Source organism: Streptomyces sp. NPDC057307, from assembly GCF_042667665.1.
GTDB lineage: Bacteria > Actinomycetota > Actinomycetes > Streptomycetales > Streptomycetaceae > Streptomyces.
Genome location: NZ_JBHUZM010000062.1, coordinates 1 through 42,651 on the forward strand (window position 1 = coordinate 1; position 42,651 = coordinate 42,651).

The 42,651-nt window shown below is 71.5% G+C and carries 44 protein-coding genes and 1 pseudogene; 26 read left to right on the forward strand and 19 right to left on the reverse strand.

Annotated features, from left to right (window positions below; genetic code table 11):
- Nucleotides 1-130 precede the first annotated feature (130 nt).
- Nucleotides 131-883 carry a helix-turn-helix domain-containing protein gene (locus ACFUN8_RS21140; RefSeq protein ID WP_383639717.1) on the reverse strand — a complete coding sequence of 251 codons (753 nt, stop codon included), beginning with the start codon at nt 881-883 and terminating at the stop codon, nt 131-133.
- A 236-nt stretch (nt 884-1,119) separates the two neighbouring features.
- Here ACFUN8_RS21140 and ACFUN8_RS21145 point away from each other — a divergent pair, with 236 nt between their 5' ends.
- Together ACFUN8_RS21145 and ACFUN8_RS21150 are read left to right on the forward strand one after the other, a co-directional pair.
- Entirely contained in the window at nt 1,120-1,785 is a 666-nt protein-coding gene (locus ACFUN8_RS21145; protein ID WP_383639720.1) for a DUF4097 family beta strand repeat-containing protein, read from the forward strand.
- Nucleotides 1,786-1,801: 16 nt separating this feature from the next.
- Complete coding sequence (locus ACFUN8_RS21150) at nt 1,802-2,674, forward strand: alpha/beta fold hydrolase (protein ID WP_383639723.1); 873 nt, start codon at nt 1,802-1,804, stop codon at nt 2,672-2,674.
- A gap of 68 nt (nt 2,675-2,742) precedes the next feature.
- Here the strand turns inward: ACFUN8_RS21150 and ACFUN8_RS21155 are convergent, their stop codons facing one another.
- Nucleotides 2,743-5,121 (reverse strand): FtsX-like permease family protein, encoded by a 2,379-nt coding sequence (locus ACFUN8_RS21155; protein WP_383639726.1) that lies wholly within the window; start codon nt 5,119-5,121, stop codon nt 2,743-2,745.
- Nucleotides 5,118-5,900, reverse strand: a complete 783-nt coding sequence (locus ACFUN8_RS21160; protein WP_383639729.1) for an ABC transporter ATP-binding protein — start codon at nt 5,898-5,900, stop codon at nt 5,118-5,120. Before ACFUN8_RS21160 ends, ACFUN8_RS21155 begins: the two co-directional genes overlap by 4 nt.
- Nucleotides 5,901-6,118: 218 nt before the next feature.
- Here ACFUN8_RS21160 and ACFUN8_RS21165 point away from each other — a divergent pair, with 218 nt between their 5' ends.
- Nucleotides 6,119-7,399: a sensor histidine kinase gene (locus ACFUN8_RS21165; RefSeq protein WP_383639731.1), complete on the forward strand. Its 1,281-nt coding sequence runs from the start codon at nt 6,119-6,121 to the stop codon at nt 7,397-7,399.
- The gene (locus ACFUN8_RS21170) at nt 7,396-8,103 is read left to right on the forward strand and encodes a response regulator (RefSeq protein ID WP_383639734.1); all 708 of its coding nucleotides are present in this window, start codon (nt 7,396-7,398) and stop codon (nt 8,101-8,103) included. Before ACFUN8_RS21165 ends, ACFUN8_RS21170 begins: the two co-directional genes overlap by 4 nt.
- A 388-nt stretch (nt 8,104-8,491) precedes the next feature.
- Here ACFUN8_RS21170 and ACFUN8_RS21175 read toward each other — a convergent pair whose 3' ends face one another.
- Together ACFUN8_RS21175 and ACFUN8_RS21180 are read right to left on the reverse strand one after the other, a co-directional pair.
- A complete protein-coding gene (locus ACFUN8_RS21175) occupies nt 8,492-8,932 on the reverse strand; it encodes a nuclear transport factor 2 family protein (protein ID WP_383639737.1) in 441 nt (146 codons plus the stop codon).
- A 124-nt stretch (nt 8,933-9,056) separates the two neighbouring features.
- Entirely contained in the window at nt 9,057-9,461 is a 405-nt protein-coding gene (locus ACFUN8_RS21180) for a helix-turn-helix transcriptional regulator (RefSeq protein ID WP_383639834.1), read from the reverse strand.
- Nucleotides 9,462-9,795: 334 nt separating this feature from the next.
- Here ACFUN8_RS21180 and ACFUN8_RS21185 point away from each other — a divergent pair, with 334 nt between their 5' ends.
- Together ACFUN8_RS21185 and ACFUN8_RS21190 are read left to right on the forward strand one after the other, a co-directional pair.
- The gene (locus ACFUN8_RS21185) at nt 9,796-10,254 is read left to right on the forward strand and encodes a hypothetical protein (protein WP_383639740.1); all 459 of its coding nucleotides are present in this window, start codon (nt 9,796-9,798) and stop codon (nt 10,252-10,254) included.
- Between the two features lie 94 nt (nt 10,255-10,348).
- Nucleotides 10,349-12,472: an exo-alpha-sialidase gene (locus ACFUN8_RS21190; protein ID WP_383639743.1), complete on the forward strand. Its 2,124-nt coding sequence runs from the start codon at nt 10,349-10,351 to the stop codon at nt 12,470-12,472.
- A gap of 92 nt (nt 12,473-12,564) precedes the next feature.
- Here the strand turns inward: ACFUN8_RS21190 and ACFUN8_RS21195 are convergent, their stop codons facing one another.
- Complete coding sequence (locus tag ACFUN8_RS21195; RefSeq protein WP_383639746.1) at nt 12,565-13,122, reverse strand: TetR/AcrR family transcriptional regulator; 558 nt, start codon at nt 13,120-13,122, stop codon at nt 12,565-12,567.
- A gap of 137 nt (nt 13,123-13,259) precedes the next feature.
- Here ACFUN8_RS21195 and ACFUN8_RS21200 point away from each other — a divergent pair, with 137 nt between their 5' ends.
- The gene (locus ACFUN8_RS21200; RefSeq protein ID WP_383639749.1) at nt 13,260-13,940 is read left to right on the forward strand and encodes an SDR family oxidoreductase; all 681 of its coding nucleotides are present in this window, start codon (nt 13,260-13,262) and stop codon (nt 13,938-13,940) included.
- A 68-nt stretch (nt 13,941-14,008) separates the two neighbouring features.
- On the opposite strand, the gene ACFUN8_RS21205 is transcribed toward ACFUN8_RS21200, so the two are convergent.
- The 3 genes from ACFUN8_RS21205 to ACFUN8_RS21215 form a co-directional block, all read right to left on the reverse strand.
- Complete coding sequence (locus ACFUN8_RS21205) at nt 14,009-14,674, reverse strand: SDR family NAD(P)-dependent oxidoreductase (protein WP_383639752.1); 666 nt, start codon at nt 14,672-14,674, stop codon at nt 14,009-14,011.
- Between the two features lie 105 nt (nt 14,675-14,779).
- Nucleotides 14,780-15,157 carry a DUF2255 family protein gene (locus tag ACFUN8_RS21210; RefSeq protein ID WP_383639754.1) on the reverse strand — a complete coding sequence of 126 codons (378 nt, stop codon included), beginning with the start codon at nt 15,155-15,157 and terminating at the stop codon, nt 14,780-14,782.
- 310 nt (nt 15,158-15,467) lie between these two features.
- Nucleotides 15,468-15,923: a MarR family winged helix-turn-helix transcriptional regulator gene (locus ACFUN8_RS21215; protein ID WP_383639757.1), complete on the reverse strand. Its 456-nt coding sequence runs from the start codon at nt 15,921-15,923 to the stop codon at nt 15,468-15,470.
- A gap of 170 nt (nt 15,924-16,093) precedes the next feature.
- Here ACFUN8_RS21215 and ACFUN8_RS21220 point away from each other — a divergent pair, with 170 nt between their 5' ends.
- On the forward strand, nt 16,094-17,551 hold the full coding sequence (locus ACFUN8_RS21220; protein WP_383639760.1) for an MFS transporter: 1,458 nt from the start codon (nt 16,094-16,096) through the stop codon (nt 17,549-17,551).
- 149 nt (nt 17,552-17,700) lie between these two features.
- Nucleotides 17,701-18,375: a DNA-binding response regulator gene (locus ACFUN8_RS21225; RefSeq protein ID WP_383639763.1), complete on the forward strand. Its 675-nt coding sequence runs from the start codon at nt 17,701-17,703 to the stop codon at nt 18,373-18,375.
- A 76-nt stretch (nt 18,376-18,451) separates the two neighbouring features.
- Here the strand turns inward: ACFUN8_RS21225 and ACFUN8_RS21230 are convergent, their stop codons facing one another.
- The 3 genes from ACFUN8_RS21230 to ACFUN8_RS21240 form a co-directional block, all read right to left on the reverse strand.
- Nucleotides 18,452-19,624, reverse strand: a complete 1,173-nt coding sequence (locus tag ACFUN8_RS21230) for an alcohol dehydrogenase catalytic domain-containing protein (RefSeq protein WP_383639766.1) — start codon at nt 19,622-19,624, stop codon at nt 18,452-18,454.
- The gene (locus ACFUN8_RS21235; RefSeq protein ID WP_383639768.1) at nt 19,621-20,355 is read right to left on the reverse strand and encodes a YoaK family protein; all 735 of its coding nucleotides are present in this window, start codon (nt 20,353-20,355) and stop codon (nt 19,621-19,623) included. Before ACFUN8_RS21235 ends, ACFUN8_RS21230 begins: the two co-directional genes overlap by 4 nt.
- A gap of 140 nt (nt 20,356-20,495) precedes the next feature.
- The gene (locus ACFUN8_RS21240; protein ID WP_383639771.1) at nt 20,496-22,331 is read right to left on the reverse strand and encodes a protein kinase; all 1,836 of its coding nucleotides are present in this window, start codon (nt 22,329-22,331) and stop codon (nt 20,496-20,498) included.
- A 296-nt stretch (nt 22,332-22,627) separates the two neighbouring features.
- Between ACFUN8_RS21240 and ACFUN8_RS21245 the strand changes: the two genes are divergently transcribed.
- From ACFUN8_RS21245 to ACFUN8_RS21265, 5 genes are all read left to right on the forward strand, one after another.
- Nucleotides 22,628-22,702, forward strand: coding sequence for a putative leader peptide (locus ACFUN8_RS21245; protein WP_383639837.1), 75 nt, complete (start codon nt 22,628-22,630; stop codon nt 22,700-22,702).
- 258 nt (nt 22,703-22,960) lie between these two features.
- Complete coding sequence (locus ACFUN8_RS21250) at nt 22,961-23,986, forward strand: aldo/keto reductase (protein WP_383639774.1); 1,026 nt, start codon at nt 22,961-22,963, stop codon at nt 23,984-23,986.
- Nucleotides 23,970-24,092 carry a hypothetical protein gene (locus tag ACFUN8_RS21255; RefSeq protein WP_383639777.1) on the forward strand — a complete coding sequence of 41 codons (123 nt, stop codon included), beginning with the start codon at nt 23,970-23,972 and terminating at the stop codon, nt 24,090-24,092. The genes ACFUN8_RS21250 and ACFUN8_RS21255 overlap by 17 nt, the downstream gene beginning before the upstream one ends.
- Before the next feature lies 1 nt (nt 24,093).
- Complete coding sequence (locus ACFUN8_RS21260; protein WP_383639780.1) at nt 24,094-25,167, forward strand: LLM class flavin-dependent oxidoreductase; 1,074 nt, start codon at nt 24,094-24,096, stop codon at nt 25,165-25,167.
- 61 nt (nt 25,168-25,228) lie between these two features.
- Complete coding sequence (locus tag ACFUN8_RS21265) at nt 25,229-26,233, forward strand: hypothetical protein (RefSeq protein ID WP_383639783.1); 1,005 nt, start codon at nt 25,229-25,231, stop codon at nt 26,231-26,233.
- Between the two features lie 11 nt (nt 26,234-26,244).
- On the opposite strand, the gene ACFUN8_RS21270 is transcribed toward ACFUN8_RS21265, so the two are convergent.
- Together ACFUN8_RS21270 and ACFUN8_RS21275 are read right to left on the reverse strand one after the other, a co-directional pair.
- Nucleotides 26,245-27,261, reverse strand: a complete 1,017-nt coding sequence (locus ACFUN8_RS21270; protein ID WP_383639786.1) for an iron-containing redox enzyme family protein — start codon at nt 27,259-27,261, stop codon at nt 26,245-26,247.
- On the reverse strand, nt 27,245-27,625 hold the full coding sequence (locus ACFUN8_RS21275; protein ID WP_383639789.1) for a CDGSH iron-sulfur domain-containing protein: 381 nt from the start codon (nt 27,623-27,625) through the stop codon (nt 27,245-27,247). Before ACFUN8_RS21275 ends, ACFUN8_RS21270 begins: the two co-directional genes overlap by 17 nt.
- Before the next feature lie 59 nt (nt 27,626-27,684).
- Between ACFUN8_RS21275 and ACFUN8_RS21280 the strand changes: the two genes are divergently transcribed.
- The 6 genes from ACFUN8_RS21280 to ACFUN8_RS21305 all read left to right on the forward strand — a co-directional run bounded on the left by ACFUN8_RS21280 (nt 27,685) and on the right by ACFUN8_RS21305 (nt 33,429).
- Nucleotides 27,685-28,020 (forward strand): small hydrophilic protein, encoded by a 336-nt coding sequence (locus ACFUN8_RS21280; protein WP_383639792.1) that lies wholly within the window; start codon nt 27,685-27,687, stop codon nt 28,018-28,020.
- The gene (locus ACFUN8_RS21285) at nt 28,010-29,434 is read left to right on the forward strand and encodes a sensor histidine kinase (RefSeq protein WP_383639795.1); all 1,425 of its coding nucleotides are present in this window, start codon (nt 28,010-28,012) and stop codon (nt 29,432-29,434) included. The genes ACFUN8_RS21280 and ACFUN8_RS21285 overlap by 11 nt, the downstream gene beginning before the upstream one ends.
- Nucleotides 29,431-30,090: a response regulator transcription factor gene (locus ACFUN8_RS21290; protein ID WP_023536688.1), complete on the forward strand. Its 660-nt coding sequence runs from the start codon at nt 29,431-29,433 to the stop codon at nt 30,088-30,090. The genes ACFUN8_RS21285 and ACFUN8_RS21290 overlap by 4 nt, the downstream gene beginning before the upstream one ends.
- Nucleotides 30,091-30,212: 122 nt before the next feature.
- Nucleotides 30,213-31,646, forward strand: coding sequence for an SLC13 family permease (locus tag ACFUN8_RS21295; protein WP_383639798.1), 1,434 nt, complete (start codon nt 30,213-30,215; stop codon nt 31,644-31,646).
- Nucleotides 31,643-32,836, forward strand: coding sequence for a glycerate kinase (locus ACFUN8_RS21300; protein WP_383639801.1), 1,194 nt, complete (start codon nt 31,643-31,645; stop codon nt 32,834-32,836). The genes ACFUN8_RS21295 and ACFUN8_RS21300 overlap by 4 nt, the downstream gene beginning before the upstream one ends.
- A 119-nt stretch (nt 32,837-32,955) precedes the next feature.
- The gene (locus tag ACFUN8_RS21305) at nt 32,956-33,429 is read left to right on the forward strand and encodes a carboxymuconolactone decarboxylase family protein (RefSeq protein ID WP_383639804.1); all 474 of its coding nucleotides are present in this window, start codon (nt 32,956-32,958) and stop codon (nt 33,427-33,429) included.
- Between the two features lie 183 nt (nt 33,430-33,612).
- Here the strand turns inward: ACFUN8_RS21305 and ACFUN8_RS21310 are convergent, their stop codons facing one another.
- Nucleotides 33,613-34,215, reverse strand: coding sequence for a TetR family transcriptional regulator (locus ACFUN8_RS21310; protein WP_383639807.1), 603 nt, complete (start codon nt 34,213-34,215; stop codon nt 33,613-33,615).
- Between the two features lie 100 nt (nt 34,216-34,315).
- On the opposite strand from ACFUN8_RS21310, the gene ACFUN8_RS21315 reads away from it, so the two are divergent.
- A complete protein-coding gene (locus ACFUN8_RS21315; protein ID WP_383639810.1) occupies nt 34,316-35,167 on the forward strand; it encodes an oxidoreductase in 852 nt (283 codons plus the stop codon).
- A gap of 67 nt (nt 35,168-35,234) precedes the next feature.
- On the opposite strand, the gene ACFUN8_RS21320 is transcribed toward ACFUN8_RS21315, so the two are convergent.
- The gene (locus ACFUN8_RS21320; RefSeq protein ID WP_383639840.1) at nt 35,235-36,389 is read right to left on the reverse strand and encodes an FAD-dependent oxidoreductase; all 1,155 of its coding nucleotides are present in this window, start codon (nt 36,387-36,389) and stop codon (nt 35,235-35,237) included.
- 88 nt (nt 36,390-36,477) lie between these two features.
- On the opposite strand from ACFUN8_RS21320, the gene ACFUN8_RS21325 reads away from it, so the two are divergent.
- The 4 genes and pseudogenes from ACFUN8_RS21325 to ACFUN8_RS21340 all read left to right on the forward strand — a co-directional run bounded on the left by ACFUN8_RS21325 (nt 36,478) and on the right by ACFUN8_RS21340 (nt 39,338).
- The gene (locus ACFUN8_RS21325; protein WP_383639813.1) at nt 36,478-37,149 is read left to right on the forward strand and encodes a TetR/AcrR family transcriptional regulator; all 672 of its coding nucleotides are present in this window, start codon (nt 36,478-36,480) and stop codon (nt 37,147-37,149) included.
- Nucleotides 37,150-37,341: 192 nt separating this feature from the next.
- Nucleotides 37,342-38,334 (forward strand): zinc-binding dehydrogenase, encoded by a 993-nt coding sequence (locus ACFUN8_RS21330; RefSeq protein WP_383639816.1) that lies wholly within the window; start codon nt 37,342-37,344, stop codon nt 38,332-38,334.
- A gap of 277 nt (nt 38,335-38,611) precedes the next feature.
- Nucleotides 38,612-38,893, forward strand: a pseudogene (locus ACFUN8_RS21335) (hypothetical protein); the annotation flags it as partial.
- 133 nt (nt 38,894-39,026) lie between these two features.
- A complete protein-coding gene (locus ACFUN8_RS21340; protein WP_383639819.1) occupies nt 39,027-39,338 on the forward strand; it encodes a hypothetical protein in 312 nt (103 codons plus the stop codon).
- 213 nt (nt 39,339-39,551) lie between these two features.
- On the opposite strand, the gene ACFUN8_RS21345 is transcribed toward ACFUN8_RS21340, so the two are convergent.
- Nucleotides 39,552-39,941, reverse strand: coding sequence for a hypothetical protein (locus tag ACFUN8_RS21345; RefSeq protein WP_383639822.1), 390 nt, complete (start codon nt 39,939-39,941; stop codon nt 39,552-39,554).
- Between the two features lie 55 nt (nt 39,942-39,996).
- A complete protein-coding gene (locus ACFUN8_RS21350) occupies nt 39,997-40,776 on the reverse strand; it encodes a sulfite exporter TauE/SafE family protein (protein WP_383639825.1) in 780 nt (259 codons plus the stop codon).
- 84 nt (nt 40,777-40,860) lie between these two features.
- Here ACFUN8_RS21350 and ACFUN8_RS21355 point away from each other — a divergent pair, with 84 nt between their 5' ends.
- Nucleotides 40,861-41,814 carry a LysR substrate-binding domain-containing protein gene (locus ACFUN8_RS21355; RefSeq protein WP_383639828.1) on the forward strand — a complete coding sequence of 318 codons (954 nt, stop codon included), beginning with the start codon at nt 40,861-40,863 and terminating at the stop codon, nt 41,812-41,814.
- Nucleotides 41,815-41,858: 44 nt separating this feature from the next.
- Here the strand turns inward: ACFUN8_RS21355 and ACFUN8_RS21360 are convergent, their stop codons facing one another.
- Nucleotides 41,859-42,587, reverse strand: a complete 729-nt coding sequence (locus ACFUN8_RS21360) for a DJ-1/PfpI family protein (RefSeq protein ID WP_383639831.1) — start codon at nt 42,585-42,587, stop codon at nt 41,859-41,861.
- Nucleotides 42,588-42,651 lie beyond the last annotated feature (64 nt).

Genomic DNA, 42,651 nt, shown 5'->3' on the forward strand with positions numbered 1-42,651 from the left:
ACGTTCAGCCACGTGGTGCGCGACGGGCGTGCGGCGGGCGGGCGACGGCCCGTTCGGGAAGCGCGTCGCGGCTGTCCGCCTGCCGGTCCGTCCGTCGGTCCGTCGGTCCGTCCGTCGGTCCTTCGGTCGGTCAGTGGTCGTGGCCCGGCCGGGCGGTGTCGTTCGAGGTTGCCTCGGGGCCGGTGTGGAGGACCGCGCGGGCCTGTTCGGCGGCGCGGGTGATGCTCTCGCTGATGAAGTCGAGAAAGCGGGCGATGTTCTCCAGGCGGGTGGCGGCGGGGGTGTGGGTGCCGAGGATGGTGGCGCCCCGGCGGGCGATCTCCACCAGTTGGTCGTTGGCTCGGGCGCTGGCGATCGTCGCCTGGTAGAAGAGTTCGTTGTCGACGACGTAGCGCTCGCGGCGGCGTTCGTCGCGTTCTCGGCGGACGAGGCTCTGGCTCTCCAGGAAAGTGATCGCCTTGGAGATGGACGCCGGGCTGACCTGGAGGCGCTGAGCGAGTTGGGACGCGGTGAGGCTGCCCGCGTCGGTGGTGAAAAGGCAGGTCAGCACCCGGGCCGGCATCTTGCTCAGGCCCGAACCCATGAGGACGGTGGTGAACGTCTCCTCGTACTCGGCCACGGCCTCGGCGTCGCGGCCGTGCGGCTGGGGGGCCGACTCCGCCCCTGAGGAGGAGGCGGGCCCGCGCCGGTGGGCGCGGCGTTCGGTGGCGCGGTGGGCCAGATCGGCGCGGTAGGCGGTGGGGCCGCCGTTGCGCATCACCTCACGTGTGACCGTCGAGGTCGGGCGGTCGAGCCGTCGGGCGATCTCGGCGTAGGGGAGGCTGTCGGCCAGCCCCAGCGCGATCTGCTGGCGTTCCTGCTGGGTGAGCCTGCCTCCCGGCATCGCGGTCTCCTCAGATGTTCCTTCGTGGTGTCCTTGATCCCCCACCGTAGCGTTCACCTTCATTCATTGCAATGGATGGGATCGTGTTCGTTGCGTTACTCTCAAGTCCGTTGCAACAGTTTCGCTGCTCTGAGCTGCATGAATGTCATTGCTATGCAACTTATCCGTTGTCTGAATCTGGAAAGCAACGTAGCGTTTCCGGTGTCAGAAAGAACGAACAGACACAGGAGAACACCATGCAGAAGTTCGACACCCCGGCCCCGATCTCCACCGTCCTGGACATCCCCGCCGGACGCGTCCAGTTCATCGCCGCGGACCGCACCGACACCACCGTCGAGGTCCTGCCCGCGGACGCCGCCAAGAGCCGCGACACCAAGACCGCCGAGCAGACCACCGTCACCTACACCGACGGTGTCCTTCGGATCACGGCCTCACCGACCGGCAGCCAGCTCCTCGGCCCTTCCGGGGCCGTCGAGGTCACCGTCCAACTGCCCGCCGGCTCCCGCGTCGAGGCCAAGACCGCCGGCGCCGAACTCCGCGGCGTCGGACGCCTCGGCGACATCGACTTCGAAGGCGCGTACCGCCGGATCAAGCTCGACGAGGCCGCGAGCGTCCGCCTCACCGCGATCGACGGCGACGTCGAGGTCGGCCGGCTGGGTGGCCCCGCGGAGATCAGCACCCAGAAGGGCGACATCCGGATCACCGAGGCCGTGCGCGGCAAGGTCGTGCTCAGCACCCAGTCCGGTGACATCACGGTGGGCGCCGCCGCGGGCGTCTCCGCCGCGCTGAACGCCGGCACCGGACACGGCCGCGTCGGCAACGCCCTCAAGAACGACGGCGCCGCCGAACTCGACATCCACGCCACCACCGCCTACGGCGACATCACCGCCCGCAGCCTCTAGAGAAGGAGCACCTCTTATGAGTACCGCGAAGCAGAACAGCACTTCATCGGCCGCCTTCTCGACCGCCTCCTCGACCGGTTCCGCGTGGAGCGGCATGGTGCCGGTGGACGATACGGCTCTGGCCGTCACCGACACCGGCGGTCCCGGCATCCCGGTGGTCTACCTCAACGGCCAGTTCGCGACCCAGGGTTACTGGAGACGGGTCATCGCCGAACTGGGCACGGACTGGCGGCACATCACCTACGACGAGCGGGCCCGCGGCCGGAAGTCGAAGCGGTCGGCGGACTACTCCTTCGAGGCCGCCGTACGGGACGTCGACGCCGTTCTCGCGGCCAGGGGCGTGGAGCGGGCGCTGGTGGTGGGCTGGTCCTACGGCGCGGTCGTCGCGGCGCACTGGGCCTCGCGCAATCCGGAGCGCGCCCTGGGCGCGGTCCTGGTCGACGGCGCCTTCCCCTACGACTGGCTGGACGACGCCATGGAGCAGCGGATCCGGAAACTGTTCCGGCGGATGGGGTGGTTCATGCCGCTGCTGCGCCCGACGGGCCTGACCCCACGGATGAACGCCGAGCAGCAGGCCGACAGCAACATCGAACTCGGCAAGCTCTCCCGCGAGCGCGAGCTGGGCCCGGTGCTGGACAACATCACCGTCCCGGTGCGGTACGTGGTCGCCTCGGGGACGTCCCTCGGCAGCAAGGGCGACGAGCAGGAACGTATACGCACCAGCCTCGACGCGGTGACCGCCCGCAATCCGAGGATCCAGATCGGCGCGAAGGTCGCCAGCAACCACGGTGCGCTCCTCAAGAAGGACTTCGCGGCCATCGCCGAGTCGGTACACGAAGTCGCCCGCCTCGACGGCGGGGACGGCCCGCCGCGGCCCGGCGACCGGTGAACAGCCGGGCGGGCACTGCCCGCCCGCGAGGTCCGGCGAGACCTCGCGGGACCGGGTCGGCCCGCTCCCTACTCCGTACGCAGAGCAGTCACCGTGCGTGTCCTGGCCGCCCACCCGGCGGGCAGCAGCGCGCCCAGCACCGCGATCACTACGCCGCCGAGTCCGAGCACGAGCAGTTCGGGCGCCTGGTGGACGGCGATCACGGAGTCGGGCAGATGGAGACCGGCGCTGCGCCCCATGGCCGGCATGACCATGGTGTGCAGCGCCACCCCGGCCGGTACACCGAGGGCGCCGCCGAGCAGGCCGGAGAGTACGACCGACGTCAGGACCATCGCCACGATCTGACGGGGCGTCATGCCGAGCGCCTTGTGCACACCGAGATCACGGACGCGCTCGTGGGTGTCGAGCACGACACCGTTCAGCACACCGAGCCCGGCGACGGTCACGAGCATCAGCGTCAGGATCGTGGTCAGCGTGTTGAGGATGAGGATCATGTCGCCGCCGTCGTCGGACTCCCGGCCCTGCGCGGTGACGCCCAACGACTTCAGTCCGCTGTTCAGCGCCTTGATGTAACCGCCCACGTCCGTGCCGGACGTCAGCGCGATGTGGTGGCCGGTGGCCGCCAGGCCCGGCGCCGCGGACTTGAGCGTCGCGGCGTCCGTGTAGACCAGCATGCCGTCACCCCGGGTGTCGAGGACCTCTCCCACGATCCGCACGCCGACCGCCGCACCCTTGACGCTCAGGGTGACCTCGTCCCCGACCTCCGTCCCCGTGGCGGCCAGGAACTGGGTCGGCACCACGGCCTCGCCCGCCACGTCGATCCAGCGCCCCGAGACCATCCGGTAGCCGCCCCACGAGGCGTCGCCGCTGAACGCGGTGATCGTGGTGGACCCGTTGATCCCGGCGACGGTCGCGTCCGTCGTGGCGGAGCCGTAGTACTTCCCGGTGCCCGGCTGCGCCTCGATCGCCGCTGTGATCGCCGCCGGATCCGACGCGCCCGTCGGTCCGCCGCCCGGCGCGTCGCCAGGCCCGCCGCCCGGCCCGCCACCGGGTCCCCGCTGCGGGCCGGACACACCGACGGTGACGTCGGCGGCGTTGTGGTTCCTGGCGCTCATCACCTCGTTGAGCGACGAGGAGAGGCCCACCGCGAAGGTGACCGTCGTGGCGCCGAACAGAACCGCCGCGACCAGCGCCGCCGCCCGCGCGGGACGGGCGAAGGGGCGGGCCAGCCCGAGGCTCATCGCCCGAGGCAGCGGGAGCCGGGCGGCCAGCCGGGCCGCCCGTCGGCCCCGGCCCGCCGCCGGGACCCGTCCCACGGCGAGTGCGTCGACCGTGCGCAGCCGCCCGGCCCGCCACGCGCTCGCCCACGCGGTCACGGCGACCAGACCCAACGCACCGGCGGTCACGGCGACATCGATCCACGGGGCGACGGACAGCCCCGTCGTGCCGTACGCGTCCGCCGTCTCGGACAGCACCGGCACGGCGAGGAGGTGGCCCGCGACGAGCCCCAGCCCGACGCCGACCGCCGCCGGGACCAGCGCCTGGGCCAGGTGGGCGCGTACGACCTGGGACGGGGTGAAGCCGACCGCCTTGAGGATGCCGATCCGCCGCAGCCCCGTACCCACCGCGCCGGCGACCACATTGCCGACGACGAGGACCGACATGACCAGCCCCAGGACGCCGAACGCCACGAGGAACGGAACGAACAGCGCCGTCTCGCGGGCCGCGACCTTCCTGACGGTCAGCCAGGACCGCGCACCGGTGACCGCGTCGGCGGGCACCGACGCCGTCACCTCGGCGCGGGCCTCCCGCATGTCGGCGGCGGTCGCCGCCGCGTCGAAGCGGTAGAGCATCTGGTACGCGCCGACCGTGCCGGACGGTGTCAGCGCGGCGACCTGGGACGCCGCCACCCAGGCGTCGGCGGTACGGCTGACCGAACGCGCCAGGCCGACGACCTTCAGCGTCGGACTGCCGGGCAGCTCGGGGAAGTCCAGCTCCAGACCGAGGCGGACCTGGCGCCCGTCGTCGGCGGACAGCACGATCTCGCCCGGCGCGGTGGCCCAGGACCCCGTGGTCACAGTGATGTCGTCGACGGGGCCATCGGGAGAGTCCCGGCCGACGACCGTCAACGGCGGCAGCCGCATGCCGTCGCCGATCCGCGGGGTGACCGACGCGGTCGCGAACGGCCCGGCCGCCGCGCTGACGCCCGCCCCCTCGCCGGTCGCCGACAGCCGCGCGCCCGTCGTCCTGTCCGCGTCGAACTGCGCGTTGAGATGCGCGCCGCGCTGTTCGGCGAAGGCGTCGTCGAAGGGGGCGCTCGACGCCACGAGCAGGGAGCCGCCGAGTACGGACGCGGTCACCGCCATCAGCGTGGCCAGCCCGATCACGAGCGTCTGCACACGGCGGCGTCCCACACCCGAGCGTACGACCCGGCCCAGGGCGCTCATCGGGCCGCCTCCGCCGCGATGTCGGCAGTGACGTCGGCGGCAGTGACGTCGGTAGTGACGTCGGTAGTGACATCTGAGGCGAGCTCGGCGGCGGCATCGGAAGCGACGTCGGCGGTGATCCGGCCGTCGGCCAGCCGAATCGTACGGGTGGTGCAGGACCGCGCGAGGGCGAGGTCGTGGGTGACCACGACGACGGTCTGACCGTCGGCGTTGAGTTCCCTCAGCAGCCGACTGACATCCTCCCCGGCGGCCGAGTCCAGCGCACCGGTCGGTTCGTCGGCCAGCAGCAGCGGCGGCCGGTTCATCAACGCCCTTGCCACCGCGACACGTTGGCGCTCACCGCCGGACAGCCGGCCCGGAAACGCGCCGGCGTGCCGGCCGATGCCGAGCGACTCCAGCAGGTCGGCCGCGCGCCGGTGCGCGGCCCGGCGCCCCAGGCCGGCCAACCGCGCGGGCAGCACGACATTGTCCTCGACGCTCAGATCGTCCAGCAGGTTGAAGAACTGGAAGACCATGCCGATCTTCGCCCGCCGGTAGCGCGCCGAACCGGACTCGCCCAACTCGTCGACGCGCACGCCGTCCACGGTGACCGTTCCGGTGTCGGGCCGGTCCAGCCCCGCGATCAGATTGAGCAGGGTCGACTTCCCACTGCCGGACGGCCCGAGTACGGCGACGGAGTCACCGGCCCGGACGGTCATCGACGCGTCGACCAGTGCCGGCGGCCCGTCGTCGTAGGCGCGACTCACCTCGCGTAGCTCGATCACCGGTGCGGTCGTCATGGCTCGTCTCCCTCGGTCGTCCCTCGTCACAGCTGCCGCGATCGACGCTAGGAGCGGGCCCGGCCCGGCACGACGGCCGCCGGAGGTAACTCCCGTACCGCACAGGGACGATGGCGGCGGGTGTCATCCCTGCGAGGTAGTCGACAGATGTACGGCGCTGCCCGATGCGGCCGTTCGGGCTGACGCGATCCGTACCGGCGGCCGACGAGAATGAGCGGGTGACGAACGCAGCGGCGGTGGAACAGCTCCGGGACGCGGCCAGAGACCTGATACGCCCGACCGGCCCCGTGCCGTGCCTCACCCGACGCAACCGGCTCTTCGACCTCGGGCTGACGGCGGTCGTCGGCATCGCCATGACCCACTACGTCTCGGACAATCTGAGAGGAGAGGCGACCCGTTTCACCGTCCCTTCCCCGCTCGGACAGCCCACCGGATCGGGCGACTTGATCCTCCTGCTGAGCCTGACGGTCCTCGCCTCGGCGCCCCTGGTACTCCGCCGTCGGCACCCGCTCACCGTGCTGTGGATCGTGATGGGCGCGACGGCACTGACACCGCCGTACGCCGCGCGCCTCACCTTCTACGCCTGCGTCATCGCCGCCTACAGCGCGGCCGCCTACAGCCGCCACCGGGTCCCGACGCTGGCGAGCCTGCCCCTCGCGGTGCTCCTCGTCAGCAGGGTGCGCGACGGAACGGCACCCACCGTGCCCGACCAGTACGTTCCGCTGCTGATCTCGGTCCCGCTCGTCGTCGCGGCCATCGGACTCCGTACGTGGAAACTCCGGGCCGACGAAGGCCGTACCCGGCTGTCGCGGCTGGAACGGGAGCAGGCGGCGGCGCTGCGCAGGGCCGTCGAGCACGAACGGGGCAGGATCGCACGGGAGTTGCACGACGTGGTGACCCACCACGTCAGCGTGATGGTCATCCAGACCGGCGCCGCCCGCAAAGTCATGGCGACGGCTCCCGAAGAGGCCCGCGAGGCGCTGCTCGCCGTCGAGGCGGGCGGCCGGGCGGCGATGAGCGAACTACGCCATGTCATGGGGCTGTTGACGATGGACACGGACGACGCCCCAGACCCGACGGGCGCCGGCCGCCCGGCGGATCTGGCGCCGCTGCCGGGCCTGGACCAACTGGCGGCCCTGACCGGACGGGTACGGGACACCGGCGTACCGGTCACGGTCACCGTCACCGGACAGCCGCGCCCCCTGCCGGCCGGTGTCGAACTCACCGCGTACCGCGTGGTGCAGGAGGCGCTGACCAACATGGTGAAGCACGCGGTCGGCGCGAGCGCGGCCGTGACCGTCGCCTACGGCGCCGACCACCTCCGCGTGGAGGTCACCGACACCGGCGGGACACCGGGACCGGCGGCGTCGGCGGGGGACGGCCGTGGTCTGATCGGCCTGCGTGAACGACTGGCCGTCTACGGCGGCACCCTCCGAACAGGACCGCGTCCCCTCGGCGGTTACCGCGTGCAGGCACTGATCCCCGTGGAGACACCATGAACGAGTCGCCGCGCGTCGTGGTCGCCGACGACCAGGCGCTGGTCCGTACCGGCTTCAGGATGATCCTGAAGGCCGACGGCATCGACGTGGTCGCGGAGGCGGTCAACGGCCTGGAAGCCGTGGAAGCGGTACGGCGTACCCGGCCCGACGTGGTCCTGATGGACATCCGGATGCCGGAGCTGGACGGCCTGGAGGCCGCCCGGCGCATTCTCGACGCGACAGGGGCGGCCGGGGCCGTGCAACCGCGCGTGGTCATGCTGACGACGTTCGATCTCGACCACTACGTCTACGCGGCGCTCTCCGCCGGGGCCAGCGGCTTCCTGCTCAAGGACGTCACCCCCGAACACCTCGTCGCCGCCGTCCACACGGTCCGCACCGGCGACGCGCTGCTGGCGCCGACGATCACCCGCCGCCTCGTCGAACGCTTCGCCCGCCGCGACGCCGACACGGTCACGCTCCACCGCGACCTGGCAGCCCTGACTCCACGCGAACTCGAAGTCCTGCGCCTGCTGGCCGGGGGCCTGAGCAACGCCGAACTCGCCGCCCGCCTCCACCTGTCCGAGGCGACCGTCAAGACCCACGTCTCCCGGATCCTCGCCAAACTCACCCTCCGTGATCGCGCCCAGGCGGTGGTCGTCGCCTACGAGACGGGCCTGATCAGCCCCGGCGCCCACCGGACCGGGCCGAGTCCCGCCGATCGATGACAGATGCCCGATGACAAATCCAGATGAAGGGACCTGCGGGTGTCGGCTACTGTCGTCCAAGTCCGGCCGACAGGACGCACATTGACCGGACGGCCTGAACGGCCCGGACTCCCAACTTCACACGCGACACCCCCGGTGCGTAGGCCGCGGCTACTTCTTATGGTGAATCACGCCGCACACCGTTCTGATCTCGGGGGCACCAGCATCGGGGCGCCCGGTGCGCAGGCGACGGATACTTCTTTCTGCAAAAAAGGGGACCCGGGTTCGAATCCCGGCGGTCCGGCTCCGGCCGGGCTGTGGTGCAGCGGCCCAGCATCCATGTCTCCGTCGCCGACTCTGATCTCGGGCGCTCCGATGCGGTGATGTCTTGGACTCACCGGGCGTGGACTCAGCCGGCGCAGGCCGCGGCGATCGACAGGCTGTTCTCGTACAGGTGGTGGCGGGTGATCCGGCCGTCCTCGACCGTGAGACGCAGCGCGAACGGGCCCTCGAAGGACTTCCCTGTGGCGCGTACGGTCCCCGACAGCTGCCCCGTCAGGACGGCGTCGGTGCCGTCGACCAGGAAGGCGTCGACGGAGGCGCGCGCGTCCTCGGGCACGGTGTACTCCATCAACTCCGTGAACTGGGCGGCACATTCGGCGCCGGTGGACCTCGGGCGGATCCACGGCACGGTGGGGTTCTCGGCGAGCTGCCAGTCGACCTCGTCGGCGAAGATCTCGATCAGCCGGTCGGTGTCCCCGGCCACCCGCGCGGTGAGGAACTGCTGCACGACGGCCCGTGTGGCTTCCGTGGTCGAACTCGCCGTGATGGAAGGGGACTTGACGGACATGGTGCGCTCCTCGCGGCTGCGGCCGGATCCCGGCGGGGGGTTCCCGTCGATGTGCTAGATCCTGGCAGGGGAGCGAAGGGTGGTCGATTACCCCGGGGGTAATGGCGAGCGGCCGGTCACCCGCTCACCGGCCCGAGCGGGACGGTGACACCAGCGCCTGGAGCGCGGACAGCGCGCCGTTCGCGACCGGTGACGGTGGGGCCGACTCCGGTGGGGCCGTGCGGAAGGCGCTCGGGGAGACGCCGTGGACGGCGCGGAAGCGGCGCGAGAAGTGGTACGCGTCGGCGAAGCCGCACTGCACGGCTATGGCCTGGCGCGGCAGATTGCTCAGCCACAGCAGCGGCTCGGCCCTCGCCAGACGGAGCCGTTCGAGCCCTTCCACCGGGCTGACGCCGAGCTGTCGCCGCCAGATACGGCACAACGTGCTCTCCGAGACTCCCGCCGCCCGCGCCGGCGCTCCAGGGCGAGCGGCCGGACGACGCCGTCGGACCAGCGGGCGCGGACCGCGCCCATCATGGCGACCAGCGATTCGGGGAGGGTGTGCGCGCCGATCGCGGGGCCGGGGCCGTCACCTCAAACACCGTCCACGCGCCCGACCTCGACCGGGACTCCGCACGCGGCGTGTTCGGGCAGATCCTCCCGTACGTCGACGGGGCCGGGATGATCCCGAACCGGATCTCGGACGACGGGGGCCGCACCGACGACCGTTCGCAACCGCCCGTCGGTGCGCTGACGGCGTATCAGGCGTACTTGGCGGGCGGGCTGTCGCCCGGGGTTCCGACCCGATCGCGGGCGACCCCGCGTCGGCGACCCCGGACCGGGCCAAACGGGAGTCCGGCCCGGACGGTTCGCCGACCCACACCATGGATCTCGCCGACCTCGGGGTGTACGCGCTGCTCGGCGGGTTGCCGGAGCCCGCGCGGGCTCCGGCCGTGGCCGCCGATCTGCGGAAGCCCGGAAGCGCTCGGCGGTGTACGGCCACTGCCGAGCGTCGCCCGGTACGGCCCCGGCTTCGCGGCGACGCACTGTTGCGGCTGTTTCTCGACGAATGGCGGGAGCACGGCCACGTCAGGGAGAACTATCCGGCCGCCGACGGGGAGAATCTGACGGGTCTTCAGAAACGTTCGGACGGGCTGATGGCCTGGGGAGGTCTGTTGGCGTATCTCGCGTTCGGTGAACCGGCCGACGCGCGTCCCGACGGCCGGCGGTTCGCCCACCCGGGGGAGCCCGCGGGGCTGTGCGACCTGCCGTTCGGTGAGGGTCCCCTCGACGCACATCTCATAGCGCCTGATCCGGTACGTACCGGATCCAACCGCGCCTGATCCGGCACGCGCCGACTCGGCACGCCGCCGATCCGGACCGCACCCCCCGCGCCCGCCCACTCCCCTCCGTACCGCCCGAAAGGGGTGGCTCACCATGCCCGAAACCGGACCGAAGCGCACCGACATGAACCGCAGATCCTTCGCCCTGGGCGTCGCCGGTGTCTCGGCGACCGCCGTGTTCGGCCCCGGGGGGCCGGGATCCACGGCACACGCGGCCGACCGACGGTCCACACCCGGTCGGCGTGGCTCCTTCTTCGACGAGCGGACCCTGTGGGACTCCGTCGAGGGCCCGCTGGTGAACTACCACGTCCACGCCCTCGCCGTGCTGCCCGACGACACCATCCTGGCCGTGACCGAAGGCCGCCACGAGGTGTGCGACGCCGGGCCGCGCGATCTGCTGCTGCGCCGCAGCGCCGACGGCGGCGAGACCTGGGAGGCGAGCCGCCCCCTGGTGACTTCCGTCGGCGGGGAGTCCTGGGGCAACCCGGCGCTGGTCGTGGACCGGGAGACGCGCGAGGTCTTCCTCTTCTTCATGCTGTCCCTCCGACTGCCGCAGAACACGTCCTGTTCCGGAGACACCGGCGACCTGTACGTGATCTCCAGCCGGGACAGCGGCCGTACCTGGGGCGAAGTGCGGAACCTGGCGGGCCTGTTCGACGGGTTCCCCTACAACTGGGCGCTGCACGGCCCCGGCCCCGGCCATGGGATCCAGCTCAAGTCCGGCCGCCTGCTGCTGAATTGCTCGCACCGTGGGGTGAGCGTCGGCAACACCGTGGCCGAGCGGTACTACGGTGTCGCGCCCATCTACAGCGACGACAACGGCGCCACCTGGCAGGCGACCGGCGAAGTACCCGTACAGGTCAAGTACCCCATGAACGAAGCACGGATGGTGCAGCGGTCGGACGGCACCGTGCTCGTGAACGGCCGTGCCGCGGCGGGCGGCGAAGGACAGCGCATCGTCTCCGTCAGCTCGGACGACGGACTGACGTGGTCCCGGCCCGCGTTCGACGGCGGCACCGGCTCCTTCAACGCGGTGGACGCCGGCCTGCTCCGCTACACCGGCGGACCCGGCAGCCGCGACACCGACCGGATGCTGTTCAGCCGCCCCGACTCGCCGGTCAGATACAACATGACGGTGTCGGTCAGTTACGACGAGGGCACCTCGTACCGATACCGGCGGGTCATCAACGAACGCCGCTCCTTCTACTCGGATCTCGCCCGGCTCTCCGACGGCACCATCGTGCTTCTCTACGGCTGCGACGGTGACCTCGCGAGCGCCCCGCGCCGCGTGAACGTCTGCCGCTTCTCGCTCGACTGGCTGACCCGGGGCCGCGACAGCCTGCGTCGCGGCCCTCGCCACCGGGAGACGGTGGTCGCCCTGGCCGACGCGGACCGCAGGGTGACGGGCGGCGTCCTGGCCACCCGCGCCGATCCGCTCGCGCGCCGTGGTGAGCGGGTTGTCCTCACCCCTGAACAGGTGGGCGGCTCGGCCGAGTTCACCTTCCGGGTGCCACGCACCGGCGAGTACGAGCTGCTGCTGCGCCACCACCGCTCGGCGGACGGCGCGCTGGCCACGGTCACCCTGACCGGCACCAAGCTGCCCGTCTGCGCGATCGACACCACGACGCAGTCGGCGGACGGCTACGACCTCGCCCGTATCGGCACCACCCGGCTGCGCGCCGGCCGGCACACCCTGCGGTGCGCGGTGACGGGCACCGGCAGGGGCGGCGGGACGTCGCTCGGTCTCGACTCGCTCAGTCTGATCGAGGCGCCGGGCTCCGCCGACGTACGCGAGGAGGTGGTCGTGGACAACGACCGGCTGGGCTTCGCCGTGGTCACCGGCAACTGGCCGACGGCCACGGCTGACCCCGGCCACTGGGCGGGCAACTACCGTACGGCGCCTGCCGGTTCAGGCGAGCGGTTGGTGCGCTGGCGTCCGGCGGTGCCTCGGGACGGCACGTACGAGATCCAGACGTCCTACCCGCCGGGCGCCGACCGTGCGGGCAACGCCCCGTACACCGTGGCCCACGCGGCGGGCACCGACACCGTGCGGATCGACCAACGGGTGGCGGGGGCCACGGAGCCGCGCGGCGGCTCGTGGGTCACGCTCGGCACCTACCGGCTGCGGGCCGGTCTCACCACGTCGGTCGAGCTGAGCAACGACGCCGACGGAACGGTGGCCGCCGACGCGATCCGACTGCTTGGCCCGCGCACCTGACGCCGACCCCCGGCCCCGGCCCTCGGCCCCGAGCCCGGCCTCGTTCGAAGCGGATCGGGCCAGGGGGCCGGGGTCGGGGGGCCGAGGCGCCGTTACGCCGACACCTCCGCCTTCGCCGCCGCGAGGAGCGCGTCGGAGAGCGGGTCGCCGTTGACCGCGCGGGCCAGGATCAGCGCTCCCACCATCGTGCTGAGACGGGCGAGCCCGTCATCGTCGTCGCCGGCCATCCGCTCCGCGAACTCCCGTACCCCTTCGGCGTACGTGTGCCGCGCCGCACTGCCCGCGGCGCCGCGCGCCATGTCGACGGCCAGACCCGCCGTGGGGCAGCCACCGGCCATGTCGTCGCGGTGCCTGGGGGAGAGGTAGTCGTCGACGAACGCGCGCCGCGCGGCCTCCGGATCACCTTCGTCGGCCCCCGGCCGGGCGACGAGCGGATCCTCGACGCCGTCGAACGCGCAGGCGGTGGCCTCGTCCACGAGGGCTTCCTTGGAGTCGAAGTGCTTGTAGAAGCCGCCGTGGGTGAGCCCGGCCGCCTTCATCAGGTCGGCGACGCTGACACCGGCGGTGCCCTGCTCGCGGAAGAGACGGGAGGCGGTGTCGACGATCCGACGGCGGTTCTCCTGCGCCTGTTCCTTCGATACGCGGCCCATCGGCCACCTCCCTGAATATATGTTCGACGACATCTATCTTACGCCTCAACCCTTCCGCATTTAGATGTTGAGTGTAATCTAAATGTCGTGGCGGCGGCCTGAAGAGGCCGTACGCCCCCGATGAAGGGATCAGGACCATGGAACTGAACAACGCCGTAGCGGTCGTCACCGGCGCCAACCGAGGGCTCGGCCGCCGTATCGCCGAACAGCTGCTGGAGCGCGGCGCCAAGGTGTACGCGGGCGCCCGCCGCCCCGAGACGGTCGATCTGCCCGGCGCCGTACCGCTGCGCCTCGACATCACCGATCCGGACTCCGTCCGTGCCGCCGCGGCCGCCGCGCCCGACGCCACGCTCCTGATCAACAACGCGGGCATCTCCACCCACACGCCGCTCGTGTCCGGCGGACTCGACCGGATCCGCCTGGAGTTGGAGACCCACTTCTTCGGGACGCTTCAGGTGACCCGAGCTTTCGCGCCCGTCATCGAGGGCAACGGCGGCGGCTCGATCCTGAACGTCCTCTCCGTGCTGTCGTGGATCCACCCGGCCGGATACGGCGCCTACAGCGCGGGCAAGGCCGCCGCCTGGTCCCTGACGGACTCGATCCGCGAGGAGCTGGCACCGCGCGGCATCCAGGTCTCCGCCCTGCACGTGGGCTACATGGACACCGACATGGCCGAGTACGTCGACCCGGAGCAGAAGACCGACCCGGCGTCCGTCGCCGCACAGGCCCTGGACGGGCTGGAGAAGGGCACCCCGGAGATCCTGGCCGACGATCTGACGCGCCAGGTCAAGCGGGGGCTGGGCGTGCTGACCGCCTGATCCGGGCCGGGTTCGGGACCGGTCCGGGGTCGGGGCCGCCGGCCGCCGCCGGGGGACGGGTGACCGGATCAGGCGTCCAGCGGTTCGGCGTACCGCCGGAACTCCGTCCGGTCCTGATGCATCCCCCAGAGCGCGTCGGCGAGCACGGCCGGGTCCTTGCGGGGATGGCCGGGGGTGATCGCGCCGGGAATGATGAGCTGCGCCGCGTGGATCCGTTCACCGGCGAGGGCGTCGTGCAGCATGTGCGCGTAGGCGCTCTCCGCGGCGAAGGCGATCGAGGTGCCGGCACGCTCGGGGTGCGGCTGGACGGCGGTGCCGCCGTTGATGAACAGCAGGGTGCCGCGCCCCAGGGAGCGCATGCCGGGCAGAACCTGGCGGACGGCTGTCATCGGTCCGACGACGGAGAACGCCAGCGGACCCTCGATGTCGGCCGGAGAGGTCTCCAGGACCGGCTTCATGAAGTCCCTGTGGGGAATGGGGCTGTACTGCAGGACCTCGACCGGGCCGAGGTCGGAGGCGGCCGCCTCCAGGGCGGCGGCGAGAGCGGCCGGGTCGGTCACGTCGGCGGCGAATCCGCGCGCGTTCACGCCCGCACTACCGAGGTCGGTGGCGAGGGCGTCGACGTGTTTCTTGGTGCGGGACAGGAGGGCGACGTCGAAGCCTTCGCGTCCGAAGCGGCGCGCCACGGCGCTGCCCAGACCTGTGCCTGCTCCGACGATGGCGATGGTGGTCATGGGAAGTCCTTCGCTACGGCTACGGCTACGGCTACGGATTCGGTCTGGCTTCGGCTACGAGTTCGGCTTCGTCGCCACGTCGCCACGTCGCCACGTCGCTTCGGCTCAACGGGGCACGAGCTTGAGGGTGGCGGCCCGGGCGTCGTCGGCGACCATGGGGCCGACGTAGGTCTCGCCGTAGCTGCCGTACTTGCTGCGGTAGGCGGCGTCGACCCGGTCGTTGAGGACGGGGTCGTTCTCCTCGACGAAGGTGACGTCCTTGTCCACGCCGCCGGAGCTGATGTGGCCCGCGTGCCGCTTCGTGGCGTGCCGGTACCAGGCGCCGGTAGGGCCGTGAAAGGCCCGTACGTGCAGGTCGTCGCCCTCGCGGACCACCCAGATGGTCGTCGGCTCGCGCGGCGTGTCGTCGGTGCCCAGTGGGGCGATCTCCAACTCGGCGGCGTGCTCGATCTTGCTCAGCTCGTCCTTGGTCCAGGTGGCCATGGCTGGTCTCCTTGCCGGCGGTGTCGGTGCGCCTGTCGTTGTGCCCGTATGTCCGCGTACCCGTATGTCCGCGTACTCCCTTCCACACTGGCGACCATGACGCGCGACGCGCACCTCAACGGACGGCGGTGGCTCCGCGGGCGCCGCCGGGCCGAACGCGGCCCCGTACCGTCGTGCTGCCCGCCGACCGGTGTGCGCAGCCCCTGGGTCCGGCTACTCCATACGGATGAACCCGCGGATGGCGCCAACCGCCAACCGCCAACCGCCGGCCACCGGACGACGGCCCCGGTGACCCCTCCCGCTCGCAGCGCTAGAGACGCGGCCACGGCCTGCCGGCGAGCCGTTCGATGTCGGTGTTGAAGCGCTTCAGATATGCGGCGAACGCGGCGATGTCCTCTTCCGACCACTCGGACATGACCCGGTCCAGGGACTGGACGATGCCTTCCCGCTCCTCGTCGAGCACGCGTGCGCCCTCGTCCGTGATGCGGAACTTGCGCGCCATGCCGCCCTCGGGATCCGGGATGCGCTTCACGAGCCCCGCGCGCATGGCCGCGGCCGTCTGCCGGTTGAGGGTGGAGGCGTCGAGCCCGAAGGCGTCGCTCAGTTCGCCGATCGACATCGGTCCCTGCAGGCGGATACGGCTGAGCAGGATGTAGGCGCTGCGCTCCAGTACGCCGTCCTTCCGGCGTCCGCCTTTCTGATTCAAGAACGTGTGGCGGCTGAGCAGCATCTGCTCGTACTCGATCTCGTGCGTGGCCCCGACCATGCCTGTGTCGCCTCCTGCTCTCTCGCGCCGGGCCATTCTCGCACCACGTCGGAACGGCCCGGACTTCATTCTCTCACGTGTATGCATCCTGCATGTAAGGTGCTCGATACATACGATATGTATGATGCACAAGTTCGTTTCGTGTTGGACAGCCCTAGGAGTCCCCTTTCATGGACGCCCCACAGCCCACCTCCCGCTCGGGCGGTGTGGTCGCGACGCTGGCGCTCGCCGGCACGACGGCCGCGATCATGCAGACGCTGGTCACCCCACTGCTCGCCGATCTGCCCAAGATCCTCAACACCTCGGCGTCGAACGCCACTTGGGTGATCACGACGACCCTCCTGGTGGCGGCCGTCTGTGTGCCGGTCGTCGGCCGCCTGGGCGACCTGCTCGGGAAGCGCCGGATGCTTCTCGTCTGTTCGGTGCCGCTGATCGTGGGCTCCGTGGTGTGCGCCCTCTCGTCCTCGGTCCTCCCGATGATCATCGGACGCGGCCTCCAGGGCATGGGTATGGGCATGGTCCCGCTGGGCATCGCCCTGCTGCGTGACGTCGTTCCCACCGAGAAGCTCAGCTCGTCCATCGCGCTGGTGAGCGCCTCCATGGGCATCGGCGGCGGCCTCGGCCTGCCGATCGCGGCGGCGGTCGCCCAGTACGCGAACTGGCGCGTCCTCTTCTGGGGTTCCGCCGTACTCGCCACGGTCATCGCGGTGCTGATCTGGTTCCTGATCCCGACCGTGCCGGCCGGTGCCAAGGGACAGCGGTTCGACTGGGCCGGCGCGATCGGCCTCGGGGCCGGTCTGGTCAGTCTGCTGCTCGCGATCTCCAAGGGCGCGGACTGGGGCTGGGGTTCGGGCACCACGCTCGGTCTGTTCGTCGCCGCCGTCGTGTTCCTGGTGGGCTGGGGCGCCTGGGAACTCCGTACGAAGGACCCGCTGGTCGACCTCCGTACCACGGCCCGTCCTCGCGTCCTGCTGACGAACATCGCGTCGATCTTCGTCGGATTCGCGATGTACGCCAGCATGCTGGTGATACCGCAGTTGCTCCAGTACCCGGAGGCCACCGGCTACGGCCTGGGACAGTCGATGCTCGCGGCCGGCCTGTGGATGGCCCCCGGCGGGATCATGATGATGATCGTCTCCCCGCTCGGCGGCAAGCTGACCAACGCGTACGGCCCGAAGCTCACACTCCTCGGCGGAGTCCTGGTCATCGCGGCGGGCTACGGGCTGTCGCTCGCGCTGATGGGATCCGCCTGGGGAATCATGCTGGCCATCATGGTGATCAACAGTGGTGTGGGCCTCGCGTACGGCTCGATGCCCGCGCTCATCATGAGTTCCGTCCCGCTCTCCGAGACCGCCGCCGCCAACAGCTTCAACGCGCTCATGCGCTCCCTCGGTACGTCGATCGGCGCCGCGGTGGTCGGCCTGGTCCTCTCCCAGATGACGACCGACATCGGTGGCTTCAGCATCACCTCCGAGAGCGGTTTCCGCACCGGCCTGATCATCGGCTGCGGTATCGCGCTGATCTCCGCCGCGATCGCCGCGGTCATCCCGGCCGTGCGCACCGTCACGGGCGGCCTGGAGAAGACGCACACGAGCGCCGAGCCCGAGAAGTCGGCGGTACAGGCCTGAACGGTGTGAACGCCTCGGGCGCGTACGGCCGTTGGGACGGACGTGGCCGAGGCCCCTTCACCCGGTGGTGTCCGCGGTGTGTGCGAGGTCGGACACGTGCGCCGCGCCGCGGGCCCGCCGGAGCCGGCACCCGACCGGAAGGACGAGAGATGCACCGCGTACTCCTCACGGGCGGCCCCACCCTCGTGCGCGACGCCTACGCCCACATCATCGGGGCGTCCGCCGTCCTCACCCTTCAGGGCCAGACCGCCACCCTCCCCGACGCCCTGGCCCAACTGCCCGCCGTCCGGCCGGATCTCCTCCTCATCGACGCCGGGGCACTGCCCAACAGCCCCACGGCCGCGACTCGGTTGACACTGCGTCAGGCTGCCGCCGGCACGAGGCTCGCCGTCATCGGTTCCGTCCCGCCCCCGGACATCGCCTTCTTCGTACGCGCCGGAGTCACGGGCATCCTCGGCCGGGACATCGACGTACCGCACTTCGTGGCGGCCCTCGACCTGGTGAGCGGGGGAGGACTGGTCATCTCCTCACTCGACGCACTTCTGGCAGCCCACAACACCCGCGCCGTCGCGCCGCCTTCGGCGCTGGAACACCTCTCCGACCGGGAACGCCAGGTCCTCGCCCTCGTCGCGAGTCAGCGCGACAACGACGCGCTCGCCCAACTGCTCGGACTGAGCCCGCTCACCGTGAAGACCCACGTCAACCGGATCCTGCGCAAACTCGGCGCCACCAGCCGCGCGCACCTCGTCGCCATCGCCTACGAGAGCGGCCTCATCACTCCCGGAACTCCCGGAACTCCTGGGACGCCGCTCCCGCTGTCCTGACCCGCCGGCACCGGGCTACGGAGCCGGGTGGGAACCGCCGGGCCGCGGCCGGCGAGCGACGGGCAGGGCCGGTACGTCACGGCCGGAGCACCGCCTTCACGATGCCGTCGGCGCGACGGTCGAATGCGTCGTACAGACCCGGCGCGTCGGCCAGCGAACCGTGATGGGTCACGACCTTCTCGGGGTGCGCCCTGCCGTCCAGCACCAGATCCCGCAACAGGCGGGTGTAGCGGCGGTCGTGGGTGCGGCCGAAGCCGACATGGACGCCCTTGTCGAACAGCGTGGCCCACGGCACCTGGAGCGATCCGTCACGATGACCCCCGGCCGCCGGGTCGAGGTCCTTGGCGGCGAAGACCCCCGCGATACCGAGCGATCCGGCGGGGTTCACCAGCCGGGCGAGATCGTCGATGACCTGGCGCGGATTCTCCCGCCCCGGTTCGGAGCGGTCGCGGGCCTGGAATCCGACCGCGTCGATGCCGCAGTCCACCCCGTCCGCGCCCTCCTCCCCGGGCGGCAGCCCGCGCTCACGCCGGTGGTCGCGGATCCGCCCGACCGGGTCGCCGTCGGTGAAGTCCACCGGTACGGCGCCGAACTCGGCGGCCACGGCCAGCCGTTCGGCGACGTGGTCCACCACGTAGACCTGGCCGGCGCCACGGATGACGGCCGAGTGGGCGGCGAGCAGCCCGATCGCCCCGGCGCCGAACACGGCGACGGTGTCGCCAGGCCGCACGCGGGCGAGTTCGGTGGCGTGCCAGCCGGTGACGAACGCGTCCGCCAGCAGCACGAACGCGTCCTCGTACCGGTCGCCGGGCTCGCCGGGCAGCGGCACGCAGTTGGCGTCCGCGTACGGCACGCGCAGCAACTCGGCCTGGGCGCCCCGGAACGGGCCCATGCCGGCGTAACCGTACGCGGCGCCGAAAGCGCCGGGTCTGATCCGGCTGCACGCGGCGGTCCGCCCACGGGCGCAGTTGGGGCAGACCCCGCAGAACAGATGCGTGGGCATCACGACCCGGTCACCGGCCGCCACCGCCGTGACGGCGGCGCCGGTCCGCTCCACGACGCCCAGCGGCTCGTGGCCCAGGACGAGGCCGGGCTCCGCGCCCGTGCGGCCGTCGTACATGTGCAGGTCGGTGCCGCACAGGGCGCTGGAGGTGATGCGTACCAGCGCGTCCGTCGGCTCCTGAAGGGCCGCGTCCTCGACCTCGTGCACGGACACACGGCGGGTGCCGTCGTAGACCACGGCTCTCATGGGGCGCCTCCTGTTGTCGCTGTGGTGGGGGTGGACCGGTCCGGGCGCGGGGAAACGGCCACGCACGCCAGTGCCGCCGACGCCCAGAGCAGTGGTACGGCCATCGCCCAGGGCGCGGACGCCGCGTACACGAGCGCGGCCACGGCCGCGCCCGCGGTGAGTGCGACAAGCCGTGCCAGGGAACCCAGGTCCGCCCGGCGTTCGCCCGCCGGTCCGACCGCGCGCACGACCAACTGGGTGAGGGTGCCGGTGAAGTAGGTCCCCGGCCCGCCCGCCGCGCCCGTCCGGGCCAGCGCGGCGGACTGCGTCCCCATGGCGACGGCGACCGCGACGAGCACGACATCGAGCCACGGCTGTGCGGGCGCCCCGTCGGCCGCGCCCCAGACGACGGCGACGGCGGCCAGGAGTACGACCTCGAAGGCGAGCCAGCGCACGACCGTGCGGGGCCAGTGCCTCTCCAACTCCTCCGGTCGCCGCCGGCTGAAGGGCGCCACGGCCGCGACTCCCGCCACATAACCCCCGAGGGCCAGCAGCGGCGCGGCCGGCCCGCCCTCGTCCCCGGTCCCCGTCAGCGAGAGCCCCAGCAACACGAGATTGCCGGTCATCACACCGGCGAAGACCCGGCCCAGCGCGATGAACGCCAGCACATCCACCGCGCCCGAGGCCCCGGCGAACAGGATCAGCGCACCCCACTGGGCGCGCCCCGGACCCACCGGCTCGGTCGTCGACACCCCGTCACCGCCTCCGCGTCCGCTGCCCGAAGAGGCCACCAATACGGCGCCGGGGCCCGCCCCGCACCACGCCGAGCCGATCCCGCCGACCGGCTCACCCGTCCGGCGCACTTCTTGACGCGGTGGCGGTCGGACAGGTCCTAGTCCTCCGGTTTGGCCTCTTCCGCGTTCCGCCAGACCGTGAGGTCGAAGGTGACGTACGTCGAGCCTTCGGCGCCGCCCTTGCCCTGGTACGTCGCGACCGCGATATGGCCCGCGTCGCTGAGCACGCAGAACTCCGACCCGTCACTGAGCTGGTCGAGAGTGATCCTCTCGGTGAAGCGGGTCTCCGCGCGGCAGGTCTCCAGGGAGCCCTTCTGCGCGTTGTTCAGCAGGATGAACTTGCCGTTGTCGGTTCCGATGTAGTTGTCCTCCCCGAACAGGCTGTCCACGTAGTAGTACAAGTCCCCGCCGCCGTAGGAGACGTCCCCCTCCGCCGGCCGTGGGGGATTGTCGGCGAGCATGACCTGATAGCTCTCCGTCACGTCGATGCCCTTGTACGAGGCCGACTTGGGGTCGGGCCGCTTCTTGCCCGCGTCCGTGCCCGGCGTCTCGCCGTTGTCCGAGCCGCCCCCCGCGCCGCTGGCGCTGCTGCTGCCACTGGGCGACTTGGACTCGTCGTCCTTCCCGGAGCCGTCCGGCAACAGGGAGCCGATGACCCCCAGGACGACGATCGCGCCCACGACCGACGCGGCGACGATCAGCCCGGTCCGCTGCTTCCGCCTGGGCGGCTGCGGGGGCACATAGGGAGCGTGGACGACGGGCGGCGGGGTGTGGTAGCCGGGCGGCGGTGTGGGCTGCATCGGGTAGCCGGGCGGCGGGGTGTGGTGGCCCTGCGTGGGGTGTGCCGGGTAGCCGGGCGGCGGCGGTACCGGGCCGGGAGCGCCCGGCCCGTTGTGCGTCGGCGCGGCGGGCGTGGCGAAACCGGTCGGCGCGTACGGGTTCACCGTGCCCGGCGCCGGCGGCTGCGGCGAGAACTGGGTCGGCGTCGGCGCCACGCTCGGCTGCGGCGGCGGGGTCTTCGCCGGCTCGGGCAACTTCAGCCGCTCGGTGATCGATCCGGCGACCGCCTGCGGCAGCCAGTCCTCGCCCTGGCGCAGCGCGACGGGCGAGATCTCGTGACACAGCTCGATGATCTCCGTCAGGCTGGGCCGCCCGGCCGGGTCGCGCGTCAGACAGCGGGTCACCAGGGGCAGCAGCTCCGCCGGCACGCGGCTGAGGTCGGGGTCCTCGTGCACGATCCGGTAGAGCACCGCGTGCGACGACCCCTCGCCGTAAGCCGGTGAACCGATCGCCGCGAACGCCGCGATCTGGCCGAGGGCGAAGATGTCGGTGGCCGGGGAGACCGTACCGGCCGACGCCTGTTCGGGCGCCATGAACGCCGGGGTGCCGACGCTGACGCCGGTACCGGTGAGGGCGGTGGTGTCGGCGGCGCGGGCGATACCGAAGTCGATCACGCGGGGGCCGTCGGAGGCCAGAAGCACGTTGGCGGGCTTCAGGTCACGGTGCACGATGCCCGCGCCGTGGATGACATGGAGGGCCTCGGCGACCCCGACGGACAGCAGCAGCACGCTCCGCAGCGGCAGCGCGCCGTGCTGGGCCACCGCGTGCGCGAGAGAGGGGCCCGGCACGTACGCCGTGGCGAGCCAGGGCTGCGAGCCCTCGGTGTCGGAGTCGATGACCGGCGCGGTGTACAGACCCTGCACCCGCTGCGCGGCCTGGACCTCCCGCTGGAAGCGCCGCCGGAATTCGGGGTCCTCGCTGAACTCGGGCCGGATCACCTTGAGCGCGATGGGCCGGCCGCCCGGCGTGTACGTCAGGTACACCTTGCCCATGCCGCCGGTGCCGAGCACGGCCGCGAGGCGATAACCGCCGACAACGGCCGGGTCGCCTTCCCCGAGCGGTTTGAAAAGGTTGGCGGAAGGTGTGCTGGTCATGGTGGATCATCCCCTGTTAACGGCAGTTGAGCGCCTGCCGAAGCCCCGAAGTCAACCGGGAGCGTATCGACTTTCTTTCCGAGTCCTCACCGCGCGGCGCAACAACCCTGCAACAACCTCGCTGCGGGCCCCTCGGACGGCGTGGGTGAAGGCGTACGGGCCTTGTGGGCGTACGGCGTACGGGCGTACGGGTTCGAGCGCGGGGTCCCACGCGGCGTACCCCCTGCGCCCCTTCACCCTTCCGCCCGGCGGCCGCGCGCATTGCCAGGATCCTTCGCTTCGCTTACCTTTGCATCGTGCATCCAGGTGTAAGGCTCGTTACGCGCATTCACGTCGACCTTCTGCGGTCGGCCAGCGCGCTCTGTCTTTAGTGCCACCTGACGCGTAGTCGCCTTTCCTCGCGCTCACGCGGATTCGCCTGATCTCGCTCTCCGTAGCGTATCGATCACGGCCACGTTCTCGCCTTTCCCGTTCCCCTTTCCCGCCGTTCTCCGACGCACGGTGCCTCGTCGTGGGTTGTCGCCGTCCGAAGGCTTACGACGACTTCCGGCGGCTTACGACGCCATGCGGCGCCGAGGGCTGCCCGCGAGCCGTGACCCTCCCCCTTCTTCAGAAAGGCCTGACCGTCCATGGGCTATCGAGCCGCCGACGACCGCTACGAGAAACTGCCGTACCGCCGCGCCGGTAACAGCGGTCTCGTCCTGCCCGCTCTCTCCTTCGGCCTGTGGCAGAAGTTCGGTGACGACTATCCGTTCGACACCCAACGGGACATCGTTCTGCACGCGTTCGACCTCGGCATAACCCATTTCGATATCGCCAACCGTTACGGCCCGCCCGCCCGCGCGGCGGAGAAGTTCTTCGGACGGGTCGTCAGGAGCGATCTGGCGCCGTACCGCGACGAGATCCTCATCTCGACCAAGGCCGGCAACCCCGTTGGGGACAGCCCCTATCTCAAGGGCGGCTCGCGCAAGTCACTCCTGGCGTCGCTCGACCACAGCCTGCGCGACCTCGGCGTCAGCTACGTCGATGTCTTCTACTCGCACCGCCCGGATCCCACGACTCCGCTGGAGGAGACCGTAGGAGCCCTGGTCGGCGCGGTCGAGCAGGGCAAGGCGCTCTACATCGGCATCTCGAACTACCCCAGTGAACTCGCCCACGAGGCAGCCGAGTTGCTGCGCGCCGCGAACGTACCGCTGCTCCTGCACCAGCCGCGCTACTCCATGTTCGACCGGAGCCCCGAGACCGACGGCCTGCTCAAGGTGGCGGCGGACGACGGCACCGGCGTGATCGTGTACTCACCGCTGGCACAGGGACTGCTCACCGACAAGTACCTGGACGGCACCGTGCCCGCCGACGCCCGCGCGGCGACCAGCCGCTTCCTGTCGCCCGACGACATCAGCGACAGCTACCGCGAGCGGGCCGGCGCCCTGAACGACATCGCCAGGAAGCGCGGCCAGTCGCTCGCCCAACTGGCGCTGCAGTGGGTGCTCCGCCGACCGGAGGTCACCAGCGCGCTCATCGGGGCGAGTTCGACCTGGCAGCTCGACCACAACGTCAGGGCGGCGACCGAGTTCTCGCCGCTGACCGACGAGGAGCTGGCGCTCATCGACCAGTACGCCGTCCACGGGACGGGCCTCCGTGCGCGCCGCGGCTGAGGCCGCGGCGGACGCCGGGACCGAGGCCCCGCCGGACCGCCCGAAGCCGTCGGAGAACAACTCACCGAGCAAGGCCACCCCGCTCGACAGCGAATCGGAGCACTGACATGAGCGACGAGTATCTCTGGTACATCCCCAACACCGTCGAGCCCGGCCACCGCGGTGACGACACGACCGACGGATGGGGCACGCTCGGCTTCTCCACCGAGATCGCCCGGGCCGCCGAGGAACACGGCTGGGGCGGAGCCCTCATCGGTACGGGATGGGGCCGGCCGGACACCTTCACCGTGGCCACCGCGCTCGCCGCCCGTACCACCACGTTCAAACCGCTGGTCGCGATACGGCCCGGCTACTGGCAGCCCGCGCACTTCGCGAGCGCCGCCGCCACCCTCGACCAGCTCAGCGGGGGACGCCTGTTGGTCAACATCGTCAGCGGCCTCGACAACGCCGGGGCGTACGGCGACGGCGAGAGCGACCCGGCCCGCCGGTACGACCGCACCCGGGAATTCCTCCAACTCGTGCGCCGGCTCTGGACGGAGGAGAACGTCACCTTCCGGGGCGAGTTCTTCGGGGTCGAGGACTCGACGATCAGCCCGCGCCCGTACGGCGCCGAGAACGGCCGTACCCCGAGGCTCTACTTCGGCGGCGCCTCGGCGGCGGCGGAAGCGGTCTCGGCCACCGAGGCCGACGTCCAGCTCTTCTGGGGAGAACCGCTCGACGGCGTGGCCGAGCGGATCGACCGTCTCAAGAAGCTGAGCGAATCCCTCGGCCGTACCCACGCACCGCTTGAGTTCGGCCTGCGCATCACCACGCTGGTCCGCGACACGACGGAGGAGGCATGGCACGACGCCGAGGCGAAGGTGGCCAAACTGGCCGGCGCCCGTGATTCGACGATCAACCCCCAACGGCGCCGAGCCGTCGGCCAGCAGCGGCTCTACGACCTCGCCGAGCGCGGCGAGGTCCTGGACTCCTGCCTCTACACCGCCCCCGGCCGGGTCGGCGGCGGAGGCGCCGGGACCACCTGGCTGGTCGGCTCTCCGGACGATGTGGCCGCCGCCCTGCGGAAGTACGGCGAACTCGGTATCACCCACTTTGTCCTCTCCGACACTCCGTACAAGCCCGAGGTCGCCCGCATCGGCGATCAACTTCTCGGCCGGCTCCGGGAACACGCCCCGGTGTGACGGTCGCGTCGGCGATGATGGGGGCACGTCGCCGGGGGAGCGGCGTGCCTGGGGGGCTTCGATGAACGACGGCGTTGTGGTGCGCGAGATGCTGGTGGAGACCGGCGAGGTGCGGTCTCTCGTGTGGGACGGGGACGATCTGGTGGACCCGGTGGGTGGTTGGCGCCGCTGGTCACCCGACGGGAGGGAACACCGGCGCGCGCGGCGGAGGTTCGGGGAGTGTTACGACCGGGCCGTCACGTCACCGTCCGGCCGGTGGACCGTCGTGTACGGCGAGCGGGGTACCCGCGGTCTGCTGCTCGACGGGCGGAAAGGCGTCCGTGAACTGCGCCGGGACGAGGAGCAGTTCCAGTCCTACGACTACCCGGTGGGCCTGGGGGAACTGCCCGACGGCAGGGAAGTGCTGGTGCACTGCCCCGAGCGCTACGACCTACTCCAGATCGAGGACGTCGCCACGGGTGAGTGCCTGGCCGCGGGGTCCCGGGAGGAGATGTCGAACCTGTTCCACTCGCGGCCGGCGGTCAGTCCGGGCGGTCGGTGGCTGATGTCGGCGGGCTGGGTGTGGCACCCGGCGGGTATCTGTGAGGTGTATGACCTGGACCGGGCCCTGACCGACGCCTCGGTGCTGGACGGAGACGGCCTGCTGGACCCCTTGTCGCTGAGCCATGACGAGGTGGACTCCGCCTGTTGGCTCGACGGCGACAGACTGGCCCTGGTCGCCGGTGACGTCGGCTGGGAGCACCCGGTGGACGAGGGGCTGGGGCGGCACCAACTCGGCGTGTGGTCCTGCTCCAAGGCGGCATGGCTCTACCGCCACGACGTTCCCGGGCCGCTCGGGGCGATCGTCGGGTGTGGCGAAGCGGTCCTCGCGCTGTACGAGTATCCGCGCCTGTTCGACATCCGTACCGGTGAGCTCGTCGCGCGGTGGCCGGAGCTGCCCATGTACCGGCGGCAGGGTTCGTACGGTGTGACCCATATGCCGTCGTCCGTCGCCGCCGTGCACCCGGACGGCACCCGGGTGGCGATCGCGCTCGAAAGCGGCATCGCGGTCATCCGCGTCGCGTAGGCCCGGCGCCGTCACGGGAGCAGCGGGGCGCGCAGGGCGCTCCGTCCGGCGCGCCAGGCGTCCAGCAGATGGGCCGCCAGCCGGTCCTCCACGAGCACGGTCGCCCGGACGCCGAAGGCGACATCCGGCTCCAGCCGCGGCTCGTCCGCCAGCAGTCCCGCGACGACCTCACGCCGGACGACCTGCTCATGGACGGCGTCGGCCTCCACGTGCTCGGCGTAGAAGCGCTCGGCGGCGGCACCCGCGCCCGTCCGCCGCATGGCGTGGGCCAGCCGCCGGGAGCCCGGGGAGGACGTCACCTCCACCGCGGCGAAATGACCGACGAGAGCGCCCCGCAGCGCGCGCTGCAGTCCGAGCGCGGACATGAGATTGACGACGGCCAGCGCCTGCGCGGGCGCGACGTCCACGTAGTGCCCGTAACGGATGTCCAGCTCCAGGTCGGCCATGAGATCGGCGAACAGCCGCGCGTGCAGGTCCTCGGCGCGCCCGGCGCCGTACTCGTCGTACTCGACGGCCACCATGCCCGCCTTCGCCCTGCCGTGCAGCCGGGGAAGAACCCAGGCGTGCGGGTCGCCCTCCTTGAGGTGGTAGAGCGAGCGCAGCGCCGCGTACTCACGCAACTGCTCCCGGGTGCCCTCGCGGTCCAGGAAGTGGGTCGTGCTCGTCCCGTCGTCCCCCACGGGCTCGACCAGCAGCCCCGCCAGGGCGTCGTCCGCGCCACCACCCCCGGGCACGGCCTCCCGTACGGCCCCGAGGAACCGGTCCTCCAGCACGCGGCGCACCCGCAGCAGCTCCGGGTCCCACTCGCGCCGGTCGTCGACCCCGGCGAAACCCTGGTAGTGCAGCTCGTACAGGACGTACAGGGCCAGTTGCAGATCGTCACCGAAGGGGTCCGCGCCCGCCAGGGACTCCGGCGGGAGCGACACGGCCGTCCCTTCCGCCAGCGACGTACGTACGGAGGCCGAGACCGTACCCCGTGGCTCCGGCAGCGGCGGGCTCAGCGCGCGCGATTCACGGTACGTCGTCACGCCCGGGCCCCTCCGTGCGGTCGCCGGACGGTCCGGGGCGGTCCTCGCCCCGGACCCGGCGGCGATGGCTCGTATCGCACCACGGGTAGGAACGGCTGCGGCGGCAGACACACAGGGCGACGACGAAGCGGTCAGAGACGAAGGTGTTCCCCGCCTCGTCCACCACCTCCACCGGCCCCTCGACCAGGACCGGCCCCGCACGGCTGGCAGCGACACGGCACGGGCGTCGTCGTGGGCGCTGGGACGCGTTCGACATCGTTGACCACCAACTCCCCGGACCGAGGTACCCCACCTCCCCAAGCTCCTCCTCCCCCCGGAAACCCACCACCCGAGCAGGTGACCGAGCGGCAGTCCGGGCCTTCATGAAGAAATCCTCATCCCCGCTTCATGCTGGCGATCGGCCCGCTCACCAGGATGGACCGCATGGCTTTCTCACCTCGTCTGGCGGCCCTGGCGGCCGTCGTCGCCATCCCTCTCGGCATCGCCGCGACCAGCTACGCTATGACCGACAGTCCCGACGCGCCCAAGGTGCCCCCCGGCGTACAGCTCTCCAACACGCCGAGCGGCACGCCCAGCGGCACACCGGACGACCGGCGGAGCACCGGACCTGGGTCTTCGCCCACGGGCTCGCCCACCGGTTCGCCGACGGGTCCATCCACCGCTTCGCCGGGCGGGACATCCGACGACGACGACGTCGTTCCGGGGCCGTCGGCCGGCAACGGTGACGACGATGACGACGACTTCGGTGATGACGGTTGACGTTCCGAGGATCTCCGCGCGGGTGCGGATCCTGCTGTGGCTGTTGGTGGTGATGACGGTGGCCCTGGGGGCCGTGGCCGTCACGGTGCGCTCGATCCTCCACCGGGACGTGGAACACCGCATCAGCCAGTTGCTGTCCCAGGAGACGGGCGAGTTCGCGAACTTCGTGGTCCAGGGCGTGGACCCGGACACCGGCCGGAGTTTCGGCGACTCACGCAAGCTGCTCCAGACCTTTCTGCAACGGCAGTACGCCGACCGGGACGAGGAGTTGCTGGGCCTGCCCCGCTCCTCCGCGACCCGGTCCGACATCGTCCGGCAGCGCCGCGACATCCCCGACCACATCGCCCTGTGGCGGGACGAGACGTCGCTGAAGCGGATCCTCGCGGCCGAGGGCTCCTCCGGCACCCTGCACCGTTCGCAGGGGGAGCTGCGCTGGGCCAAGGTCACCATCCGGCCGCTCGGTGACGACCCGCCCGGCGCCCTGATCGTCGCCTTCCACGCGGACCGCGAACGGGCCGTCGCCGACAAGACGTTCTGGACACTGCTGGCCCTGTCGGGCATGGCGCTGGTCCTGGCGAGCGGTATCGGCTGGGCCGTCGCCGGCCACATCCTGGCGCCCGTCCGCCTCGTACGGAAGACCGCCGCCGAGCTGACCGAGCGGGATCTCACCCGGCGTATCCCCGTCGAGGGCCGTGACGACATCGCGGCGCTCGCCGAGACGTTCAACGGCATGCTCGACCGGCTGGAGCAGGCGTTCGCCGCGCAACGGGTCTTCGTGGACGACGCGGGTCACGAACTGCGCACACCCATCACCATCGTGCGTGGGCATCTGGAGCTGATGGGCGACGATCCCGCCGACCGGGAGGAGACGATACGTCTCGTCACGGACGAACTCGACCGGATGAGCCGCATCGTCGAGGACCTGCTCCTGCTCGCCCGGGCCGAGCGGCCCGACTTCGTCCGCCCCGAACCGGTCCAGCTCGCCGAGCTGACCGCCGACGTCTTCGTCAAGGCCCGCACGCTCGGCGAGCGGGAGTGGCTGCTGGACACGGTCGCCGACCGCGAGGCACCGCTGGACCCGCAGCGGATCACCCAGGCGATGGTCCAGCTCGCCCAGAACGCCGTCCAGCACACGGTGCCGGGCCAGCGCATACGGATCGGCTCGCAGGCGCACGGCGAACGGATCGAACTGTACGTCGCCGACAACGGACCCGGCATTCCGCCGCAGGACGCCGAGGTGATCTTCGAGAGGTTCCGGCGCGGCACCGCCCGCCGGGGCGCCCGCACCAGCGGCGCCGGACTCGGACTGGCCATCGTCAAGGCGATCGCGGAAGGCCACCACGGCCGGGTCGAACTACGCCGTACCGACGGCGGCGGCGCCACCTTCGTACTCATTCTGGAGACGGGCTCATGAACCGAATTCTGATCGCCGAGGACGAGGAACGGATCGCCTCCTTCGTGGAGAAGGGGCTCCGCGCCAACGGCTTCACCACCGTCGTCGCCGACGACGGCGACTCGGCGCTGCACCACGCCGTGTCCGGCGGCTTCGACCTGGTGCTCCTCGACATCGGCCTGCCGGGGCGGGACGGATTCACCGTCCTGCGGGAGATGCGCGAGGCGCGCGTCACGCTGCCCGTCATCGTGCTGACGGCCAGGGACTCCGTACGCGACACCGTGGCCGGGCTCGAAGGCGGCGCGGACGACTGGATGACCAAGCCGTTCCGCTTCGAGGAACTGCTGGCGAGGGTACGGCTCCGGTTGCGTACGGCGGCGCGGGCGCCGGAGGTCACCATGCTGCGCAGCGGCAGCCTCAGCCTCGACCTGAGGACCCGGCGCGCACGGGCCGACGAGCGGACCGTGGATCTGACGGCCCGTGAGTTCGTGCTGCTGGAGATGTTCCTGCGCCACCCCGGCCAGGTGCTGTCGCGCGAGCAGATCCTCTCCCATGTGTGGGGCTACGACTTCGACCCCGGCTCCAACATCGTGGACGTCTATGTGCGGGCGCTGCGGCGGAAGTTGGGCGCCGAGCGGCTGGAGACGATACGGGGGATGGGCTACCGCATGCCGTGAACGCGGCCCGTGGGCCGGGGTATTCGCACTCCCCGGCCGGGCCGTCGGCACCGTCACGTACATGAAGCGGCTTTCACCCGAGGCTCATTCGGACCTCACGGCCCGCGCCCAGGCTGATCGTCGTGCCCCTTTCTCTCCGGCAGACCGGCAGCCTCGCCGCCGTCCTCTGCCTCTGCGTCCTGCTCGCCCTGCCCGGCGATCTCGTCCGCCTCGGCGGCGACGCGCGGTTCACGCTCGTCGTCTTCATCCTCGCCACCTACACCTGGATCGCCACCTCGGTGGACGACACCTATGTGGCGCTCGGCGCCGGACTCGCGCTCACCGCGACCGGGGTGATCAGCAGCGAGACGCTCTTCGCGACGCTCGGCGACGAGACGGTGTGGCTGCTGATATGCGCCTTCGTCCTGGCCGCCGCCGTCAGCAAGGCCGGGCTCGCGGGCCGTGCCGCCGCCTGGCTGGTCGGCGGGGCGGGCACCGTACGGCAGTTGGTGCATCTGACCACGGCCGGACTGGTCGTCACGGCCTTCGCCGTGCCGGCGACCTCCGGCCGCGCCGCCCTCGCCCTGCCGGTCTTCCTGGCGCTCGCCAAGGCGCTCGCGGACCGGACCCGGCTGGTGGTGATGCTGGCGCTCCTCTTCCCGACGGTGATCCTGCTCTCCGCCGTCGCCACCCTGATCGGCGCGGGCGCCCATCTCATCACCGTGGGCGTGCTGTGGGAGCAGACAGGGAAGGAACTGGGCTTCGTCACCTGGCTGGTCCTCGGGCTGCCGCTCGCCGTGGTCTCCTCCCATCTGGCCGCCGAGCTGGTGCTCCTGACGACGACCCGCCGGGCCGACCGGACGGGGCCCGTGCGGATCACCACGGCGCAGATCCAGGAACACTCCGACGCACCGGTGCAAGGGCCGCTCACCCCGCCGGAGGCACGCTGCCTCCTGCTGCTGGGAACGGTGGTCGTGCTCTGGTGCAGCGAACCGCTGCACGGCGTGTCGCCCGCGGTGGTCGCCCTCATCGGCGCCGTCGTCGCCGCCTCGCCGGCCCTCGGCACAGTGGGCCTCAAGGACGGTCTGCGGACAGTGCCCTGGCCGCTGCTCCTCTTCATGGCCGCCACCATGGCGATGGGCATCGCGCTCTCCGAATCGGGCGCGGCCGACTGGCTGGTGGGCTGGGTGCCGGGTGGCGCGTCGATGCCGCCGTGGATGTTCCTCGCCGGTGTGATCGTGATCAGTACAGCGGCGCATCTGGCGCTTCAGTCCCGCTCCGCCCGCTCGTCCGTCCTGGTCCCGCTGGTGGTCGCAGCGGCGATGGCCGCCGGTGTCAATCCGGTCGCCGCGGCGTTCGCGTCGACCGCCGCCGCCGGTTTCTGCCACACCCTCCCCGCCTCCGCCAAGCCGGTCGCGCTCTTCGCGGACCTGCCGGGCACCCCCACGTACACCCCGCGCGATCTCCTGCGGCTCTCGGCCGTGCTCGCGCCCCTCACCGCGGCCCTCGTGCTGCTCTTTGCCCTCGCCGTCTGGCCGTTGCTCGGCGTGCCCGTCCACCTGGAGACCCAGCCATGAGTTACCGCATCGTCATCGCCCCCAGCGGGTTCAAGGAGTCCCTCTCCGCGGCTCAGGTGGCCGAGTCCATCGCCGAGGGCGTCCGGCGGGTGATCCCCGACGCCGACATCGACCTGATCCCGCTGGTGGACGGGGGAGAGGGTACGGCGGAGGCGCTGGCCCTCGCGGGTGGCGGTCGACTGGTGCCGTGCACCGCGACGGGCCCGGTGGGGCTTCCGGTGAGCACGCACTTCGCCCTGCTCGGCGAGGCGGGGCCCGCCGCCGATGCCGGCTCCGGTCCCGTCACCGCCGTTGTGGAGATGGCCGCGGTCGCCGGTCTCTCCCTCGTACCGGCCGACCGGCGTGATCCGGGGAGGACCACCACGTACGGCGTGGGTGAGCTGATCCGGGCCGCGCTGGACCTGGGAGCGCGGCGGGTGCTCGTCGGCTGCGGGGACTCCGGCACGTCGGACGGCGGCGCCGGAGCGCTCCAGGCGCTGGGCGCCCGGCTGACGGACCACCACGGCCGTGAACTCCCGCCGGGCGGCGCGGCGCTCGCGGAACTGGAGCGCATCGACACCTCGGGACTCGACCCGCGCCTCGCCGGCACCGAACTGCTCGTGGCCTGCAACCCCTTCAACGTCCTGTGCGGCACGCACGGTGTGGCACGCGTGTTCGGACCGCAGAAGGGGGCGGGCCCGGCCGATGTGGAGGTGCTGTCGGCGGCCCTGGAGCGCTGGGCGGGGGTTCTCACCCGGGATCTGCCGTCCGCGATCGATCTGCGGACCGCCCCCGGCACCGGGGCCTCCGGCGGGCTCGGGGCCGGACTGGCCGCGCTGGGGGCGCGGCTCCTGCCCCGCTTCGAGGTCCTGCTCGACCGGCTCGACCTGGACGCCAGGCTGGCCCGTGCCGATCTGGTGATCACCGCCGAGGGGGCGCTCGACCACCAGACCGTACGCGGCAAGATCCCTGCCGAAGTCGCGAGCCGGGCCCACGCGGCCGGAGTGCCGGTGTTCGTGCTCGCGGGCACCATCGGGCCGGGCGCGCATCTGGTGCGGGCGATCGGCGTCGACGCGTACAGCGCGATCCTGCCCGCTCCGATGTCGCTGCCCGAAGCGATCGAGGGGAGCCGCGAGATCCTGGCCGATGCCACGGAACGCGCCCTGCGAATCCTGGAGTTGGGCACCCGGCTGGCGGTGCGGGCGGCCTGAAGGGAGGGAGGTCCACCGGAGGCTGTCACATTCCGCGGGCTGTCACATTCCGCGCGGTTGATCCGTCAGTGCGGTGTACCCGGGCCGAGTACCCGGCGACGACGACGGAGGAGTTCACCATGAACGCTCGTTTGAACGTGTTCGGCAGCGCGACCGCGACCAAGGTCCTCAACGGTTTCATCGCGGCGGGCAAGGCGGTTTCGGAGTCGGCCCTGCCTGCCGCCACGCAGGAACTGGTGAAGATCCGCGCGAGCCAGATCAACGGCTGCGGTTTCTGCACCGACATGCACACCAAGGAGGCGGCGGCAGCGGGGGAGACCTCGTCGCGCCTCCATCTGATCGCGGTCTGGCGCGAGGCGACGGTCTTCACCGACGCGGAGCGTGCCGCTCTGGAGCTGGCCGAACAGGGCACCCGTACCGCGGACGCCGCCGGGGGCGTGCCGGACGAGGTCTGGGCGAACGCGGCCAAGCACTACGACGAGGAGCAACTGGCCGTCCTGGTGTCCCTGATAGCCCTCATCAACGCCTTCAACCGGGTGAACGTCATCGTCCGGCAGCCCGCGGGCGACTACCGCCCCGGCCAGTTCGCCTAGGGCCTGTCTTCGAAGTAGCGCCGTCCGCCCGTAGGGCGGGGCCTGCGGCGGCTGGTGCGGTGCATCGCAAGGCGGAGGATCGGCCTCGTACTGGGCGTACTTGGTCGACTCCGACAACGCGGCGAGGTGCCGTGCCAGGCGTCGCAGGCCAGGCGGGACTTTGAAGACAGGGCCTAGGACCGGTCAGCCGTCGCTGCCGCCGTCCCCCGAGGTGGGGGCGGCAGTGGCGCCGACGACGCGCGCGACCGCGTCGACGACCGTGCGGCGCCGCTCGCTGCGGCTGATGGGCGCGGCCAGGGCCGAGAACTCCGGGTTCATCGTCGCCCAGGACGTCGAGAGCGCCTGGATGAACGCCAGCAACTGCACGGCGGTGAAGTGGGACGGGACCGATCCGTCGTCCTGCGCGGCCGCGATGCGGTGGACCCGGAGATCGTTGGTGTCGATCAAGGTCCGGAGGTGTGTGCCCTCGGGGCGTTCCAGCCGGTACCAGGTCGACAGCCGCAGCCGCTCGGGGGCGTCGGCGAAGTGGTCGAACATGCGGCCCGCGTAGGCCGGCAGATCGTGGGCGTCGAAGTCGACCTCGGCGAGGGACTCCTCGACGTAGTTGCTGAAGACGGCGTCGAAGAGCTGGTCCTTGTTCCCGAAGTACGTGTAGATGCGCTCCTTGCTGCTGGCGGCCCGCTCGGCGACGCGGTCCATACGGGCTCCCGCGATCCCGTACGTGGCGAACTCGTCGGTCGCCGCCTTCATGATGCGGGCTCGTGTCGCGTCCGGATTGCGGGGCATGGGCCCAGCGTACCTACCAACTAGTAGGTTGCCAACCGGGGCCGGGCGATGCACGCTGGAGTTACCTACCAACTAGTACGTAGGTAATAAGGAGCGCATCATGCAGCGCCACAACTGGCTGATCACCGGAAGCTCCCGCGGCTTCGGGTACGCACTGGCCAAGGCGGCCCTGGAGGCCGGCGACAATGTCGTCGCCACCGCCCGCCGGCCCGAGCAGCTCGCGGGGCTCGCCGACGCGTACGGCGACCGCGTTCGTACCGTCGCCCTCGACGTCACCGATCCGGACGCCGCTGGCGCCGCGGTCGCCACCGCGGTGGAGGCGTTCGGCTCGCTCGACGTGGTCGCCAACAACGCCGGCTACGCCGGCTCGGCGTCCATCGAGGACATGGACCCGGCGGACTTCCGGGCGCAGATCGAGACCAATCTCTTCGGCGTCGTCAACGTCACCCGCGCGGCGCTGCCGCACATGCGGGCCCGGCGCGCCGGCCACTTCCTCCAGTTCTCCTCGATCGGGGGACGCGTGGGCGGCACCGCGGGCATGGGCGCGTACCAGACCGCCAAGTTCGCCGTCGAAGGCTTCTCCCAGGTGCTGAACACCGAGGTCGGACCGCTCGGCATCAAGGTCACCATCGTCGAGCCGGGCGCCTTCCGCACCGACTGGGGCGGCTCGTCCATGACCCTCCACGACGCCACCCCCGACTACGAGCGGACCGTCGGGAAGATGAACGCCTACCGCCGCGAGAACGAGGGCACCGAGAAGGGCGACCCCGCCCGCGCCGCCCGCGTCCTGCTCGACATCGTCAACAACCCGGAGCCCCCGCTACGCCTCCTGCTGGGCTCCGACGCGGTCACGTACGCCGACAAGGCCTCACGGGAACGTGCCGCCGAGGCCGCGCGGTGGGCCGAGGTCAGCCGCTCGGCCGACTTCCCCACCGGGGAGACGACGGCCTGACGGCGCCCTGTGCGCGCGACGCACGGGTGCGTCGGGGCCGGCCCGCCCCGTTGGCCGACGAAGCGTTTCACCGGGCCCGGCTCGTGTCGGTGTCCTGCGGTGCGGCGCCGGTCATGAAATCGATGAGGCCGAACGGTGCGCGGTCGCCGAGGCAGAGTTCCAGGATCTCCCGTGCGTCCGCGGCGGCCGACGTGCTGCGCGGGAACAGCGCCTCCTCGTACGCGGTGAGTGCCGCTTCGATGTCGTCGGGGTGCGCGGCGATCGCGTTGCCGAGTTCGGCGCCGTCGAACATCGCCAGGTTCGCGCCGTCCCCGGACGGCGGCATCAGGTGACCGGCGTCGCCGAGGAGCGTCACCCCGGGCACGCGGTCCCAGCGGTGTCCGTCCGGGAGTGCGTGGATCATGCGGGGGACCGGAGCGGTTTCGCCGTCGGTGATCAGGGCCGTCAGCTCCGGTGCCCACCCGTCGAACTCCGCCGCCACGCGGGCGGCCGCGGCGGTGGCGTCGGTGAAGTCGATGGCGGCGATCCACTCGGCGGAGCGGTTCAGCTCGACGTACGTGTGCAGGATGTTCCCCGCCTCGCGGTGGGCGACGATCCCCTTTCCCGGGGTGAGCGCGTACATCGCGCCGTCGCCGACCGCTTCGGCCGTCGCGGGGTGCCGTTCGTCGGCGTCGTACAGGTAGGTCTCGATGAACGTCGTGCCGGTGTACTCGGGCGTGGCGTCGGAGAGCAGCGGCCGGACCTTGGACCAGGCGCCGTCCGCGCCGACGAGGAGTTCGGTGCCGACGGTGGATCCGTCCGCGAACGTCAGTTCGTGCCGGCCGTCGCCGAGTGCGGCGACACCGGTGAGCTTCTTCCCCCACCGGATCGTCCCGGCGGGCAGGGAGTCGATCAGGATGCGCCGCAGGTCCCCGCGGAGCACCTCGGGCCGTATGCCGTTGCCGTCGTCGGGTTCGTCCAGGAGTACCTTCCCGTGCTGGTCGAGCGCGCGCGAAGCCGCGCCGCCCTCGTGGATGATCGCGCGGAACTCGTCGGTGAGGCCGGCCGCTTCTAGCGCGGCCTGCCCGTCGTTCGGGTGGATGTCGAGCTGGCCGCCCTGAGTACGGGTCTCGGCCGACGGGTCCGCCTCGTAGACCGTCGCGGGGATGCCGTGGACATGGAGGACGCGTGCGAGGGCGAGGCCGCCGAGGCCCGCGCCGACGATTGCGACCGGTGTCGTCATCATGATCATGTTCCTTTCGGAGCGTGCTTGGAATGGCGTTCCATGAATCCATGTTGGAACGCCGTTCCAGCTATGTCAAGATAAGTCCATGGCGACCAGGAAGCAGCGGACCGAGCGGCGCACGGACGCGCTCTCGAAGGAGCGGATCGTCGAGGCGGCGATCGAGATCCTGGACGCCGGGGGAGAGAGCGCTCTGACCTTCCGCGCGCTCACGGCGCGCCTGGCCACCGGGGCCGGGGCGATCTACTGGCACGTCGCCAACAAGAACGAGCTGCTCGCGGCGGCCACGAACGACGTCATCACCCGGGTCATGACCGACGTGGTCGGCGGCGCGGAGCCGCGGGAGGCGATCCGTACCGTCGCCCTCGGGGTGTTCGACGCGATCGACGCGCACCCCTGGGTGGGCACCCAGCTCTCCCGTGAGCCGTGGCAGTCCGCGAACGTGCAGATCTTCGAAGGCATCGGCGGCCGGCTCAAGGCGCTCGGCGTTCCCGAGCGGGCACGGTTCGACGCCGGATTCGTGCTCGTGAACTACGTCCTCGGCGTCGCCGGGCAGAACGCCGCGAACGCCCGTCTCCTCGCGGGCGAGACGGATCGCTCGGCTTTTCTCGGGGACGTCGCCGCACAGTGGGCGCGACTCGACCCCGCGGAGTACCCGTACATGCGTGAGGTGGCGGCGCAACTGCCCGAGCACGACGACCGCGAGCAGTTCCTCGCGGGCGTCGACCTCATCCTGGCCGGCATCCGAACCGTCCGATAGGCGGCCGGCGGCCCGCTGGGGTCCGGCCCGGTCGTTGTCCCGGAGGCCCTGGTCAGGGGCGACCTGGCCGTGGCCGTGTCGGTGATCCGGGCGGGACCGGCGACGGCGCCCACGGCCGCCGGACCGGACGCCGCTGAGGCCTGACCGTGGCCGTGGCTGTGGCCGACGGGGTCGTACTGCGATGATCGCGTCATGCGCGCACTCGTTACCGAAGGCCGAAGCCGCAGGTGGGTGGTGGCCGAGGTCCCGCCACCGGACATCGGCCCCCATGAGGTCCTGGTTGAGGTGGTGGCCGCCGGTCTGAACCGTGCCGACCTGCTGATGCGCGAGGGCAGTTACGTACCCACGAGTGCCGACTGGAACGTGCCGCTGAACCGCGTGGGCTTCGAGATGGCGGGCCGGGTCCGGACGGTCGGCCCGCGCGTGCCGGGAACCGGGTCGGGTTTCGGCTCGGGTTTCGGGCCGGGGCAGCTCGTCATGGCACAGACGGGCGGCGCCTGCGCCGAGTTGGTCGCCGTCGACCACCGACTCCTCCTGCCCGTCCCCGAAGCGGTCACCGCGACAGAGGCCGCCGGCCTGCCGAGCGCACTTCTCACCGAGTACGACGCTCTGACGGAGATCGCCCGGATCCGCCCCGCCGATCGCGTCCTGATCACTGGAGCCACGAGCGGAGTCGGCCTCGTGGGTGTCCAACTCGCCCGTGCCCTCGGCGCCGGCACGGTCATCGCCACCACCCGCAGTGCGGCCAAGACCGAGCTGTTGCGATCCTTGGGCGCCGACCGCGTCATCGACACCAGCACCACCGGCCTCACCGAGGCGCTCGGCCCCGACGCCTACGACGTCTGTCTCGACCATGTCGGTGGCGTGCAGGTCGCCGATCTGATGGGCGCGGCCGCCACGTCGGCCAGGATCGTGCAGATCGGACGACTCGGCGGCGACCGTACGGAACTCGACCTGGAACTACTGGCCGCGCGCCGGCTGCGTCTCATCGGCACCACCTTCCGGGGCCGCGAAGCCGATGAACTCCACACGCTGGTCGCCCACTTGCGCACTGCCCTGCCCGGTCTGCTGAGCGACGTCAGGGCGGTCATCGACTCGGTCCGCGCCTTCACGGCGCCCGAGGACGCGGCGGAACGTCTCACCCAGCCGGGCCTGACCGGCAAGGTCGTCCTGCGGATCGCCTGAGAGCTGAGAGCCGGTGCGGGGCGTGGGCCCGTACCCGGTTCGGTTTTTCCGAACCCGGATCCGGGTGGTCACTCCATCGTGCCCATGACCTGCTGATTCGTACGGTCGAGCCATATGTCAGTGACACGGAACGACAGCGGTGCGTGACGGCCTTGGTGGCGCTGCCGCTGCTGCCGCTGCCGCTGCGGGTGCTCGGCGACGGCGCGGTGGGCACTGGTGGTGGCCTTCTCGCTGGTGAAGTTCGCGGCCCTCGCGACGACGGCCGGAACGCCACCACGAGGTCGCGCTCCTGCGCGCGGTCGGCGCGGGCACGGGCCAGGTGGTGCGGATGGTGCTGGTGCGGGGAGTGCTGCTGGCGACGGCGCGTTTCGGCGCGGGAGCGGCCGTGGCGTGCGTGGTGACGCTCCCCCTGGGGCCAACGGCCGGGGCGCCGCTGTCGGGCCTGCCGCCGACGGCTTGGGCGGCGACGGCGGTGGGCGTACTGGCACTGGTGCTGGTCTCTTCGGCGGCGCCGCTGGGGCGGCACCTGCGGAGACGCTCGGGGGTGATGGTGGGGTAGGCCGTGCCCCGCGGATCTTCGGGGGCCCCGGACATCTGGCACGGCGTCTCTTCCGGGAGGCGCTCCCTGTGGTGTCGTCATGCCCGAAACTTCTTGGCCACCGACGGTCCCGTCCCCCTACAGTCCCAAAGGCATGACGGCTCTTGAATCCTTCACCTTCGTCCGCCATGTCGACGGACTCCGCTACCAGTTCGAACACCACGGTGCGCGCCACGGCCGCCCCGCCTATCTGCGAACGGACGGGCAGGTGTCGTGTCTCTGGACGCCGGCCGACGGCTGGCACTGTGAAACCGACGGCATCGTCACCGCCCGTCCTCTCGACAGCCACGATGACGAGACCGACCCTCCCGCCACCGTCTGGCGCAGCTTCAAGAACGACCGTTCCTACTTCTACGACCTGCGCCACACTGGGGCCGAGGCACCGGACCGGCGCAGCGAACCATGAACGCCATGGTGCGGACACGGCCGCAGCACGCTGGACGCGCGCGAGGTACTGGCGCACATGGCGGCGGGACCTGACGAACGCGGCCGTCGCCCGCCGGATGGAGATCTCGCAGCGCGCCGTCGAGAAGCACGTCGCCGCGTCCTGGCCGTACTCCATCACCTCGGCCACGCGGGGCTCGGCGGATGAACGCCGTGCCCGAGCAGGCCCGTTGAGTCATGGGCGGCCGGTCCGGCGGACCAGGCCGCCGGACACCGGCGCGGTGCCGGGATCGGGGTCCCCGTCCTGGTGGCGCAGTACCCAGTCATCGAGGTCGCGCGCCGCTTCGAGCGGTGCGACGGCCAGGTAGGACCGCCACCAACTCACCCCGGCGGAGGCGTTCGCCTCGGCGGCGAGCGGGTCCGCCCGGCAGTGCTCGAATCTGGCCGCGGCCTCGTAGAACCGGTGCGCGGCCGCGAGGACTTGGGCGGCGTCGGCCGATACGGAGCCCGCCGGACGGACCGCGGAGTCGCGATCCAGTTCGTGCTCACCGATCGGCACGGCCGAGCGCGCGAGTTCGGTCAGTTCGTACGCCGCGAAAGCCATCTCCAGCCTCGCTCGCGCCATATACGTGTACGTGTCTGTATCCGTGTACGGCGATTCCGTGTCGCCTTCGGCCATGTCAGCCCGCCTTCGTGCCGCGTAGGAAATAGAGGACGGTCATGGTGACGGCGACGGTCAGGATGGTGCCGCGCAGCAGCCGGGCGGGGAGACGGCGCGCGAGGTGGGCGCCCGCGAGGCCGCCGGCCACCCCGCCGACCAGCATGGTCGTCAGCTCGAGCGGAGTGCGCAGCGCGTCCGAGGCGACGAGGAACAGCGAGGTCGCGCTGAGATTGACGGCCGAGACCTGGGCGATCCGCATCGGGTTGCTCGCCGCGGTGTCGAGACCGAGGCCGATGCTCCACACCGCCAGCAGCATGATGCCTATGGCACCGCCGAAGTATCCGCCGTACACGGCGAGAACGAACTGCGCGACCAGGACGGCCCGTGCGCTCATGCCGACCTCGCCCGAGCGGCCCGCCGCCGCGCTCAGCGCACGGGAGACGCGACGGCCGAAAGCCAGGACCAGCGTGGCGAAGGCGAGCAGCCACGGCACCGCGGCGCCGAACGACGCGCTCGGCAGGGCAAGCAGCAGGCCGGCACCGAGCGCGCCCCCGAGCACGCTGATCGCCGTGAGCGCCGACGCGGACGTCTCGCCGACCGGGGCGAGTTCGCGTCGGTAGACCCATGCGCTGGCCACGGCCCCGGGCGCGAGGGCGACGGTCGACGACGCGTTCGCCGCCACCGGGGACAGGCCGGCCGCGACCAGGGCGGGCAGCGCCACGAATGTCCCCCCGCCACCGATGGCGTTCATCGTTCCGGCGACGGCACCGGCCAGCAGGACGAGCACAATGTCGGGCACCCGCCGAGCATCACCCCGCGTCCGGTGGGCGCACAATGCGTCATTTCTGTACCCAGCCTAAGGCCGTGCCATAGGCTGAAGAGAATGCGCTACGACTTGGACGACCTACGGCTCTTTCTCGACATCCTGGCGGAGGGGTCGATCACGGGAGGTGCCCGCCGGGTGCACCTGAGCCTGCCGTCGGCCAGCGCGCGGGTGCGCGCGCTGGAGCACAACGCCGGTGTCGCGCTCCTGATCCGTGGCCGCCGGGGCGTGCGCCCCACCCCGGCGGGTACGACACTTGCCCGCCACGCGCGCGACGTCCTCGCCCAGACGGCCCGGCTGGAAAGCGCCGTGGCGAGCTACACGCGGTCCCCGGCCGCTCCACTGACCCTGTTGGGCGGTGGCTCGGCCATCCAGGGATTCGTGCAGCAGGCCCTGGTCTCGTTCCTCCGCGCGCACCCGGACGTCGATGTCCGGGTCTCCGAGAGCCGCACCCCGCAGACCGTGCGGACGCTGACCGACGGCGAGGCCGACCTGGGGATCGTCATCGACGACGAGGAGGCGCGCGACTGCGGCCTCGACATGGAACCCCTCGGCGACGACTCGCTCGTCGTCATCGGCCAGGCCGGCGGGATTCTCGCAGGGCGGACCGGGCTGTCGTACAGCGAGGTCGCCGAGCACCCTCTCGTCGGCCTCGACGCCGACTCGTCGCTACGACGCTGGATCGAGAAGAACCTCGGCCCGCACGCCCCGGTGGTGCGCTACCGCACCACCGTCGCCGGCCTCAACGTCCTCGTCGCCCTCGCCGCCGCCGGGGTCGGACTCGCCGTCGTACCGCGTCGTACGGTCGATCCGCACCTCCCGCTCGACGTGTGCGAACTGGAGGACCCCTGGGCGCGCCGCCTCCATCTGCTGGCCTGGGGCGCGAAGGCCGCCCGAACCTCGTCGACAGCCACAGCAAAAGCCACAGCCACAGCCGCGCTCGCGGAACACCTGCGCCGTGCGGCGTCCTCCGAGCCGGCCTCCGACAGGGCACGCCCCGACGGCCCGGCTTGACCGTCCCCGCCGAGGCGGCCGACCCAACCGCCGCGCCCCGTACGTCAGTTACGGCGCCACACCGTGCCGCGTCGCTCGTACTCCAGCACCGTCTCCACCCGCTGGGTGAGCTGCGCGCCCACGAACCGCTCCACCAGCCAGAGCGAGACCTCGAGCCCGGAGGTGATGCCACCGCCGGTGACGAGGTCCCCGTCGTCGACCACGCGCGCGTTGATCACCGTCGCGCCCTGGGCGGCCAGATCCGCCTTGGCGCCCGCGTGGGTGGTGGCGTTGCGGCCCTTGACGAGACCCGCGGCCGACAGCACCATGACGCCCGTGCAGATCCCCACGGGCAGCGCTTCGGACGCGGCCAGCCGGCGCAGGAATCCCTGGTCGGCGATGAGCCTGTTCACACCCGGCCCGTCCTTGGCGGTATAGCCCCCGCCGGGAATCACAAGCACATCCGCCTCGTGCGGTGACCAGCCCTTGGCCACCTCGACCCTGGTCCCGTAGGTGCAGGTGACCGTGGACGGCCGCCCGGTCGTCACCATCGTCGTGGTCAGCGCTCCGCCGCTCATCCGCCCCGCGAGCCCCAGCACTTCCACCGGGGCGATGAAGTCCTGCTCCTCCACCCCGTCGAACATCAGCACCTGCACACGAAGCGGATTCGCCGCCGAAACCGCGGACGCCGCCGAGCTGGCAGCAGCCGTCGACGCGGCAGACACCGTCGCCGCGCCCCCGGCCGCCGCGCCGACGGACAGTGTCGAAGCACGCAAGAAGGTACGCCGTTCCATGACCAACCTCCGTAGATTGCCTTCCTGTTCACACGTCGGTCGGCGTACGTGTCCAGTTCCCGGC

Coding starts and splice junctions, on each gene's coding strand:
- ACFUN8_RS21140 (WP_383639717.1), bottom strand. CDS start 883: ATGCCGGGAGGCAGGCTCACCCAGCAGGAACGCCAGCAGATCGCGCTG.
- ACFUN8_RS21145 (WP_383639720.1), top strand. CDS start 1,120: ATGCAGAAGTTCGACACCCCGGCCCCGATCTCCACCGTCCTGGACATC.
- ACFUN8_RS21150 (WP_383639723.1), top strand. CDS start 1,802: ATGAGTACCGCGAAGCAGAACAGCACTTCATCGGCCGCCTTCTCGACC.
- ACFUN8_RS21155 (WP_383639726.1), bottom strand. CDS start 5,121: ATGAGCGCCCTGGGCCGGGTCGTACGCTCGGGTGTGGGACGCCGCCGT.
- ACFUN8_RS21160 (WP_383639729.1), bottom strand. CDS start 5,900: ATGACGACCGCACCGGTGATCGAGCTACGCGAGGTGAGTCGCGCCTAC.
- ACFUN8_RS21170 (WP_383639734.1), top strand. CDS start 7,396: ATGAACGAGTCGCCGCGCGTCGTGGTCGCCGACGACCAGGCGCTGGTC.
- ACFUN8_RS21175 (WP_383639737.1), bottom strand. CDS start 8,932: ATGTCCGTCAAGTCCCCTTCCATCACGGCGAGTTCGACCACGGAAGCC.
- ACFUN8_RS21185 (WP_383639740.1), top strand. CDS start 9,796: ATGGATCTCGCCGACCTCGGGGTGTACGCGCTGCTCGGCGGGTTGCCG.
- ACFUN8_RS21190 (WP_383639743.1), top strand. CDS start 10,349: ATGCCCGAAACCGGACCGAAGCGCACCGACATGAACCGCAGATCCTTC.
- ACFUN8_RS21195 (WP_383639746.1), bottom strand. CDS start 13,122: ATGGGCCGCGTATCGAAGGAACAGGCGCAGGAGAACCGCCGTCGGATC.
- ACFUN8_RS21200 (WP_383639749.1), top strand. CDS start 13,260: ATGGAACTGAACAACGCCGTAGCGGTCGTCACCGGCGCCAACCGAGGG.
- ACFUN8_RS21205 (WP_383639752.1), bottom strand. CDS start 14,674: ATGACCACCATCGCCATCGTCGGAGCAGGCACAGGTCTGGGCAGCGCC.
- ACFUN8_RS21210 (WP_383639754.1), bottom strand. CDS start 15,157: ATGGCCACCTGGACCAAGGACGAGCTGAGCAAGATCGAGCACGCCGCC.
- ACFUN8_RS21215 (WP_383639757.1), bottom strand. CDS start 15,923: ATGGTCGGGGCCACGCACGAGATCGAGTACGAGCAGATGCTGCTCAGC.
- ACFUN8_RS21220 (WP_383639760.1), top strand. CDS start 16,094: ATGGACGCCCCACAGCCCACCTCCCGCTCGGGCGGTGTGGTCGCGACG.
- ACFUN8_RS21225 (WP_383639763.1), top strand. CDS start 17,701: ATGCACCGCGTACTCCTCACGGGCGGCCCCACCCTCGTGCGCGACGCC.
- ACFUN8_RS21230 (WP_383639766.1), bottom strand. CDS start 19,624: ATGAGAGCCGTGGTCTACGACGGCACCCGCCGTGTGTCCGTGCACGAG.
- ACFUN8_RS21240 (WP_383639771.1), bottom strand. CDS start 22,331: ATGACCAGCACACCTTCCGCCAACCTTTTCAAACCGCTCGGGGAAGGC.
- ACFUN8_RS21250 (WP_383639774.1), top strand. CDS start 22,961: ATGGGCTATCGAGCCGCCGACGACCGCTACGAGAAACTGCCGTACCGC.
- ACFUN8_RS21260 (WP_383639780.1), top strand. CDS start 24,094: ATGAGCGACGAGTATCTCTGGTACATCCCCAACACCGTCGAGCCCGGC.
- ACFUN8_RS21265 (WP_383639783.1), top strand. CDS start 25,229: ATGAACGACGGCGTTGTGGTGCGCGAGATGCTGGTGGAGACCGGCGAG.
- ACFUN8_RS21275 (WP_383639789.1), bottom strand. CDS start 27,625: ATGAAGGCCCGGACTGCCGCTCGGTCACCTGCTCGGGTGGTGGGTTTC.
- ACFUN8_RS21280 (WP_383639792.1), top strand. CDS start 27,685: ATGGCTTTCTCACCTCGTCTGGCGGCCCTGGCGGCCGTCGTCGCCATC.
- ACFUN8_RS21285 (WP_383639795.1), top strand. CDS start 28,010: ATGACGGTTGACGTTCCGAGGATCTCCGCGCGGGTGCGGATCCTGCTG.
- ACFUN8_RS21290 (WP_023536688.1), top strand. CDS start 29,431: ATGAACCGAATTCTGATCGCCGAGGACGAGGAACGGATCGCCTCCTTC.
- ACFUN8_RS21300 (WP_383639801.1), top strand. CDS start 31,643: ATGAGTTACCGCATCGTCATCGCCCCCAGCGGGTTCAAGGAGTCCCTC.
- ACFUN8_RS21305 (WP_383639804.1), top strand. CDS start 32,956: ATGAACGCTCGTTTGAACGTGTTCGGCAGCGCGACCGCGACCAAGGTC.
- ACFUN8_RS21310 (WP_383639807.1), bottom strand. CDS start 34,215: ATGCCCCGCAATCCGGACGCGACACGAGCCCGCATCATGAAGGCGGCG.
- ACFUN8_RS21315 (WP_383639810.1), top strand. CDS start 34,316: ATGCAGCGCCACAACTGGCTGATCACCGGAAGCTCCCGCGGCTTCGGG.
- ACFUN8_RS21320 (WP_383639840.1), bottom strand. CDS start 36,389: ATGACGACACCGGTCGCAATCGTCGGCGCGGGCCTCGGCGGCCTCGCC.
- ACFUN8_RS21325 (WP_383639813.1), top strand. CDS start 36,478: ATGGCGACCAGGAAGCAGCGGACCGAGCGGCGCACGGACGCGCTCTCG.
- ACFUN8_RS21330 (WP_383639816.1), top strand. CDS start 37,342: ATGCGCGCACTCGTTACCGAAGGCCGAAGCCGCAGGTGGGTGGTGGCC.
- ACFUN8_RS21340 (WP_383639819.1), top strand. CDS start 39,027: ATGACGGCTCTTGAATCCTTCACCTTCGTCCGCCATGTCGACGGACTC.
- ACFUN8_RS21345 (WP_383639822.1), bottom strand. CDS start 39,941: ATGGCGCGAGCGAGGCTGGAGATGGCTTTCGCGGCGTACGAACTGACC.
- ACFUN8_RS21355 (WP_383639828.1), top strand. CDS start 40,861: ATGCGCTACGACTTGGACGACCTACGGCTCTTTCTCGACATCCTGGCG.
- ACFUN8_RS21360 (WP_383639831.1), bottom strand. CDS start 42,587: ATGGAACGGCGTACCTTCTTGCGTGCTTCGACACTGTCCGTCGGCGCG.